Raw genomic sequence first — 56,858 nt, forward strand, 5'->3', positions numbered from 1 at the left:
ACAGCTATCATCTGCACGGAACCGCCGATACGGGGCGCCTTGGCGCGCAGAAGAACAAACGGGAAAGTATAGAGGCATATACGTCGCTTTTGACCAGTGATTTGACCGAAATGCAGGAGCTTGTCCGCTCCCACACAGGGTGGACGCCCACTGCGTTTACCTATCCGTTTGGAATCATCAGCAAAGAATCCTTCCCGGTCGTGCACACAATGGGCTTTCGGGCCTCTTTAAGCTGTGAGGAACGGATCAACGATATTACCCGCGATCCGGAAAGTCTGTATCTGCTGGGGCGCTTTTTGCGCGCTCCCGGCAAAACGAGCGAAAGTTTTTTTGCCGGACGGCTAAAATAATCCTTCTTGTGATTACCGGTTCTTTCTTTTGTGCATATCATGGAACAAAAGGAGGAAGCTGTCTATGCCCAATATTTATCTTAGTCCGTCCCTGCAGCCGTATAATGAGTACGTAAACGGCGGAAGTGAGCAATATCATATGAATATTCTCGCGGACAATATGGAGCCGTACCTGCGCGCCAATGGAATCCGCTTTACGCGAAATACGGTCGGCATGACTCTCGGTCAGGCAATCCGCGAGTCTAACGCAGGATATTACGACCTGCATCTGGCACTGCATTCCAATGCTGCGCCCCCACAACTTTCCGGCCAATTGCGTGGCACCGATGTCTACTACTATCCATACAGCACTGCCGGAAGCCGTGCGGCGGAGATTATTGCCAGAAATTACAAAGAGATTTATCCCCTGCCCGACAGGGTGCGCACGATGCCGACCACAACGCTGGCGGAGATCACAAAGACAAACGCCCCGGCGGTTTTGGTTGAAACGGCGTACCACGACAATCCCGAGGATGCAGAATGGCTGGTGACCCATATGCCCGAGATCGCGGCCAATCTGGTAAAGTCCCTGACGGAGATTTTCGGGATTCCGTTTATCGACAACCCTCAGCCGGCGCGTACCGCAAAGGTTGTAACGCAGGGAGGGAATCTGAACATTCGCAACAGACCCAGTCTGGATGCCGCCGTGATCGGTCAGGCTCCCAATGGCGCCACAATTACCGTTTTGGGAGAATGGCAGGGATGGTATGTTGTCAATTACAACGGCATCATCGGCTATTCCAGCAGTCAGTTTATACGGTGACAAAAAACGCTGGTTTGGCAGCGCCGATAGTAAAAAAGAGCAGGGGACAGCTTGTTTGCTGTTTTCCTGCTCTTTCTCTATTGAGCTCTTTCGAGCTTCTCTCTTTCTGTGCGAATGGCTGCGTTACCCTTGCGCATAGGCCGCCATCATCTCAAGCTGTTCACTGGAAATTCCGAATGCGGCTAACACGGCCGTCAGTTCCGGATCCTTTTTCATCGTTTCAGCCAGGAACTTGATTCCGTTGATACCCAGTTCATTCGCCGCCGCTGTGGATTCCTCCTTGGAAAGGTCGACGATCTGGCCCGGTTTCGGCTGCGCGGGGATGGACGTATCGCCGAGCGTGCCGCTGGTTTTTTGAGTAAACAGGGCCGAAACAAGGTTGGGTATGGAAAGCTGTACGGTGCTGTCGAGGCTGTCACCATTCAAAGCGGTCTCTATTTTTAAACTCAATTGATCTAACTGATTGAATGCTGCCGGAAGCCCGGATTCCTTTACATATTTGCCGATTTCATGATCGGGGTCATACAACGAAATCACAAACGTTCCGACTCCGATTTCAGAATCGAGGAACGAAGCCGTTTTCCATCCGGAATACTCCACGTTCACGCCGATGTTTTTCGGCTCCTCTTCGTTTCGGAGGATCAGCTGTATTTTGCCGGTTTCTTCGCCAGTCATGGTGTTGCTGAAAGTAAAGCCGGTCCCTTCGTCGGCCAGAAGTTCGACCGCATACTTCTTCTCGGTAATCAGATAGTTTAACTGCACCTTGCTGGTCTTGTCCAGGCTTTCATAGGAATGGGCCAGCAAGTCCCCGTTCTGGGAGAGATAGGAGATCGCGGAAAAAGTGACTCCATCCTCTTCCAGATTCAGGCTGGCGAAAAGTTCGTCGATGAGTTTGCCGTAGTTTTCTTTTGTAAGCTTTTCCGAAGATGCCTGCGCTTCGATTCCGGCTAACCCTGCAAACAGATCGTAATTGTCCGACACGAAGGCATAAAGAGTGTCGTCATTCTTGGCGGCCTCTGCAATTTCTTTTACCATAGCCGCTGTCTGGACCGCGTTCAGCGAGGCTGTCAGTTTCTGCCCCTGAACCGTTTCGCCGTCAACCGTAATGCTCTGGTCCTTTTCCGCTGTTATTTCAGCCGCGGAAAGGGAATTCGCATAAATGGCGGCAAGCTTGTCCAGGCTGGCCTGTAATGTTGCCGGGTCGTATTTGATTTTCGCAAGACTGTCGGGAGTGACCTGCAGCGCCGCCTGATCCTCGGCCAGCAGATATTTGTCCAGAAGCTCCGGGATATGTATATACGTTTTCCCGTCGTTGTAGGCCAAAGAATTCACGGTCAGTTTTAAGGCGGACGGATCAGTAACCGTAAGGCTGGTCTGCGTGCCGTTTTCATTGACAAGCGTTTTTACGTTCATGTTCAGGCTGTTCAGGTACTCCATTGTTTTCTGAACCGCTGGGGATTGTTCCGCCGGAAGGTTCAGATCTTTTAAAAGCTGATCCTGCAATTTGACGTTATACTGTAAGGTGGAATTGAGCGTTTTCGGCTTATTGTAGCTCTGTGCGAGGCCGACGCTTCCATCCAGGAGGGATATGATTTGCTTTGTGCTCGATTGCGCCGTTGCCAGCTCAATATTCTGCACATACTTGGTTTTTCCTTGGATCAGCTGCATGAAGTCGCGGTTGAAAAAGAGCTTACCCACCGTAACCACTCCAGCCAGCAGAACAAAAACTGATACCAGTGCTATGATGGCGATTTTGATTTTTCCGGGCTTTCCCGGCCCGGCTCCATTCACCGGGATCGATCCGTTTTCTTCACCCGAGCATTGTTCGCATAAAGATTCCCCGTTGCTCGTAGTATTTCCGCATTTTGTGCAAGTCATTAGAACACTCCTTCAATATTTCTTTTTGGATGGCTGTAACAGGATATAAATCCATTATAAGCCATTGTCCTGTACCAAGGAACCGGTAGATGTTGGTGATTCTGGGTATATATGGGAAAACGCGGATCAAGGGGATTTCCGAACTCCCGGAGAAGAGATTTCGGAATCAAAAACAAGCCGGCAGTCATTGAAACTACCGGCTTGTTTTTTTACAGAGCTTAAAAGGACGAATCCTGAATTTTTGTGCTAAAGTGAGACTTTCGACAAAGCTACAGAATCTCGCTGCGCAGGCAATACCTAAAATTGCTTTACTGTCGATACTTTGGTTTGGTTCAGGCAATTAATATTGCTCCAGGTTGCCGCGTGTGACCTGGGGCAGGAAGAAAGACTCAGAGAATCTTTTTCCTTTTGCGGGGTTTTTCCGCGTGTACAGCAGGGACGGCCTCCAGATGGTAAAAACCCTTGACCATACGATAGATGATCGTGATAACACACGCCGAAAAGATCATCATTACCGCGATAACCAACAGCATCGGCGCAGTGAGATGAACCAGAGAGAAGAAGTCATGGAACAGCAGCATGGCGGTTAAAAATCCGAGAGACATACAGTAGAACAACACCTTTCGCAGGGTGTTGAACGGCAGGCAAATGCTCAGCAGGTTCATCAAGCCGGTAGCGCCGATCAGAATCACGCTGACGGTGGATACCTCATCATCCGACAAATGAAAGAAGGTGCCGACCGGCATTAAAATGATGATCGTGAGCGCCATGGCAAGCATGCCCGGCAGAGATTTTGTAAGGATGTTGACGATGAATTTTCCTCGGATCCTGTCTTTATTTGGCTCCATTGCCAGAATAAAGGATGGAACGCCGATTGCAAACAGGTTGATCAGAGAAAACTGAATGGGCTGTAGGGGATAGTCATACGGCGCGAAGATAAAGTATACGGCGATAATCGCGGAGAAAAACGCTTTTACCAGAAACAGGCAGGCTGAACGCTGAAGGTTATTGATCGAACGCCGCCCTTCGTGCACTACCTTGGGAAGGGAGGCAAAATTCGAGTCCAGCAGCACCAGCTGAGAAACGGTTCTGGCGGCGTCGCTTCCCGAAGCCATCGCAATGCTGCAGTCGGCCTCTTTCAGGGCCAGAACATCGTTGACGCCGTCACCGGTCATTGCGACCGTGTGATGTTTCGCCTTCAGTATTTTGACGAGATCGAGCTTCTGCTGCGGGGTTACGCGGCCGAAAACCGTGTAGCGTTCGGCGGCTTCCGCCAGCTCCTCCGGTGTTTTCAGAGTTGTTGCATCCACGTAGTTGTCTGCATTTTCCATACCGGCCTTTTGGGCAATGTTTGAAACCGTAATTGGATTGTCACCCGAAATCACCTTGAGATCAACGCCCTGCTCGGCAAAATACATCAGTGTCTGAGGGGCCTCCGGCCTGATTCTGTCGCTGAACAAAAGCAGGGCCATCGGCTCCAGCTCGCCCGGAAGCTCCTTGTCCTGAAAGCGCCCGGCGGATTTTACGAGCAGCAGAACCCGCTGTCCGCTTTGTGCATAAGAATCGGCGTCGCGCCGGATGTCGGAGGACTTGTCCGGCAGAAGAATCTCCGGCGCGCCGAGGATAAAGCTGCCCTGATTTTCAAAAAAAGCGCCGCTCCATTTTTTGGCGGAGGAAAACGGGATGATCTCCTCACAGTTCCAGCCGGGAGGGGAAGAGAAGCTTTTGCGCACCGCGTCCATGGTGGGATTGTTGTCCGGCAGTGCGGTGGTCAGGGCGCACAGAGCGGTTTCCGCCTGTTCCTGCTCCGTGCCATTACAAAGAACCAGGTCGTCAAACTGTAAGGTGCCTTCGGTAATCGTGCCGGTCTTGTCCAGGCACAGGACATCGACGCGGGCCAGCGTTTCGATACAATACAGCTCCTGAACGAGCGTTTTGTGCGAAGCAAGACGAATGACACTGACGGCCAGCACGACGCTCGTCAGAAGAACCAGCCCTTCGGGGATCATGCCGACCAGAGCGCCCACCGTACTGACGATCGATTTGGAAAACGCAGTCTGCAGAACATAGTGCTGCTTATAAAACAGAATCAGCCCGATCGGTACGATGATGGCCCCAATTACCTGAATGATGCGGTTAATCCAGGTCATGATTTCAGAATTTGGCTTTTTCAGGTATTTGGCATCCTGAGAAATCTGCTCCGCGTAATTGTCTTTTCCAACATGTTCTACCTGAGCGTGGCACGCTCCGCTGACGATAAAACTGCCCGAAAGCATCGTGTCGCCCGGTTTTTTGGGAACAGGGTCCGATTCGCCGGTTAGCAGGGATTCGTTTACTTCGCACTCGCCGCTGCATATGATACAATCGGTGCAGATTTGGTTGCCCGCTTCCAAAAACAGAATATCGTCCAGAACAACGTCGTGAACTTCAATGGTGAGCTGTTCGCCGTTTCGGATTACCTTGGCTTTCGGCTCAGCGATCAAAGCCAGGCGGTCTATGGTTCGTTTGGCACGAATTTCCTGAAAGATTCCGATCAGAAGGTTACTGAGGATGACACCCATAAACAGCAGGTTTTTATAAGAGCCTACCAGTAAAATCAAAGAGGCCAGAACGGCATTTAATATGTTAAAGGGTGTAACAATATTCTGTAAAACAATTTCTTTCACCGACTTTGTCTTTATGTCTGATTCCCCGTTAAAAAGACCTTGCTGCCGCCGCTGGTCAATTTGTTCCTGCGTCAGTCCGGTTGAATAGTCGGGATGAAACCGTTCAAAATAAGTTTGTGACGGTTCAGTCATTTGTTTTCATCCACCTTATGTTTTTTAACAGTATACCCTAAACAGAAAAAAGGATTGGCCTCAATCTCTGAAAATTCAAAATCACGTCATAATTTTTGTAGAGTTATCCAAAAAACAAAGATATGGCATTTCTCCATTTAACAATTATGCGTCTTGTTGCAAATGTTATTTGTGGTATAATGGATGATTAGTGAAGGTGAACAGAAAATGCGTTGTAATTTCACAATTCTGTGCAGGTGAATTTCTGCTGCAGAAAGAAAGGAGATTGATACCATTTTTAAGCAAGACGCGTTCGATTTTATCTCTTTAAAATCGGGCAAGGACCTGAACGGCATGTTGGTGCTGTTTCTGACGATATCTATTTTTCTACCGTTTTATGTCAGTATGGCGGCCGTTTCATTGATTGCATTTATGACGGTTATCAATTACGAAAGACGAGCAGAGGCTTTTGGAGATCCGTATTCTATAGGAATTGTATTATTTTTTCTGTTTACCGGTTTTGTCGGGCAAGTATACAATAACCATATTGGAAGCGCTTATTCATTGTTTGCCGCGGCTCTTTTGGTCTGCGGGTTCTATATCCGCAGCTTTATGACGAAGCAGCTTTTTGATCAGGCGATGGATACCGCCTGCCTGAGCAGTGTGGCGTGTGCAGTGGTGGCAGTATTTCAAAAGATTTCCACTTACGCGACGGAGCCTTCGTTCCGCCCGATCTCAACGTTCACTAACGCAAATTTCTATGCGACCATGATCGAATTTGTTGTTCTGATCGCTCTTTATCGGATGATTACCAATGCACAGAATCGTCGGTTTTATCTGATCGTGATCGCCAGCAATCTTGTGGGGCTTTATCTTTCGGCCAGCATGTCGGCCATCTTTTCTCTCGGACTTGCGGTGCTTGTATTCCTTTTCCTGAAAGGGAAGCGCAAAGTCGCAACGATCATCGGCGTCAGCGGGATATTCCTTGTGGCAGCCGGTCTGATGATGCCGGAGCTGTTCCCCCGCATTGAGTTTATTGATCAATCATGGGATCAGCGGGTCAACATCTGGATGACTTCCGTCAAGGGAATCGAGCATCATCCGTTCTTTGGCCAGGGCGCGGCAGCCTACCGTTTGGCCTGTGAAGAATATTTTGGATACAAAACATATCACGCTCACAACCTGTATCTGGATACATTATTGAATTTTGGTCTGGTCGGCGCAGCGGTGATTACTGGATATTTGTATTGTCAGGCTAAAATTGTACTGACTCGTTTCCGCGGTAGAATCTGCGGGAATATGAATATTCTTCTGGCCGCTTGTTCCTGCGCTATTTTGGTACACGGCTTTACAGATGTTACGATCTTCTGGGGCCAGACCGCAATGCTGTTTCTTCTGATTTTTTCTTCCACCGGTATCAACGCTGTTTACGCGGGCGGAATCCTTCGTGTGCGTCAGCGTCTGGCAACAGCCACCGGCTATTTGGAACGCTCCAATCGGGGTGCGGCAGTATTTAAAAATTAATCTGGTTTTTCTGAAAGGCCTTCGCTTTGTGCGGAGGCCTTTTTCTATGCTGCTTTCAGAATACGAAAATCCTCTCGAAAAATGGTCTAAAGCAAAATTCGGGGCATATCATTGAAAACGGGAGGGATGATAATGAGCTCATCGGAAGAGTGCAGATTTTTGATGTGCAGTCTGGATAAGACTTTCAGCAGCGCCGGAACCGAAATATTGACGGTAAAGATTGAGTACCCGAAATTTGAGCTTCCCGAATGCGGAAGAATGGAAACGATCATCAATCGCTGCATCTGGGGGCAGGTGGAATGCTTTTTTCATGACGCGGCGACAATCCTGTTTCGCCAGGCGGCCTGCGCACTGCATAATGCAAACGACTCGGAAGATAAGGTGCCCTTCCACCCGTATGATGCCGTTCTGCAGTATCAGGTGACTGCCTGCAATTCCTGCTATGTCAGCCTGTATCGCGATGCCTATGAGTATACGGGTGGAGCACACGGCAATACCATCCGCCGTTCCGATACCTGGTCGCTGAAAGCGTGCAGGGCTGTTCAGGCGTGCGATTTCTTTCATCCGAAAACGAACTTTCGGAAAGCGCTTCTGGATGAAATCCTGTTTCAGGCCGATGAAAACATGAGAAAATGTCCCGGTATTTATTTTGATAATTACCGCAAGCTGATCACCCGGTATTTTAATCCCAACCGGTTTTATCTTACGGATAACAGTGTGGCTTTTTACTTTCAGCAGTATGAAATCGCGCCGTATGTTTCCGGAATCGTTACCTTTTCCATTCCGTTTGATCAGCTGGAATGCCCCCCGGTTTGCCAGCAATAGAGAAAATTTTGCCCCTGCCTGTAATGACCGGCAGAGGGCATTTCTCTTTGCGGGAAAAACATGGCAAGGGGAAAGGTTTTATGCTATAATAACCTCACGGCGCAGGCCGAAGCGAAGCTTCGGGCGCCTGAGAGAGTATTGAATCATCCACTTAGGTGAGTAAGGCATTGAACTCTTTTTATTTGAGTCTGCTTTGACCGGGATGATATAATAATCTTATGCAGGCTGAGCCTGCACGCACGTCGCGGGGAAGCAAACGAAATAAACTTCCTGTTTTCACGCGGAAACAACTTTTAGCGCAGCCGACGACAATAACCTTGCGAGCGAACACTTTCAATGAAGCCCTTTACAGTAGCGGGGATTTACATTTTCATGGATTGTTCTGTTAAGCAGATTCCAAAGGCGGAGCCTTTGGTGAGTCTTTAGTGAGTCTTTGCTTTAATGCCGCCTTGCAGCGAAAGTAGGTGCTCGCGCCAGCGGTGAGGGGCAAGTCCTGTGCCAGCAGAATTCCCATACGGGGAACTCGCAGAAGAATTCGTCTTTCCATATCAATATAAATAACAGAAGAAGTACCCGCCCCGGCAAAGGGGCAGACCTATGCCAATAGAAGCCTGCTGCGGCAGAGCTGCACAGAAAAAGGATCGTATGATCTAACGCATCATTGTGTACAAAATGGGGGAGAAGAAAAATGAACGCCAAAGAAGAATTTGAAGAAATCTATACCACGAATATTCACCGCAGCGGCAGCCGGGAGTTTCTGGAATGGCTTTCCACCACCGACTTTTTTACTGCTCCGGCCAGCACAAAATTTCATTGCGCCTGCCTGGGCGGCCTTGCACAGCACAGCGTCAATGTATACCGCGTGATGCGCGAAAAGCATTTTGAAGAGGGAAAAGACAACGAAGAGAGCTTCGCGATCTGCGGACTTCTGCATGATGTGTGCAAGGCGCAATATTATAAAACCTCCACAAAGAACGTAAAGAATGAGGAAACCGGTGCGTGGGAGAAGCGTCCGTTTTACATGGTAGAGGACAGCTTTCCATATGGACATGGAGAAAAGTCCGTCTTTCTGATCGAGCGCTTTCTTCGCCTGAAGCCCGCGGAGGCTGTGGCGATCCGCTGGCATATGGGCGGCTTCGACGATTCCGCGCGCTCCGGAAACTTCGCGATCAGCCTTGCTTATCAAAAATATCCGATCGCGGTCAAGCTGCATTTGGCAGATTTGGAATCAACTTATCTGCGCGAAAAAGGAACCTCCTCCGCACATTGACAAAATGTCCATGATTTTTCAGAGGATACGGGGTATTTTGTAGGACAAGCCTGTTTACATTGGTGGAAAATATGACTATAATATTATCTAATTATAATAAATGGACAAGAATAGAAGTCTTAATGAAAAAGGAGTCGATTAATCCATGGCTTATTATTTTGAAGAGCCTTCCCGCACGTTTAACGAATACCTGCTGATTCCGGGATATTCCTCTGCTGAATGTATTCCATCCAATGTCAGTCTGAAAACACCGGTTGTCAAATTTAAGAAGGACGAAGAGCCTGCACTCTCCATGAACATTCCGATGGTATCGGCGATCATGCAGTCTGTTTCGGATGATAAAATGGCGATCGCTCTGGCAAAAGAGGGCGGCATTTCTTTTATTTACGGCTCTCAGAGCATTGAAGAAGAAGCCGCGATGATACAGCGTGTCAAAAGCTATAAGGCCGGTTTTGTGGTAAGCGACTCCAACATTAAGCCGGATCAGACGCTTCAGGACATTCTGGATCTGAAAGAGAAAACCGGCCATTCCACCGTGGCTGTAACCGAGGACGGAACCGCGACCGGCAAGCTGCTGGGGATTGTCACCAGCCGCGACTACCGCATCAGCCGTATGGACCCGGACACGAAGGTTTCTGAATTCATGACCCCTTTCTCCAAGCTGGTATATGCCGAAAAGGGCGTTACCCTGAAAGAAACAAACAATATCATTTGGGATCACAAGCTGAACGCTCTGCCGATCGTGGATGAAAATCAGCATCTGGCCTATCTGGTATTTCGTAAGGACTATGCCTCGCATAAAGAAAACAAGCTTGAGCTGCTGGATGACCACAAGCGTTATGTAGTTGGCGCAGGTATCAATACCCGCGATTTTGCAGAGCGCGTTCCCGCGCTGGTCGAGGCAGGCGCGGATGTTCTGTGCATCGATTCCTCCGAGGGCTTCTCCGAGTGGCAGAAGAAAACCATCAGCTGGATTCGCGAGAACTACGGCGACACGGTAAAGGTTGGCGCCGGCAATGTGGTAGACAGAGAGGGCTTTTTGTATCTGGTGGAAAGCGGAGCCGATTTTGTGAAAGTCGGTATCGGCGGCGGTTCCATCTGCATTACCCGCGAGCAAAAGGGCATCGGCCGCGGCCAGGCTACCGCGTTGATCGACGTGGCCAAGGCCCGCGACGAGTACTTTGAGAGAACCGGCATTTACGTGCCGATCTGCTCCGACGGCGGCCTGGTTTACGATTACCACATGACCTTGGCGCTGGCGATGGGGGCGGATTTCCTGATGATGGGCCGTTATTTTGCCCGGTTTGACGAAAGCCCTACCGGAAAGGTGACCATCGGCGGCAGCTATATGAAAGAGTACTGGGGCGAAGGCTCGAGCCGCGCCAGAAACTGGCAGCGCTACGATCTGGGCGGCGCCAGCAAGCTTTCTTTTGAAGAGGGCGTCGATTCTTATGTTCCCTATGCCGGCGCGCTGAAGGACAACGTGAACCTGACCCTCAATAAAATCCGATCCACTATGTGCAACTGCGGTTCTTTGACCATTTCTGAGCTGCAGAAAAAAGCCAAGATTACTCTGGTTTCCGCAACCTCTATTGTAGAGGGCGGTGCCCATGACGTTGTACTGAAGGATACGGGCAACAATATCGTAAAATAAAATCGGATAAAAAAACACTGTACCGTTTCGGTACAGTGTTTTTCCTTACAGGGTTTGTTCGGGACGATAAAAATCGTCTTTAAATGGAAACGGAAGAAACGGCGTTTCTTCCGAAGTCTGAGAGATCGGTTTCAGCGGGTCATCGCAGATTTCTTCTTCCAGAAAAGGCTGACTCCACGGTACATCTGGCGGCAGAATCATCGTTATCGATCCCCCTGCGTCAGATTGTCGGCATAGCTGCACAGGCTCTCAAAGGAATTGACTCCACCGGGGCGCTGGGCGATAGCCGAACGCACATGTTCCGGCAGGGAATCAAAATAATGCTTGGCAGCCGGGTCATCCTTCATCAAAGCATATAAATCAGGATATTTTTTGTCCATAAAATTCACCTCTTATTTATTTTGCACTGATTTTCATAAAAATTTCAGGCAAAGGGAGGGAATTTTAGAAAAAATTGCATTATTGATACTTTCTGACGCCCTCGATGTGAAGAAAACGGCTGCGGTCGTATACATAAGAGCTCAAAGGGCGCATGAATGCGTCGAAGGTATGGGCCGCGACGTAAATTTCACCCGGCTCGACCGCCACAACAATAGGGGAATGATAGAATCTGCCGGTTTGATCACCCAGCTGAATAATATCCCCGGGCATCATTTCAGAGGCGTCTGTCTCTGTGGCAAAGGGGCCCGGGCCTTTGTTCTGCGTCAAGAACTGGTACAGATAAACGACCCCCGTCCAGGAGGGGCTTCTGTCGCTGCTGCTGTTATAATACCATCCGTACGTGGGGGTGTAGTTCATCACACCGCTGCCAGCGTAAAGACATTGCGAGGCAAAATTAGTGCAGTCGCCTCCCAGATTTTCAAAATTATAATAGGCCGGATTTCTCTGAAACGCCCATTTGCGGGCATACTCTACAGCAGCGGTCCGGTTATAGGCTACGATGCGAAGCATGGAAATTTCCTCCATTACTTTTAGATAGGATATGAATCATAAATCATCAAATGGTCTTTCAGGATTTCATTCCAAATTTGAAATCAGAAAGCTGATGATAATGTTCTCACCCGCCCGAAGCCCTGCTTTGGCTCCGTGAGGCTATTATATCCTATGCACCGAAGCGAATTATGTACGTTTTCACCGCTGTGCCGAAACACGGCGGTGAAAACGCCTGCCTTGGCAGAGCATTAATTACTGCTTTACGCGGAAAGACTGGCAGTCTGTGCACTGGTCCATGGTAGGATTCTTTTCATGGGTACCAACCTGAATCTTTTCCAGAGAACAGAAATCCTGTGTTCCGCAGTGATACTGACACTGGTCTACGCTGCATCCGATCGACGGATTGGGACGGTCATTGGAATTCATCATCTGAGCTCGCCTCCTTTCACTCAAAGGCTGTCCTTAGTATGAGAAAAAGAGAACGAATTATGAAGTGTAAATTTTGAGATTGCTTCCATCGAGTGAGAATGGTACTATAGCCATACGACTTTTTTAAAAAACGAGGCATTTGGATCCTCGCCAAAGGCAAGATGGACTTGCCGGTTTGTTGTGCCTATTCTGTATATGGAACTGTATATCTCATATTTTTAGTAAAATGAGGTATTCTAAGGGAAACAATGGAAAATAAGGAGCAATATCATGAAGCACCCTAAAATGAAAAATACAGCGGCGCTTTTGCTGCTTTGCCTTTTGATTCTGGCATCTTCGATTTTATTTTTATTCATTGCGCAAAACAAACCGATGATCCACTGGGTGAGAACCTTTATGCCCAGTGTTTCAGAGGCACCGTCATCTTCTGAGGTGATCGAATCTTCTGCTCTGGAATCAACGCCGACAGAGTCTTCGGTGTCTGCTGCGGAGCTGGCAAAGGTATGGGAAAAAGACAGTGATTTACTTCTTGTCAATTGGGAGTACGGTCTTCCGGATCAATATAAGCCCAATTTGGTCAAGGCGTATGACATGGTAATGGACGAGCGTCTTGTGGAACCGTACAAACAGATGGCCGCAGCCGCTTTACAAGACGACGTAACACTTTGGATTTCTTCCGCATACCGTGCGCCGGAGCTGCAAAAAGAGCTGCTGGAACGCGAAATCAAGGAAAACGAACAAAAGGGAATGAGTCCGGAAGAGGCCAAGGAAAAGGCTGCTATCGCCGTGGCCCAACCGGGGCACAGCGAGCATAATACCGGTCTTGCGATCGACGTTAACGGGGTGCGCCCGGAATTTGAGAAAGAAAAGGGCTATGAATGGATGAAGCAGCATGCTGCGGAATATGGCTTTATTCTTCGCTACCCCAGAGAGAAAGAAGACATCACGAAAATCATGTTTGAACCCTGGCATTACCGCTATGTCGGCAAAGAGAATGCGCAAAAAATGAATGAACTGGGCATGTGCCTGGAGGAATACGTGAATTACCTGGCACAAAACGAAGAAAATAATTGAATAAATTCCAAATTTTGATATAATAACAGAAAGAGACTGTTTTCTTCTGAAAGACGAAGGTATCGATTTCCCCCGCCTTCGGTGGGGGAAATCGATCAACGTCATTTTTTGAAAAGACACGTTTCAAGCAAGAAACGACTCAATCCTGAAGGGGTGTTGATATGCAAGAGAAAAAAATTAGAACCAGATTTGCTCCCAGTCCCACCGGATTTATGCATGTGGGCAATTTGCGCACAGCGCTGTACGAATACCTGATTGCGAAGAATCAGGGTGGGGATTTCGTCCTGAGAATTGAAGATACCGATCAGGAACGTCAGGTGGAGGGCGCTGTCGAGGTGATTTACGACACCCTGAAAACGGTTGGCCTGCAGCACGACGAAGGCCCCGATATCGGCGGGCCTTATGGGCCGTATGTGCAGAGCGAGCGCATGGATACCTATAAAAAGTATGCTGAGCAGCTTGTCCAGGAGGGAAAAGCATATTACTGTTTCTGTACGAAGGAACGCCTGGCTTCCCTGCATGAGGAAAACACGTTTGGCGGATACGACCGTCACTGCCGGCACCTCCCTCAGGAGGAAATCGATCGTCTGCTCGCGGCAGGCACACCTCATGTCATCCGCCAGAAGATGCCGGCCGAGGGATCCACTACGTTCCACGATGCCGTTTACGGCGATATCTCTGTAGAGAATAAGGAGCTTGAGGATCAGGTTCTGCTGAAATCCGACGGTTTCCCCACCTATAATTTTGCCAACGTGATCGACGATCATCTGATGGAGATCACCCACGTGGTGCGCGGCAGCGAATATCTGTCTTCCACGCCGAAGTACAATCTGCTGTATGAAGCCTATGGCTGGCAGATTCCCACGTATGTGCATCTGCCGCTCATCAAGGGCAGAAACGCCGACGGTACCGCGTCAAAGCTCTCGAAGCGCCACGGCTCCACCGGCTTTGCCGATCTGGTCAAGGAAGGCTATCTGCCTGAGGCGATCATCAACTATATTGCCCTCTTGGGCTGGTGCCCCAAAGACAATGAGGAAAAAATGGACATGCAGGGGCTGATCGAGCGCTTTTCGATCGAAGGCATCAGCAAGTCGCCTGCCATTTTTGACTACGACAAGCTGACCTGGCTCAATGGGGAGTATCTGCGTGCCATGACGCCGGAGCAGTTTACAGAGTATGCGATGCCGTATTATCGCCAGGCATTCGGCGATACCGAGGCAGATTGGTCTGTGCTGACGCTGATTCTGCAGCCCCGCGTGACAAAGCTGAGCGAGATTCCCGAGATGGTCGGCTTTTTGAAAGATCTGCCGGATTATCCCGCCGATTTCTTTGTGAATAAGAAGAGCAAAACGACGCTTGAAAATTCTGCGCCGCTGCTGCGCGAGTCGATTTCTGTCCTCAGGGAGCTGCCTGACTGGACGGTACCGAGCCTGCACGAAGCGCTGTTGGCGCTGGCTCAGCGGCTCGAGGTGAAAAACGGTACGCTTCTCTGGCCCGTTCGAATTGCGGCGGCAGGCCAGACCGTTACACCGGGCGGCGCGATGGAGATTCTGGCCATTCTTGGCCGGGAAGAGTCCCTGCGCCGGTTAGAGCTGGGTCTGAAAAAATGTGAAGGGTAATGGGGAGAATACGATGAGCGAAGAAAAAAGAGAACCGTTGAATCCGGAGTCTGCCGGCAATTTCATTCATGAATTCGTTACAGAAGATATCGCGCCGGGCGGGCGCTTTGAAGGCAAGCGCGTTCACACCCGTTTTCCTCCCGAGCCGAACGGCTATCTTCACATTGGCCATGCGAAGGCTATCTGCATCGATTTCGGCACTGCGGAAAAGTTCGGCGGCATTTGCAATCTGCGCATGGATGACACGAATCCCAGTAAGGAAGATACCGAATATGTCGACGCCATCCAGGAGGATATCCACTGGCTTGGCTACGATTGGGACGACCGTTTTTATTATGCCTCGGATTATTTCGAAACCATGTATCAGCTTGCAGAAAAATTGATTGAAAAAGGCCTTGCGTATGTATGCCAGCTGACACCCGATCAGATGAGGGAAAACCGCGGCGATCTGAAAAATCCGGCAGTCAGCCCGTATCGTGACCGCCCGGCGGAGGAAAGCATCGATTTGTTCCGCAGAATGCGGGCCGGGGAATTCCCGGACGGTGCCATGACGCTGCGGGCAAAAATCGATCTGGCTTCCGGCAACTTCAACATGCGCGATCCTGTTTTGTACCGCATCAGCCATACCTCTCACCACAGGACCGGCGACGCATGGTGCATTTACCCTATGTACGACTACGCGCATCCCATTGAGGACGCAATGGAGGATATTACGCACTCGCTGTGCTCCCTGGAATTTGAGGATCACCGCCCGCTGTACGACTGGGTGATTCAGAATGTAGATCTGCCCTCGAAGCCCCGCCAGATCGAGTTTGCGCGTCTTGGCATTAACAACACGGTCATGAGCAAGCGACGCCTGCGGCTTCTGGTAGAGCGGGAATTCGTTTCCGGCTGGGATGATCCCCGTATGCCCACTTTGTGCGGCCTGCGCCGCCGCGGCTATACTCCGGCTTCCATCCGTAACTTTATTGAGCGTCTGGGCGTATCCAAAGTGAACAGCACGGTGGAGTATGCCTTTTTGGAGCATTGCCTGCGCGAGGACCTGAATCTGAACGCACAGCGTGTGATGTGCGTGCTCGATCCGATCAAGCTGATCATCACCAATTATCCGGAGGATCAGGTGGAAGAGTTCGAGGTAGAGAATAATCCGAACCGCCCCGAGGACGGATCGCGCAAGGTCGATTTTTCACGCGAAGTCTGGATTGAGCGCGACGACTTTACCGAAACGCCGCCGAAAGGCTATTTCCGTTTGTTCCCCGGGAACGAGGTTCGTCTGAAAACGACGTATATTGTTCGCTGCACCGGCTGCAAAAAGGATGAAAACGGCAATGTGGTTGAGGTTTACGCGGAATACGATCCGGCCACCCGCGGCGGCAACACGCCGGACGGCAGAAAGGTGAAGGGAACCATTCATTGGGTCAATGCGGCGTCCGCTGTTTCGGCAGAAGTTCGCCTGTACGATAACCTGTTTACCGTTCCCGATCCGGAAGCCGGCGAGTTTTTGGAGCTTTTGAATCCCGATTCGCTGACGGTTCTGAAAGACTGCAAGGTAGAACCCGATGTGGCGAAAGCCTCTGCGCCCGCTTCGTTCCAGTTCATGCGCCAGGGTTATTTCTGCCCGGATCTTGACAGCACACCGGAGCATCCTATCTTTAACCGTTCGGTTTCGCTCAAAGACAGCTTCAATAAGAAATAAAAACAGCTTGCCCCGGCCTGCAGTACGCAAAGCCGGGGCATTTCTAACGCCGCAGTTTCAGCTGGCGGCAAAATCGGCGCGCGCCGGTGTATTACCAGGCGCAACGCTTTCACTTTTTCTTGGTAAACTCGGGGAAAAAGCTGTCTGGATTCTGTTTGAACTGCTCAACAGGGTCCAGTTCAACGCTGCTCTTATCCGATTTTCCGTAATACCCCATCCAACGGGGCACCGGATTTTGCTCAGGATTTTTGCAGTCGTAAATCTTAGTTCTGATCTCCATGTTTCCACCTCCGCACAGATGCTGGTATGAATATAGTATGCAGCTCCGGTAAAATCTGTCAGCCTTGTACAAGCGGAATTTACGGAAATTTTTGCTTGAAGGCTTTTCCAATCTTTGCGAAAATGATATAATGTAGCTGTTGGTATCAGGCGCTGTACTGCACTGAGGAATCCATGTGTTTTAGGCGGCAGGCCGTTGTATCTGCTCCCGTGTGATATCCAAAAAGAAAGAATGAGGTGAAACAACATGCAGAAGAGCTTATCGATTGCCAGCTTTGTTTTGGGAATTGCGGCGACAATGGTCAGCATCGCTTTGACCGTGCTCCAGATTGTCAGCCTGAAAAAGAGCCGCTGAGTCATTCACCAATCAAAGAAAGCATATCCGGCGCGGCAGGCTGAAGATGGCCCCGGCGCCGGTTTTCTTTACAGAAAAGGGGGATTGTATGAAGCTGCTGCATCTGGCGGATTTGCATATCGGCAAACGGGTCAATGAATTCAGTATGCTGGAGGATCAGCGCGCCATATTAAAGCAGATTTTAAACATTGCGGAGCAGGAGAAGCCCGACGCTGTCCTGATCGCCGGGGACGTTTATGATAAAACCATTCCGCCCGGAGAGGCGGTTTCGGTTCTGGATGACTTTCTGACCGGTCTGGCGTTTTTAAAGCTGCCGGTTTTTATGATCTGCGGGAACCACGATTCCGCGGAGCGCCTGAGCTTTGGCAGCCGGATTCTGCGCCGCCAGGGGATTACGATCGCCGCGGCTTATGATGGCGCCTTAGAACCGGTTCTGATGCACGATGAGTACGGGTCGGTGGAACTGTACCTGCTGCCGTTTATCAAGCCCGCGCTGGCAGCTCCGTTTTTCCCCGAAAAAGAGCTGGAAAGCACTGAGGATGCCGTACGTTCGATTCTGGAATCGGTGCCCGATCGGCCGGATTGCCGCAGGGTGCTGGTCGCGCATCAGTTCGTGACCAACCGGGGGGAGCTGCCGCAGCAGTCGGATTCTGAAACCGCATATGTCGGCGGGTCGGACGCGGTGGACGCCGGGGTTTTCCACGCCTTTGATTATGTGGCGCTGGGGCATCTGCATGGCCCGCAGAAAATGCTGCGGGATACCATTCGATATGCAGGTTCCCCTCTCAAATATTCCTTTTCAGAAAGCCGTCAGAAAAAATCCGTGACGATCGTCGAGCTGCTGAAGAAAGGAAATACCCTGATTCGCCAGATTCCCCTTGTTCCGCTGCGCGATATGCGCGAAATCCGCGGCCCGATCGATCAGCTGACCGACCCGCAGGTTGTGAATTCCGCGAACCCGGAGGATTACATCCACGCGACCTTGACGGACATCGAGGAGCTGATGGACCCCATCGGCCGCCTGCGCAGATTTTACCCGAATATCATGCGGCTCGATTTTGAAAATCGCCTCAGCAGGGAAATCAAGCTGAAAAACGCCGCATCGGGGGAAGACCTTTCTCAAAAAACAACGATGGAACTGTTTGAAGATTTCTTCCAGATGCAAAACCAGAAAGAAATGACGCAGGAGCAGGCCCAGGTAATGGAGTCGCTGTTTTGCAGCAGTCAGGAGGAGACGCGATGAAGCCGAAGCATTTAACCGTCAGCGCGTTCGGCCCCTTTGCAGGCAGAGTTGAGATTCCGTTTGAGCAGTTCGGCTCTATGGGGCTGTTTTTGATCACGGGGGATACCGGCGCGGGAAAAACGACGCTGTTTGATGCGATTTCCTTCGCGCTGTTTGGGGAATCGAGCGGTACCGTGCGCCCGGTAGAGAGCCTGCGCAGCGATTTTGCACGCCCGGAGGAAAAAACCTATGTGGAATTGTCTTTTCTGCACCGCGGACAAGAATATTTTTTGCGAAGGAATCCCAAATACCGCCGCCCAAAAAAAAGCGGCGAGGGGGTTACGGACGAGCCCGCCGATGCGTCGCTGACCTTCCCGGACGGCAAAGTAATCACCGGGAATGTACGGGTCACCGGTGCGGTCACTGAGCTTTTGGGGATCGATTATAAGCAGTTCAAGCAGATCGCCATGATCGCGCAGGGGGAGTTCTTAAAGCTGCTGCTGGCGGATCACCGCGAGCGGGCGGAGATTTTTCGCCGTGTATTTGGCACAGCGCCGCTGGAAGCGGTACAGCTGGAACTGAAAAAGCAGGAAAAAGCGGCCAGAATCGAATGGGAGGACTCCTGTAAAGCAATATTGCAGTACACAGGTAATCTACTTTACAGCGAGGAGCAAACCGCCGAATCTCTGGTGCAGGAATGGGCGGCTGAGCAGAATCTGCACCGCATGGATGAAATGACTGCGCTTTGGAATAGAATGCTGCGGGAGGACGAAGCGCTTCTCAAAACCCAGAAGCTTCAGCAGGAAAAGCTGCAGGAAGCAGATGCAAAGCTGATTGCCGAACTTACCCGCGCGGAGCAGATCAACCGGATGTTCCGCGAGCTGGAACAGGCCCTGCTTCGCCGTGAGGAACTGTTGAAACAGGAACCGCAGATCCGGCAGAGAGAATATCTGGCCCGCAGGGCCGGCGCTGCTGCGGAGCGTGTGCTGCCGTATGAGAAAATTTATTGTTCCGCGAAGGAAAATGTTGAACGTCTGGAAAATGCAATTCGCGCTTCCAGCGAGCGTTCGGCTCTTTTGGAAAATCAGCTCAAACAGTTAGAAGCAAACTGGAGCAGAGAGCAGGAAGCCGAGCCGCAGCGAACAGCGCTTGCGGAGCGCTTAACGGGCCTTCGATCGGCTTTGCCGGATTATGCGCATTACAAAACGCTGATGCAGCAGCAGAAAGATTTTGAACGGGCTCTTTCGCAGAATATCACTCATTTGGAGCAAGTAACCAAACGAAGGGAAGATCTTACCAAAAAGCGTGACGAGCGCCAGGCGCTGCTGTCGCAGTCTGCGGATGCGCCGGTTTCTCTGGTAAAATGCGAAAAGGAAAAAGAGACTGCCGAAACGCTGCGCTCCAATTTGCTTTTGCTGCACGATATGGCAAAGCGTTTGGAAGCGATGGAAGCAGAGCAGAAGCGCGCACAGCGGGAATATCTGGACGCCGATGGGGAATACAGCAGAATTTATGGCCTGTGCGAGGAAAAGGAGCGTTTGTATTTTGACCAGCAGGCCGGCGTTCTGGCCGGGCGTCTGCGCCCGGGGGAACCATGCCCGGTCTGCGGCTCGAAAGAACATCCTCAAAAGGCGGAGATGATCGGCGGCGCTCCGAATGAACAGGAGCTGCAGCGGCTGCGCGGGCAGCGGGAGCAGGCAGAGGCCCACCGGCGCGAGACCAGCTCGCAGGCACATGGGAAAGAGGTCGAGGTACAGTCTGCCCGGCAGGAGCTCTACCGGCAGTGGCGGCAGATTCTGCCGGAGGTTGCTCCGCAGGAGGAACTCCCTGCGCTCAAAGCCCAGATCATTACAATCGGTACCGAAAACACCGGGCGAAAAAGGGTTCTGGAACAGAAGTACGGCGAGCTCAAACAGCTTTGCGATAACCGTGAGCTCTGGACAAAAGAACTCGACGAAACACAGCGGCTTTTGAAAGAATGCGAGCCGCTCGTGCAGCGCGAAACAGAGGAACAGTCGCGCCTTGCTTCGCAGGTAAGCGCAAAGCAGGCGGAGGCAGCTCTGGTGCGGGGGAAGCTGCCCTGCGAATCAGAGGAAGAGCTGCGGCGGCAGATCGCCGAGTCCGAGTCCCGTTTGGGGGAGCTGAAAAAACGGCTTCAGGATAGTGAAGCCGCGCTTACCAAAGGCCGCAACGATCTGGATAGCGTTCGTGCTGTTCTGAAAGAAAACACAAACCAGCTGGCAGAGCAGAAACAAAGGCTGGAACAAACCGAACAGGATTACCGCAGGGCGCTGGAAGAAAACCAGTTCAGCGAAGAGGAGTACCGGGCCGCGCTGTCGAATCAAAGCCGGGTGGAAGCCTGGCGGAACGAGGTGCAGGCCTTTACGGAAAGCCAGCGTTTTACCGAAGAGACGATCCGCCGCCTGAATGAAGAAACGGCGGAGAAAAGCCCGGTGGATTCCGAAAAACTGGCCTTGCAGCAAGAGGAACTGAAACGGGAAAAATCCGTATTGGACGAACAGGTCTCTCAAACCTCACAGCGCTATCACGGGAACCAGAGGATTTTGCAGAAGCTGGAAGACGCTTTGCGGCAGAAAGAGAAGCTGGAGCATCGTTATCTGATGCTTTCCTCCCTCTCTAAAACGGCAAACGGGGAGCTGCCCGAACGCCAGAAGCTGGCGTTTGAGCAGTATGTGCAGGCCGCGTATTTTCAAAAGGTGATCCAGGAGGCCAATCAGCGCATGAGCCGGATGACGAACGGCCGGTTTGAGCTTCTTCGCAAGGAAATCCCCGAGGATAACCGCAGCCAGTCCGGTCTGGAGCTGGATGTGATGGATTACTATACCGGCAAGCTGCGCTCCGTGCGCTCTCTGTCGGGCGGGGAATCCTTCAAGGCGTCGCTGTCTTTGGCCTTAGGCTTGTCCGACGTGATTCAGAGCTACGCCGGCGGGGTACAGATCGACACCATGTTTATCGATGAGGGCTTCGGCACGCTCGATTCGGAATCCCTGGATCAGGCAATCTCCGCGCTGGCGGCGCTCACGACCGGCGATCGTCTGGTCGGCATCATCTCTCATGTGCCGGAGCTGAAAGAAAAAATCGATAAAAAAATTACGATTCGAAAAAGTGTGACCGGCAGCACGGCTGTTCTGACCAGCCGCTGAAGACAATGGATCGGAATCTGCTTTTCAAAATAAAAACAGGAAATTCTTCCCCGCTTTCGGCGGGGAAGAACGCAGAGAACCCTATTAAAATTCAAATAAGACGTCAGGCAGAAGTGAGCAGATGCTCGGCGAAAATCTTGATGCCGATCAGAATCAGAATGATTCCTCCGGCGATTTCGGCGCGGCCCGAAAGCAGGCATCCGAATTTTCTGCCAAGATATACTCCCGCAAAGCAAAGCACAAGAGTGATGATTCCAATCAGCGAAACCGAAAAGATCATCTGCGGCACACTTTGAATTCCCACGGAAGAAGGCAGAATAATCCCCGTGGCCAGCGCGTCTATGCTGGTTGCCACCGCCTGAATCAGCAGGGCTCGTTTTCCCACCGTGTGGCATCTGGCCTCTTCGGCATGCTCCCCAAAACACGATTCCCAGATCATCTGTGTGCCCAAATAGGTCAGCAGCAGCAAAGCGAGCCAGTGCTCGATATGTATTAAGAGATCGGCACCCGCCGTTCCTAAGGCCCAGCCAAGACAGGGCATAAACGCCTGAAAAAGACCAAAGGTCAGGCCGACCTTTAGGGCAAATCCGGGCGTCACCTTTCGTACGGCAGTTCCATTTGCGACGGAGGCCGCCAGCGCATCCATAGAAAGGCCGACAGCAATTCCCACAAGGGAGAAATAGTCCATACGCAACTTCCCTTCGTGTTGATTTTAAGTTTGCTTCTGAAAAGAATATATTGGGGAACGACCGGAATTATGAGAGCTTTTACTGAAACAATACAGGGGAAGAACAGAATTTTCCGTTCTTCCCCTGTATTTTACTTGATATTGTAGTCTACCCAGTCCTTGGCTTCCTTTACATTTTCGTCAGACGGCATAGCTGCTTTTGTTTTGCTGTATCGTCTGTCCGGATAGGTAATAGGGATCGTATATTTATCCGTATCGTCTCGTTCCGGTCCCGGGCGGGTCACTTTTGCGGCGGAATTCAGCCGATTGCGCTGACCGGGTTCCTCTTTGTCTTTTCTGTGAAATAGCATACGTAACACCTCCGTATTTATTGTGCGACATCACATTGAAAAAATGCGCGCTTTCGTTTGCTACTACGGTAAAAACATGATAAAATAAATACAAAGCCTGTGGCTTTATACCAATATTATTTTCTAAAAAAATTATATTACTCCGGCGTTTTGTATATGTGACAAAATATAAAATTTGAACCGGAATGATGGGCAAAGAGGGAAGAGCTTATGATCAGTATTCTGGACTATGGGGCGGGTAATTTAAAAAGCGTTGTCAACGCATTTCGGTTTATCGGCGCAGAGGTGGAAATCACCCACGACGCCGGCCGGCTGATGCGGGCGCAGGCGGCTGTTTTGCCGGGCGTCGGTTCGTTCGGGGACGCCGCGGCTTCTCTGCGGCAATCCGGGCTTTGGCAGCCGGCGCTGGATTTCATCGCGGGCGGCCGGCCATTTTTGGGCATTTGCCTTGGCATGCAGCTGCTCTTTGAAGAGAGCGAGGAATCCCCGGGGGTAAAAGGACTTTCCGTATTTCCCGGGAAAATCTGCCGCATTCCCGACGGCGACGGCCTGAAGATCCCGCATATCGGCTGGAACTCCTTAACCCTTGACCAGACGGACGGTCTGTTCCGTCAGGTGCCGGATCAGTCTTACGTTTATTTTGTCCACTCCTATTATCTGCACTCACCCGAACGGAAAATTGTGTCCTCGCACACGCAGTACGGCGTGACGATCGATGCCTCGGTGCAGTCGGGGAATGTGTTCGCCACCCAGTTCCATCCGGAAAAAAGCGGACAGGCCGGTCTGCAGATGCTGAAAAATTTTGCACGGATGGCGGAAACCGGCCGGGAAGGGAAGGGGAGCTGCTGATGTATGCCAAACGAATTATCCCGTGTCTGGATGTCAATAACGGGCGCGTGGTCAAGGGAACCAATTTTGTCAATTTGAGAGATGCGGGCGACCCGGTAGAAGCCGCGATTCTGTACGATAAGCAGGGCGCGGACGAGCTGGTATTTCTGGACATCACCGCGACCGTGCAGGAACGCGGAACGATTGTCGACCTGGTTCAGCGGGTTGCGGAGCGCATTTTCATTCCGTTTACGGTAGGCGGCGGCATTCGTTCGGTGGAGGATTTCACCCAGCTGCTGCGCGCGGGGGCGGATAAGGTTTCGGTCAACTCCGCGGCGGTGCGCAATCCGTCGCTGATCAGCGAGGCGGCCCAAAAATTCGGCAGTCAGTGTGTGGTTTGCGCCATCGACGCAAAACGGACGCCCTCCGGCGGCTGGACGGTTTACCTCAACGGCGGCCGGATCGATACGGGCATAGACGCCGTAGAGTGGGCAAAGCGTGCGGTGTCCCTCGGCGCGGGTGAAATCCTGCTGACGAGCATGGACTGCGACGGAACAAAGGACGGGTATGATCTGGAGCTGACCGCCTCCATTTCCGATCAGGTGGGCGTCCCTGTGATTGCCTCCGGCGGGGCGGGGAGCCTGAAGGATTTTTACGATGCTTTCACCGAGGGAAAGGCCGACGCCGTTCTGGCGGCTTCCCTGTTCCATTTCGGGGAGATTACCATCCCTGAGCTGAAAGAATATCTCAAAGAAAAAGACATTTCCGTCCGATTCTGATTGGCGGGCACTTCAAAGCGGATTCCAGCTCTCTGGAATCCGCTTCTTTTTCCGATTATTTCCCGCTTTATGGATAGATTTGCCGGACACGGCATAAGAATTAGCAAGTTCTGTTCCTCTGGGTCAAACCGTGTGTGCCGGGGAATGGTGTCAATTCGGTTAATTTTTGAAAAAACCGGGAGTACCGGTTTTCTATGCTGGAGGTGTAGGAAAGGTGAATTGGAAAAAACAAACGATCTCTGTGCTGTTGTCCGCCTGCGTCCTGATTTCCGCCGCGGCTCCCGCAATGGCGATTTCGGACGAAGAGGTAAAAGCCCCTGCGGCGATTCTGGTGGAAGCAAAGACCGGCAAGGTTCTGTATGAAAAGAATTCCCATGAAAAGCGTCCGGCCGCTTCGATTACCAAGGTCATGACACTCCTGCTGGTCATGGAGGCAATCGATTCCGGCAAAATCGCGCTGACCGATACGGTCTCTGCCAGTGCCCACGCGGCCTCTATGGGTGGATCGGATATTTGGCTGCAGCAAGGGGAAACCATGTCTGTCAACGATCTGATCAAGGCGACCGTGATTATGAGCGCGAACGACGCCGCCGTGGCCCTTGCGGAACACGTGGCGGGTACCGAAGATGATTTTTTGCGCATGATGAATGACAGAGCCAAAGAGCTGGGGATGAACGACACCACGTTCAAAAACTGCAACGGCCTGGACGAGGACGGCCACCTGACCTCGGCGAACGACGTTGCCCTGATGTCCGCGGAGCTGCTCAAGCACGAAAAGATCACAGAGTACACCCTTACGTGGATCGACCATGTGCGCGACGGCAAGACACAGCTGGTCAACACCAATAAGCTGATCAAAAGCTATAAGGGAATCACGGGCCTGAAAACGGGAACCACAGGCAAAGCGGGCAGCTGTATCAGCGCTTCCGCCACCAGGGGCCAGGTCAGCCTGGTTGCGGTCATTTTGGGAAGCTCAACGACAGACGACCGATTCTCTTCAGCGGCAAAACTTCTGGATTACGGATTTGCCAACTGGTCGATGGCCACTCCCGAAAAGCCGGAGCTGCAGAAGGTTCCTATAACAAACGGCATGCAGTCCTCGGTAGAACCCGAAACAACCGATAACCCTGCTCTGCTGGTGCCAAAGGGGAAAGAATCAGAGGTAGTCAGCCAGATCGTGGTGGCGGATTCGCTGGAAGCCCCCGTCGAATCCGGACAGATCATCGGTAAAATTACGTATAAACTGGGGGACGAAACGCTTCTGGAAACCGATATCCGCGCCAAAGCAGCAGTGGAAAAAATGACGTTCTTTTCCGTATTCCGCCTGCTTTGTATGGGAATGGTATGCTTCTGATTGGTAATTTCAACCGAAATTATTCGTAAAATCTTGCGGCCGCCGCCTTGCAAATACTGCTAAGATATTGTAAAATAAACAAAAGGATTCAGAAAATGACAGGAGGTTAGCATTCATGTCTGTAAAGCTTGACGCACAGCATCTGTCCGGTTTTATGAATTCAGGCGAACTGGAAGCGATTGGGCCCCAGATAAAGCTTGCGCACGAGCTGCTTCATTCCAAAAGCGGCCCCGGCAGCGATTTTCTTGGTTGGCTGGATTTGCCCAGCGAGTACGATAAGGAAGAATTTTCACGCATTCAGTCTGCAGCGGCGAAAATCCGTTCGAATACCGATGTTTTTGTTGTCATCGGCATCGGCGGTTCTTACCTTGGCGCTCGAGCTGCGATTGAGTTTTTAAAATCCCCGTACTATAATTCGATGAAAAAAGACACGCCGGATATTTATTTTGCCGGCAACAGCATCAGCTCCAGCGCACTGGCGGAGCTTCTTTCCATCTGTGAGGGGAAAGACGTGTCCATCAACATGATCTCGAAGTCCGGCACGACGACCGAACCGGCCATCGCGTTTCGTGTGTTTCGTGAGCTATTGGAGAAGAAGTATGGCAAAGCGGGCGCCCGCGAAAGGATCTACTGTACTACAGACCATGCGCGCGGAACCCTGAAAAAACTGGCGGATCAGGAAGGCTACGAAACCTTTGTGGTACCGGATGACGTCGGCGGACGTTATTCCGTGCTCACCGCAGTGGGGCTTCTTCCGATTGCGGTCAGCGGTGCTGATCTCAACGAACTGATGCAGGGTGCTTTACAGGCAAGAGACGAATATTCGAATCCTGATTTACAACAAAATTCATGTTATCAATACGCAGCCATTCGCAATCTGTTTTACAGAAAGGGCAAAACGGTCGAATTGCTAGCCAGCTATGAGCCCTGCTTTGCCGTGATGTGTGAATGGTGGAAGCAGCTTTATGGCGAAAGCGAAGGAAAGGATCAAAAAGGTCTGTTCCCGGCTTCCGTTATTTTTTCGACCGATTTGCATTCCATGGGCCAGTATGTGCAGGACGGCCGCCGGATTCTGCTTGAAACGGTGGTTTTGTTTGAGCACGCCAAACAGGAAATCACGCTTGGCAACGACCCGGAGAATGTGGACGGATTGAACTTCCTTCAGGGCAATACGATGTCCTATATCAACGAAAAAGCCTTTGAAGGAACTGTTTTGGCTCATGTAGACGGCGGTGTTCCCAACATTGTGCTGCGGGTACCGGATTTTTCAGAGAAATCGCTTGGCGGCCTGATTTATTTCTTCGAAAAGGCCTGTGCGGTTTCCGGTTATCTGCTGGGGGTCAATCCATTTGACCAGCCCGGCGTGGAAAGCTACAAGAAAAACATGTTTGCCCTTTTGGGCAAGCCCGGGTACGAGGCCGAAAAGGCTGCTTTGGAGGCACGTCTGAAACATTGAAAGATTCTTTGCTTTCAGGATTGAAATCCGCATTTTGCGGAAATACTAAAAAATAGCAGGAGGAGTTTTGATATGGTCACTCTCATCATTGGTAAGAAAGGTTCCGGAAAGACAAAAAAGCTGATTGAAATGGCGAATGCCGCTGTCAAAAAATCGGACGGCAACGTGGTGGTAATCGAAAAGGGTCTTAAGCTCACTTACGATATCTCCCACAGGGCCAGACTGGTTGACATCGATGCTTATGGAGTGCAGGGCATGGATGGCCTGTATGGCTTCATCAGCGGCATCTGCGCTGGAAACTATGATGTGACCGACCTCTTTATTGATTCCACGTTGAAAATCATCGGTTCCGATTCCGCGGTTTTGTCCTCTCTTGTTGAGAAGGCGAACGCTCTGTCTGAACTGGCCAATACCAAAATCCTTCTTTCCGTTTCTTTGGACCAGAACGAGCTTCCCGAAGGCATCAAAGCGGAGATCGCCGAGATCTGATTCGTTTTGCTTTCGATCACAGTTTAGAATGTCAGTGTTGTAAAGTAAGCTGCTGGCAGTTTTTACTGCCGGCAGCGCTTTTGTGCAAAAAGACAGCGAGGAGATCATCTGTATGTCGTTTAGAAATCTGCCGGAAGCCAGGCGCGAGGAAAACGGGATTACTTATTTTTTGCGGGACCCCGTAACGGTGAACGGTCAGGAGCACCAGCGGTATGCGATTCAGACGCACTTTGTACAGCGCGGCGAGTCGTATGTGGAGCTGGTAAGAAAGTATGTTCAGCCCTTACATGAGCCCGGGGATATTTTGTCCCTGAGTGAGAAGATCATTTCCATGTGCCAGAATAACGTGGTCGAGAAGAAGGACGTAAAAATCGGCTTTTGGGCACGCTTTTTATCTAAGTTTGCTTCTTCAAACAATCACGGGATCGCCATGGACGAGCCGTACAAGCTTCAGCTGGCGATCAACCTGGCGGGCCTGCCCAGAATCCTTTTGGCGTCGTTCTGCTCCGCAGTGACGAAGCTGTTTGGAATCCACGGCGTGTTTTACAAGATCGCCGGGCATGGAATCGACGGAATTGACGGATTCTACATGGGTTCTTCGTTTGAGCTGTACCATGATCTGGCTTTGCTCAATCCAAAGGAACCGGTCAAGGTCTGCAACGACATCCAGCAGGAGCTCGGCATCGACTGTCTGCTGGTAGACGCCAACGATCTGAGCGTCGTCATCTTCGGGAAATCCGACACTCTGGCCTCGGTGCCGGACCAGGATTTGATCGCGATGATCAAGGACAACCCTGCCGGACAATCGGATGAACTGACCCCGCTGATTTTGATAAAAAAAGCAGATTTATCCTGATTTCTTGTTGACAAAAGAGAAGCAAGTCGATATAATAGCATATTGTAGTGTCGAGGTAAAATGATATGATTCTTGAACTGAAAAAGATCATGCTGAGTGACGGTGAGGTTCTCCCGTTTTCTTATGAAATGTCTTTCTCCTCTATCACTGTGAACGGTTTTTATCCGTTTGTTTCTCCCGTTGCGGTAACAGGAACAGTTCAAAGTCATGCGGGCTCCGCAAAGCTGGATGCCCGGGTATCCTTTGATTTTGAAATCCCCTGTGATCGCTGCACGACCGAGTTCCGCACCCATTACGATCTTTCTTTTTCACACATTGTGGTGTCCTCTTTAACGGACGGGGACAGCGACCTGTACATTGTCGCAGAGGAGTATCGTTTGGATTTGGATACGCTGCTGCGGGAGGATATTTTGTTGGAACTGCCCACCAGATTTTTGTGTTCACCGGATTGCAAGGGCCTGTGCCCGCAATGCGGACAAAACCTGAATCAGGGGATGTGCCAATGTGTTTCCCGGCAGACAGACCCTCGTTTGGCGGTTCTGAAACAACTGATAGATTAATCTAAAGATATAAGGAGGTGCTGATAATGGCGGTACCAAAGAGAAAATTATCCAGCGCAAGACAGAATAAGAGACGTTCCAACGTTTGGAAGCTGAGCGCCCCCGCTCTGGCAAGATGTCCGAAATGCGGTGAGTACAAACTGGCTCACAGAGTTTGCGGCAGCTGCGGTTACTATAACGGCAGAGATGTATTGAAAAAAGAAGCTTGATTTCTTTATCATTTTCGCAGAGAACAGAGAAGGAGAGATCCTTCTCTGTTTTTTCTTGACCGAAAATCCCCGTGTTCGGCAAGTTTCCCGCGCATACAAAGGGAGTGGGAAAGCTCCCGAAGCAGGGAAGAAGGCAGCGGAAATCTTTCTGCACAAAACAGGGAAAGTGATTTGTATTTTTATAGTGGAATTACTTGACGAATCACCAATTAAATGCCATAATCAAACGTGTTAAAACGCGATGGCTTTGAATTGTTTTGGGCAAAATAGAATGTCAGAACTTTATCACAAAGTGATACAAAAGCCCTGGGGCAGAAGCAAAGCGGACAGAGGGAACTTATCCGTATCCGAAATTTTATTTGTGGCTTTGATGTTCCGCGCTGCCTGAGAATGAGATTGATATCGTCCATTCGCTTGAAAACCGTCTGGTTTTCAAATTGCAGGGGAGTCCCCGCAACGCACCATTGGTGTGCTAATTGACTATGAAGGGCAACAAACCGCCAGCAATGCCGGCGCCGCATGGTTCTCCGTGCGGTTCAAAACAGTCTCGTTTTGAAGTTTGTTCAGTATTAAAGGCTGCGTCATGCAGCAATAGGAGGAAGAATCATTTGATCAAACCGATTGTGGCGGTTGTCGGCCGGCCGAACGTGGGGAAATCCACCCTGTTCAATAAGCTGATCGGCCAGCGCCTTTCTATAGTAGAAGACACCCCCGGTGTTACCAGAGACCGCATCTTTGGCGACTGCGAATGGGGAAATCACAAATTCAGTCTGGTGGATACCGGCGGTATTGAGCCGGAATCGAAGGATATTATTCTGTCGCAGATGCGCGCGCAGGCTCAGCTTGCGATCGACTCCGCGGACGTGATTATCATGGTGACGGATCTGCATTCCGGCGTGGTGGCGACGGATGCGGAGGTTGCGGCGATGCTGCAGAAAAGCGGCCGCCCGGTCATTCTGTGCGTGAATAAATGCGACCGGATCGGTGAGCCGCCGCCGGAATTTTATGAATTTTATAATCTGGGGCTTGGGGAGCCTGTTGCCGTTTCTTCTGTTCACGGCCATGGCACAGGTGATCTGCTGGACCGCGTTGTCGAGTTCTTCCCGGACGAAACCGGCGAGGAGGATGAGGGAGAGATCATTCGTGTTGCCGTCATCGGAAAGCCGAACGTGGGAAAATCCTCTCTGATCAACTATGTGGCCGGTGAAAACCGCAGCATCGTTTCGGATGTGGCCGGTACGACCCGCGACGCGATCGACACCAAAATCGAAAATGAATCCGGCACCTTTATTTTGATTGATACAGCCGGAATCCGCCGCCAGAACAAAGTGGAGGATTCCATTGAGCGTTACAGCATCCTTCGTGCCGAAATGGCCATCGAGCGTTCAGACGTCTGCGTGATCATGATCGACGCTACCGTCGGCTTTACCGAACAGGACTCCAAGGTGGCGGGCCGCGCCCACGAGGCGGGCAAGGGCTGTGTGATTGCGGTCAACAAATGGGACGCGGTCGAGAAGGATGGCCACACCATGAACGACTACCGCAAGCAGCTGGAAAAGGATTTTTCCTTTATGTCCTATGCGCCTATTATCTTTATTTCTGCCCACACGGGGCAGAGGGTAGATAAACTCTTTGAAACCATTCATCATGTAGCCAGTATGAATTCCATGCGTATCAGTACCGGCGTACTCAATGATATTCTGGCACAGGCGACGGCGCGTGTGCAACCGCCTACGGATAAGGGCAAGCGCCTGAAGATCTACTACATGACCCAGGCGTCCGTAAAGCCGCCGACCTTTATTTGTTTTGTCAATTCTGCGGATTTGTTCCATTTTTCCTATCAGCGTTATCTGGAAAACCGAATTCGCGAAACCTTTGGACTGGAGGGCACTCCGATCCGAATGGTCGTTCGGGAGCGCGGGGACAAATAAGGAGGAGGGTTTTCTTTGGAGAATCTACAAAATATCGTTCTGGCAATCGTTCTGACTGCTTTGGTGGCATATTTGCTGGGCAGCGTCAATTCTTCGATTCTGATTACCCGAATATTCGGTCAAAAGACCGATATTCGTCAAATGGGCAGCGGAAATGCCGGCGCAACGAACGTGCTGCGTTCTGTCGGCAGACTGCCGGCGGCCCTGACCTTTATCTTTGACTTTTTAAAATGCGTTCTGGCTGTTCTGGCCGGTCGGGCAATTTTCAGCTACTTCTTTCAAATTCCCGCCATCTCGCCTATGGTGATCGAGCAGACGGGTGCTTACATTGCCGGAATCGTGTGTATTTTGGGCCATATTTACCCCTTATACTTCGGCTTCCGGGGCGGCAAAGGAGTGACAACCTCCATTGCGATGATCATGATTATCGACTGGCGCGTTTCCCTGATCGTTTGGGCCGCTTTTTTCCTTGCAGTGTTCTGTTCCAAAATGGTCTCTTTGGGGTCAATATGCGGCGCCGCCATCTATCCGTTCGCAACCTTCTTCCTGACCTTTTTCTACGATTACCGTTCCAGCGCCACGGTGCCGCTGTCCTATGTTATGGTCGCCACGGTTTCTTCCTTTATCATCGGGTGCATTGTGATCATCAAGCACCGGGGAAATATCAAGCGGATTCTGGACGGAACGGAGAAGAAAGTCAGCCTGCGTTCCCGCAAGACTCCGCCACAGTGATTCCTTTCATCACAATACAGTCAATTTGCTTTAAAACAGTATGCTGAAAGTGCAGTGGCTTCTTTAAAGCGGTATAACGATAAAAAACTCTTCCCCGCATTGATGACGGGGAAGAGTTTTTTAGGTTTTATAGTCAATGCATGTAACGTTAAGTGCAGAAAGGAATACAGCGATTTTGCCGGGAGAGGGAGAAGACTCAGCCGTTATTCCTCTCGGGGCGGCAGTTTGCCCTCCTGGCCGCCGTATAGGACGCCATTTTTCAGCGTTGCTTCATCATGCCAGATCTTTTCTTCCGGCAAAGAGGTTTCGATCAGCTCGATCAGCGTTCCGTTGATCTGTACCATAGCGCAGCGGTAGCCGGCAAAAGGCTCGTACAGGGGCATGACAATTTCTTTTTCTTTCAATGCGGAAGCAATATCGTTGACTTTAAAAGCAATATGGAACTCCGTCTGAATTCTCATGTCCAGTGGGGAGTTTTCTCCAAAAGCATGCCATTCGATCGGAAGAGAGAATTCGTTTGTCCTATCCAATGAATACATGTCAAAGAGAGGGCTGTATTTCACATCTTTGTGATTTCGAATGCTTTCCAGTGCCACAGGTTTCCCGATATGATGAAACAGGAGTTCAGTCTGATCTGCCATTGCGTATCCTCCAAATGAACTCTGCGAATCAAATTCTCTACAAAAAAAGAAAAAGGAACCTGCATCAGGCTCCTCTAAACTTTCCGGTTTTACGTCATCAAACTGCGCGGGTCACTTTGTTGGAACGTAAACAACGGGTGCAGGCGTAAATACGCTTCGGACTGCCGTTAACAACTGCCTTTACGCGTTTTACATTGGGCTTCCAAGTTCTGTTCGCACGTCTGTGAGAATGAGAAACTTTTATACCGAAAGCAATATCCTTGCCACAAACCTCACACTTCGCCATGTGTCTGCACCTCCTTTAAAGGGCTTTAAACTACGAAGAATATTCTAGCAAATCTAAAGGCTAAATGCAAGCTTTTTTTCACTCATTTGCGCAGGAATTGCAAAAATCAGCCAAAATCCGGGTGTTCCGCCGTATGACGAGCCCGATCAGTGGGGAACATTCTCTTGTCTTTTATTGGAAAACGTATTATAATGCTAACAAATCACACACTTTTACGTACAGGCAGCGGCTGTCACTTTGTTGCGCAAGGCTCGGCCGTTTTTTCCCATTCTTGGGAGAAAACGATGGAAACGCTCCCTGCGAAAAAACGGAAGTACAGTAATATGGCTGCCGTTCTGCGAAAGGCGGTAAAAATGCTTTATCAGGTAATTCAATCTATTTTCAGAGGCGTTCCCATCAATATGATCAGTGTTCTCATGCAGATTTTAGCTGTTCTGGTCATCATTTTTTGCGTACTGCCTATACACGAATATGCACACGGCTGGATGGCGAAAAAGCTGGGGGATAATACCGCGGCGTATCAGGGCCGCCTGACGATCAATCCGCTGGCCAGCATCGATCCGCTGGGAGCGCTCGCGATTCTGCTATTTGGCTTTGGCTGGGCCAAGCCCGTTCCGGTGGATACACGCAATTTTAAAAATCCCAAGCGCGATATGGCGATTACCGCTCTGGCGGGGCCGGTTTCCAATATTCTGGCCGCATTGTTGGGCGCGATCCTTCTGAACGTGATTTTCCTATTTCAGGGAAGCATCCCGCAGTCGATTCAGTTTGGGATCGCGGTGTTTTTCGGGTATTATATCAATATCAATGTCATGCTGGCGGTATTTAATCTGATCCCGCTGCCGCCGCTCGACGGCTCCAGAGTTCTGGCGGCATTTCTCTCGGACCGCGCGATGTATCGGTATTACCAGAACCAGCGGATGATCATGCTGGCACTGTTTGCGCTGCTGTTCCTCGGCTTTCTGAATGAGCCGCTTTACCTGATGCAGTCGTGGGTGAGATCCGGAATCATATGGCTTGCTGATCTTCCGTTTGTCCTGTTCGGTGTATAACAGATGGAAAAGCTGGAGTATCATCTGGATGTGTTTGACGGCCCTCTTGATCTGCTCTTGGCTCTGATCGCCAAAAACAAGGTGGAAATCTGCGACATCTCGATTTCCGATCTGCTCGACCAGTACATGGGGCAGATCGGAAAAATGCAGGAGCAGCAGATGGAGATTTCCAGCGAGTTTTTAGAGATGGCCGCGCGTCTGGTGTATTTAAAGACCGTTTCTCTGCTCCCGAAGAATGAAGAAGCGGAGGAGCTGCGCCGGGAGCTGACCGGGCAGCTGATGGAATACCAGGAATGGAAGCGGACGGCGCAGGCTCTGGGCGGGCTCTTTTCGTGGGATTCGTTTGTCCGGCAGCCGGCGCCCCTGCCGCCGGAACGGGTGTACAGCCGTTCCCATCACCCGGACGAGCTTCTCGCGGCGTATCTCAGCGCGGCGGGGAGGGGGAAACGCTTTTTGCCTCCTCCGGCAACATCCTTTGATGGAATTGTGACCCGCAAGCCGGTTTCGGTCGCTTCGCGGATTATCTTTGTGCTCCGCCGCTTGTGGAAGAAAAGACGGATGCCGTTTCATGACCTTCTGTGGGAAAGCCGGCAGAAATCAGACTTGGTCGCAACCTTTCTGGCGGTGCTGGAGCTGGTGAAAAATCACCGTGTCCGCGTAGACGGGGAAGAAAGCGGAACGACGATAACTCTGTTGACTGGCGGTGCAGACCCATGGAAATAAAAAAATTGCAGGGCGCGATCGAGGCCATTCTGTTTTCGAGCGGAGACGCCGTTCCGCTGGAACGGATTTCAGAAGCCCTGGAGCTGGATCGCGCTACGGCGGTGAGGCTCATGAAGAGCGTGATGGATTCCTTTAATCAGTCGGCCAAAGGAATACGGATCATAGAATTAGAAAATCAGTACCAAATGTGCAGCGCCGATGAATATGGTGAAACGGTACGGCGCACACTGGATTTAAGAAGAAACGCCCCTCTTTCACAGGCCGCTATGGAGGTTCTGGCGGTGATTGCCTATCAGCAGCCGGTTACCAAGGCTTTTGTGGAGCAGGTGCGCGGGGTGGACAGCTCCGGGGTCATCTCTAATCTGTGCGAAAAGGGACTTGTGGAGGAACGGGGCAGGCTCGATTTGCCTGGCCGACCGCTGCTGTACGGCACAACGCCCAATTTTCTGCGCTGCATGAATCTTTCCTCCCTGAACGATCTGCCTCCTCTGCCTCAGAGCAGCCCGGAGGATTCGGATGAAGAGGAAGAGGAAACTGCGGAAAAAACGCTTTAAGCCTTTTGAACAAAACATAAAATCGAAGGAGGGTACGCGCCAATGACCTGGCTTTGGATTTTACTGGGCTTTCTCGGCTTGTTGGCACTGGCGCTGGCAGCCCGGGTGAAAATCCATTTATCTTTCGAGATGGAGGATGGTTTTTCGGGAGAAGCGCGGTATCTGTTCTTCCATTATCGTTTCCCTACAGAGGAAGAGCCTGAAAAAGAGGCTAAGAAAAAGAAAAAAGAAGAGAAAAAGAAAGGCAAACCAGACAAAAAGCAGTCTGTTCGGGATATAATAAAAGAAAAGGGGTTCGCAGGGTTCCTGAGCTTCCTTTCTGAGCTTGCTTCCATCGCCGCGGGCGCGGCAAAGCGGCTGCTTTCGCACTTTATTCTGAAGGAACTGAAAATTCGTGTTGTCCTGGGGGCAGAGGACGCCGCCACAACTGCTGTGCTGTACGGTACGGTCAGTGGAGTGGTTTATCCTGCTGCCGGCACATTGGTAACGGCATTTCGGTGCAAACACTACGATGTGCTGATAACACCCGATTTTAACGGGGAAAAGCTCTCCGCACAAATGCTTATGGACGGCAGCGTCCGTTTGGTGTTTCTGATCGCAGCCGGCCTGTACGCGCTGCTGCGGTATGTCAAAATGGTTCTGCGGCAAAAGCGGGAAGAAGGACGTCAGGCCGCAATGGCCGGAGAAGCTGCGGGAAAATCATAACAGAGAAAACTGACGAAAGAAAAGAAAGAGCGGTGTAATAAAATGAGTGAACATCCCATTGAAGGTATGATGAATACTACCTTAGAAAAGATCAAGCAGATGGTGGACGTCAATTCGATTATCGGCGATCCCATTACGGCGCCGGACGGCACAATCATCATTCCGATTTCAAAAATTTCTTACGGCTTCGGCTCTGGCGGTTCCGATCTTCCGGCAAAGGCTGCCGCGGATAGGAATATGTTCGGCGGCGGCGCCGCAGCGGGCATCACCATTCAGCCGGTGGCGTTTCTGACCATCAGCGGCGGAAATGTGCGGATGATGCAGGTTGACCCGTACCACGGTTCGGTAGACCGCGTGATCGGGATGGTGCCCGAGGTATTCGACAAGGTCAACGACATGATCGCACAGAAGAAAGCGAAAAAATCCGCGTCCTCTTCTGAATCCGGCAAGCTGGACGATCCTCAAATCTAACTACTAAACCGGCGCCTGCCTGCATACTATTAGCAGGCAGGTGATGAGTTTGTTAAAGAGATTTTTTGCGGTACTGACCGCGTCAGTTCTGATGATCCCGCTGTTCCCGGCGGTATCTGCGCAGGAACAGGCGAAAACCAGCACGCCTGAGATTTCTGCCAAAGCGGCAGTATTGATCGATGCGGACAGCGGCAAGGTTTTGTTTGCCAAGCAGGAATCCCTGCAGCTGCCCATGGCCAGCACAACAAAAATCATGACGGCCTTGCTCGCGTTGGAGCAGGCCGAAGTCAAGGACCCGGTCGTGACCGTTACGGATGAGATGGTTCGGGTGGAAGGCTCCTCCATGGGGCTGATGCCCGGGAACAAGCTTCGTCTGAGCGATCTTGCCGTGGGAATGATGATGGTTTCGGGCAACGATGCCGCCAATACCGCGGCGATTGCCATGGCCGGCAATGTGACAAAATTTTCGGAGCTGATGAATGCCCGTGCGCAGGAAATCGGCATGAAGAATACCCACTTTGTTACGCCCTCGGGCCTGGATTCGGATCAGCACTATTCAACTGCGTACGACATGGCGCTTTTGGGGATCGAGGCGATGAACAACAGCCGGTTTGCAGGGATCGTCTCCCAGAAGCAGATGACCGTCAAGTTTATCAACCCGGAGCAGACGATCAACTACGGGAACCATAACCGCCTGCTCAGTCTGTATCCGGACAGCATCGGCATTAAAACCGGCTTTACCAAAAAGGCGGGGCGGTGCCTGGTCAGCGCGGCCCAGCGGGACGGCGTTCGCCTTGTGGCGGTTACGCTCAATGCGCCGAATGACTGGGATGATCATATCAAGCTCTATGACTATGGCTTTGCAAAGCTGCATTCGTTTACTCCGGATACCGCTTCCCTGCGTTATACGCTTCCCGTTGTTGGCGGCATGACCGATACGATTTCGGTGATTCCCGGCTCGGCGGACAGCATTTCGCTGACAGACGATGAAATCGCGCGGCTTGTGCAGATGGTGGAGCTTCCGCATTTTGTGTATGCTCCCATCAGAGAAGGGGAAATGGTGGGCTCCGTCAGCTATTGGCTGGACGGGAAGGTGATCATCGAGGTTCCGCTTCTGGCAGAGCAGGCAGTAGAATGCCCTCAGCCGGAAAAAACACGGATGGAAAAAATATGGGACAAAATCAAATCGATTTTTCAATAAATCAGAAAATTCAGTTAGGAAGTAATTTATGGCAAAAGACGTAAGACTGCAAAAAATGCTCGCGGACAGCGGAATCGCATCCCGCAGAAAAGCGGAGGAGCTGATCGCCGCCGGCGCCGTGCGCGTCAATGGAATGGTTGCGAAGATCGGCGACAAGGTGGACGTACGCAAAGACAAAGTGACGGTTCACGGACGAAATGTCGTAAAGCGCAGCAAAAATATATATATCATGCTGCACAAGCCCCGCGGATTCATCACGACCATGAGCGATGAAATGGACCGCAAATGCGTAGCGGAGCTGGTCAGCGAGATTCCGGAACGGGTTTACCCCGTGGGCCGGCTTGACAGAGAATCGGAAGGCCTGCTTTTGATGACGAACGACGGTGCGTTTGCAAACGCGATGACGCACCCCTCAAAGCATGTGCCGAAAACATACCGCGTCACTGTGCGCCCCGGCGTAACGGAGGATCAGCTGACGCAGATCGCCGTTGGAATTGTGATCGACGGCCAGAAAACCGCGCCCGCCAATGTGCATATCATTTCGCAGGAGCCGGGCAGAGTTGTGCTGGAAATCGTTCTGTATGAGGGCCGCAACCGCGAGATCCGAAAGATGTGCGAAACTCTGGGATTGGATGTCGCCCGCCTCAAGCGCACCGCTGTCGGCCCCGTTCGTCTGGGAATGCTCCAGCCGGGGCAGTGGCGGAACCTGACCGGGGAAGAGGTCAAGCGCCTGATGGTCGCGGCAAAAGAGGACAAAGCCGCCGAACCGGAGCCGGAGCGCCCGAAAGCTGCCGCCAGACCCGCGGTGCGGCGCAGCACCAAGTTTTCTTCTAAAAAATGATACCAAAGAGACGGGATGCTTCCTTATTTGAACATTCCGTCTTTTTTCGCATTTTTCCGTATGACAATTGAATTTTTTGTGTCTTTCGGCTTGTTATTCCCTTGGGAATACAGTATAATAATACCAAGTGTTGATTGCTGAATTATGGATTCATTTTCGCTTTTTTTCGGAGAAGAAAGAACGGAATTGAGCATAAGTCATGAGTCATCTGTATGATCTGTATCGTGAAAAATCAGTATATTGCAAAGGAATGGAGGAACAAAAACATGAGTGTTGTCGGCAATAAAGAATTGCTACAAAGCGCTCGCGATGCTGCTGGGAGTAAAAAAGTGTATCAGCGCATTTCCCTCTTGGTAGACGAAGGCTCCTTTCAGGAATTGGATGCTTATGCAAAATCTGCTGACCATTCGGCAGAGGTTGTAACCGGCTTTGGATATGTCGGTGGTCTGCCGGTCTATGTTTTTGCACAGGACAGCGAGGTCGACGGAGGGGCAATGTCCAAAACGCAGGCGTATAAGATTCGCAAGCTGTATGATCTGGCGCTGAAGACCGGAACACCGGTTGTGGGAATCTACGATTCTGTGGGCGGACATCTGAAAGAGGGAGCCGAGCTGCTCGCGGCGTATGGAGATATTCTGCTGAAAAGCAATAATCTTTCCGGCGTGGTTCCTCAGGTTTCCGTTGTGCTCGGTCCCTGCGTAGGCACTTCTGCTCTGATTGCGGCGGGCGCTGACTTTGTGATTATGGCGGAAAACGCCACCTTTACCATAGAAACGGCGGATGAGAACGGCTCCGCAAAGGCGGCGTCCAAGCTCGGACTGGCCCACTGGGTAGAGAAGACCGAAGAGGATGCTTTGGACAGAGCGCGCAAGGTGCTTTGCCGCCTGCCCTCAAATAACCTGTCTCTTGTACCGGAAGCAGACGCTCTTGGCGTTTGCAGCAATTCCGAGCTGCAGGAGGGTGCAAAGGTAACGGATATCATCAATGCGGTTGTGGATGACGGCAGCTACATGGAGTTCTGCCCCGAGTACGGCACTTCTGCTATTACCGGTCTGGCATTGATCAACGGCGCGTCTGTGGGCGTGATCGGTTATCAGGATATCGTCGGCTCGTACTGCTGCTCGAAAGCCGCCCGGTTTGTCCGCTTCTGCGACGCGTTCTCTCTGCCGATCGTCACCATTGTGGACGCCGACAAGTTTGCGTCTCTGCGTGAGGCCGCAAAGCTCTCCGCTGCGTATTCCGAGGCGACGACCATTAAGATCACCGTGATTTCCGGCCAGGCTGTGGGTGCGTTCTATATTGCCACCGCAGGCCGCGGCGCCAATGCGGATGTGACAATGGCATGGACCAGCGCGGTGGTATCTCCCATTTCTCCCGCTGCGGCCGCTCTGTTCCAGTCCGGCGACCAGCTTGCTGGTTCAGAAAATCCCATCGAACAGCGCAAACAGCTGATTGAAGATTATAAAACGACTCAGGCGTCGCCCTTTGCAGCTGCCGCCGACGGTTATGTGGAAGATATTATTCTTCCGGAAGAGACCCGCCAGAAGCTGGTTTCTCACCTGGAGATGCTGGCTGGCAAGCGTGTTTCCACCCTGCCGAAGAAGCACAGCAATATTCCGATGTAAAAACAGTCCGCAAAACGTTTTTCGTATCGATTGAATGAAAAGGGGATATAAAAATGAAAAATTTAATAGTCACCGTAAACGGTGTCGCTTATAACGTACAGGTAGAAGAAACCGGCGCTGCGGCTCCGGCGGCTCCCGCAGCTGCCCCGGCTCCTGTTGCTGTTCCCGCTTCGGTAGCGGCTGCTCCGGCCCCGGCTCCCGCTCCTGCTGCTCCTAAGGCGGCAAAACCGGCTGCGGGCGCGAACAGCGTGAACGCTCCCATGCCCGGCACCATTCTGAATGTTCTCGTTTCCGCCGGCGATTCCGTCAAGAAGGGTCAGACTCTTATGATCCTGGAAGCCATGAAGATGGAAAATGAAATCATGGCTGCACAGGACGGCGTGATTGCAGGTGTTCATGTATCGAAGGGTGACGCCGTAAATCCGGGCGACGCTCTTGTATCCTTCCAGTAAGGGAGGCTGAATTATGGCTAAAAAAATTGGAATTACCGAAACCGTTCTGCGCGACGCGCATCAGTCCCTGATCGCGACCAGAATGTCCACTGAGGAAATGATCCCTATCCTGCCGGAGCTGGATAAAGTGGGCTTTCACTCTCTGGAGTGCTGGGGCGGCGCCACGTTTGATGCCTGCCTGCGCTTTCTGAACGAAGACCCCTGGGACAGACTGCGCACCATCCGCCGTCTTTGCCCCAAAACCAAGCTGCAGATGCTGTTCCGCGGCCAGAATATGCTTGGCTACCGCCACTATGCGGACGATGTCCTCGATTATTTCGTACAGCGCAGCGTCGCAAACGGCATCGATGTGATCCGTATTTTTGACGCGCTGAACGATCTGCGCAACCTCGAGCGCGCCATCAAGGCCGCCAAGAAAGAGGGGGCGCACGCACAGGTCGGTATTTCTTACACGACCGGCCCTGTCTTCACCAATGAGTATTATATCGACTATGCCAAACGGATTCAGGAAGCCGGCGCAGACTCCATCTGCATTAAGGATATGGCCGCTCTGCTGACCCCATACCGCACGGAAGAGCTCGTCAAGGCGCTCAAATCCGCTGTGGATCTGCCGATTCAGCTGCACACCCATTACACCTCCGGTCTTGCCTCCATGTGTATGATCAAGGGCGTGGAAGCCGGTGTGGATTGGATCGACACCGCGATGTCGCCGCTGGCTCTGGGCACCTCTCACGCGCCGACGGAATCGATCGTTGCCGCATTCGAGGGCACCGAGTACGACACCGGCCTGGATCTGGTTCTGCTCAACGAAATCCGAGAGTACTTCATGACTCTGCGCGAGAAGTATATTCAAAATGGTCTGCTCGATCCTTCGATGCTGGCCACCAACACCAAGGCGCTGCACTATCAGGTGCCCGGCGGCATGCTGTCAAACCTGCTGTCGCAGCTCAAGCAGGCCGGCAAGGCCGATCAGCTGGAAGAAGTACTGCAGGAGGTTCCGCGTGTCCGTCAGGATTCCGGTTATCCGCCTCTGGTAACGCCCACCTCTCAGATCGTCGGAACACAGGCTGTGTTCAACGTGATCACCGGCGAGCGCTATAAGATGTGCACCAAGGAATTTAAGGATATGGTAGCTGGTAAGTACGGCAAGACTCCGGTTGAGATCGATCCCGCGTTCCAGAAAAAGATCATCGGCGATGAAACACCGATTACCTGCCGCCCGGCCGATCTGCTTTCTCCCGAGCTGGAAACCCTGCGCAAGGAAGCAGCCCAGTGGACAGAGCAGGAGGAGGATGTTCTCTCTTACGCTCAGTTCCCGAAGGTGGCCGAAGATTTCTTCCGCAAACGCCGCGACGCCAAATATGGCATCAACAGCAAGCTTGCAAACGAAGAGAAGCAGGTTCATCCTGTTTGATGTAATTCACATGGTATCTGTTAACAGTCCCAGGGCCTTTTTCAGGCGCTGGGGCTGTTATTCCTTGCTGGCGCTTTTTTCCTCCATAATAAACGGCGAAGGTTGCAATTGTATTATAAAGCTGGTAAAATGAAGTGATAATATTTTGAAAGCTGGGCTTTCGCAAACTTACTAACGTTGGGATGATACGCCATGATAAAAAGTATGACGGGGTATGGCCGCGCAGAGGGAACCCTGGATGGGCGATATATCATAGTTGAAATCAAATCGGTCAATCATCGGTACTTTGAGTTTAACTCAAAGATTACACGGGGATACTCTTTTTTGGACGAAAAGCTGAAAGCGCTGCTGCAGCAGGGAATCTCCCGTGGCAAGGTGGACGTTTTCGTTTCTGTTGAAACGCTGGAGGACGCCGATGCGCAGGTTCTGGTAAATCATTCAATGGCTGCGGGCTATTTGAATGCGCTGAAAGAACTGCGCGACAAATATGATTTAAGGGATGACATCACTGTGATGGGCCTGGCCCGGTACAGCGATATCTTTACCGTTCACCGCACGCCGGAGGATGAAGATCAGACCTGGGAGTATGTTTCCCAGGTGACCCGGCAGGCCATGGAGCAGCTGCTCCAGATGAGAGAACGGGAGGGAGCCCGCCTGAAGGAGGACATCTTGGCCCGTGCCGGGGTGATTCTGTCTCTGGTACAGACGGTGGAGGAGCGTTCCCCCGTTACAGTACAGGAATACCAGCAGAAGCTGCTGGCCCGCCTGCAGGATGTTCTGCACGACAGCAATATTGAAGAGCAGCGCATTTTGACAGAAGCCGCTATCTTCGCGGACAAAATTGCCGTGGCGGAAGAAACCGTTCGCCTGCGCAGTCATTTTGACCAGCTAAATCTGATGCTGGAATCCTCGGAGGCCATCGGCAGAAAGCTGGATTTTCTTGTTCAGGAAATGAATCGCGAAACAAATACCATCGGCTCCAAAGCGTCTGATTCCCAGATCGCCTACATGGTGGTAAATATGAAAGCTGAAATTGAAAAGATCAGAGAACAGATTCAGAATATCGAATAGTCATTCTTAGGAGGAAACACGGCATGAGGCTAATAAACATTGGTTTTGGCAATATGGTGTCCGCCAATCGTCTGGTGGCAATTGTCAGTCCCGAATCCGCACCGATCAAGCGCATCATACAAGACGCCAAGGAGCGCGGCACTTTGATTGACGCGACCTATGGCAGACGTACCCGCGCGGTGATCGTCACAGACAGCGACCATGTGATTCTGTCTGCTGTCCAGCCCGAAACAGTCGCCAACCGACTGAACGATCGGGAGGAAGATATTGCGGATGAGGAGCTGGATGAGGATGACTAACGGCTTGCTGCTGGTGTTTTCGGGGCCGTCCGGAGTGGGGAAGGACACAGTGCTGCACGAGCTGCTGCGCCAGAATGACTCCGTGCGGCTGTCGGTTTCCGCCACCACACGCAGCCCCCGCCCCGGTGAGATAGACGGAAAAGACTATTTCTTTGTCACCCGCGAGCACTTTCAGGAGATGATCGAGCGCGGGGAAATGCTGGAATACGCCGAGTATTGCGGCAATTATTACGGTACGCCTGCTGTGCCCGTACGCGAGTGGCAGGAGCAGGGCCTTGACGTGATTCTGGAGATCGAAGTGCAGGGCGGCGCCCAGATCAAGCGAAAGCATCCCGATTGTGTCAGCGTTTTTTTGCTGCCGCCGTCGCTGGAGGTTTTGGAATCGCGCCTGCGCCACCGTGCTTCAGACACCGAAGAGGTGATCCAGAAGCGCATGGAATCCGCCTGCGGCGAAATTTTAGAAGCGAAGCATTACGACTATTTAATTGTAAATGATACGGTAGACCACGCAGTGGAACAGATCTGTTCCATTTTGTGTGCGGAGAAACTCCGCTTTGGTCGTGCCGATGCCGATATTGAAAGGATGCTAAATTATGCTGAGACCATCACATGAAGCTTTTTCCACCCCGAATTTGAGCCAATACTCGATTGTGGTTGCAGTTGCAAAACGCGCGCGAGAAATCGCGGATGAAGCCGAAAAGGCAGGGGATATTCTGATTGAAAAGCCGGTAGATCTGGCGGTACGGGATTTTATCCAGCATAAATATAAGATTATTGTGCCGACTCAGGAGAAAAATCCGGATTCTTTTTTTCACGAATAATCCCGGCAGGTGAAATAATTTCATGGAACAAATGACCGCGGTTGGCGTGGCCGTTGAAAACACGGCATATCATTTTGACAAAGAGTTTACGTATTTTCTTCCGCCGGGGATGCAGGCTGCCCCCGGGTGCCGGGTAATGGTGCCCTTTGGCAGCGGCAATCGGGGGCGGCAGGGAATGATCCTCTCTTTGCAGTCCTGCGAACAGCCCGAACTGCTCAAACCGGTAACGGCGGTGCTGGACCAAACGCCTTTGCTTTCCGCGGAACAGCTCCGGATGGTTCCCTGGCTGAAGGAACGCTATTTTTGCAGCCTGTTTGACGCGGTGAAGCTGCTGCTTCCCGCGGGGATTAACTTTAAAATCTCCACACAGTATGTGTTGGCTGCTCCAAAGCAGGAATTCCCTGAACAGAACTTCTCCGAGACAGAACGGCTGCTGCTCAGCCGTCTTTCTCAAAAGGCCGCGGCAGAGGAAGAACTGCTGCAGCTGCTCGATTCCCGGCATGGGCCTTCTACTTTGGAGAGACTCTGTTCTCTCGGCATTATCCGGAAGGAAAGCGCGGCCACCCGGCGAATCGGCGACGCCATGCGCAAGATGATCCGCCTCACTGCGGAAGAAATGCCCGATTCCCTTTCCCCAAAGCAGCGGGAGGTGTTCGAGCTTTTGCTTTCGATTGGCCGTGTGTCGGTGAAGGAGCTGTGCTACTTTGCGGGAGTTACGGTATCCGTGCCCGACGCATTGGTGAAAAAGGGTCTGGCCTCCTATTATGAGGAGGAACAGTATCGAAACCCGTACGAAAAAGCGCAGGAATCCGCCGAAGAGGTGGATGTTTCGCTCTCTCCCGAGCAGCAGGCAGCGTATGAGGGGCTTTTTGGCCGGTATCGTTCCGGCGCGGCGGTCTCTTTGCTGTACGGCGTAACCGGCAGCGGAAAAACACAGGTTTATCTGCGGCTGATTGAGAACGTGATCGCCGACGGCCGCGGTGTGATCGTGATGGTGCCGGAGATTTCTCTGACCCCGCAGACGGTTGCTTTATTTCATCAAAGATACGGCAAACAGGTTGCGGTGTTTCACAGCGGGCTTTCTCTGGGAGAACGGCTTGATGAATGGAAGCGGGTCAAAAACGGACAGGCAAAAGTCGTCGTGGGTACCCGCTCTGCTGTATTTGCTCCCTTTGAGCGCCTGGGCCTGATCGTAATGGATGAGGAACAGGAGGCTACGTATAAATCGGAATCCTCACCGCGCTACCACGCGCGCGACGTGGCAAAATTCCGGTGCGCATACCACAAAGCGCTTTTGCTGCTTTGTTCCGCCACCCCGTCGGTCGAAACCACCTACTTTGCCCAAAAAGGCCGGTATTCGATGTACCCGCTTCCCAGCAGATACGGCCCGGCCGAGCTTCCGCAGGTAACGATTGCGGATATGAACCAGGAAATTCTTCTCGGAAATTCCACGGTATTCAGTACAGCGCTCAAAGAGGCACTGACAGAGACCCTAGCCAAGCGCGAGCAGGCCATCTTGCTTTTAAACCGGCGCGGGTACCACACTTTTGCTACGTGCAAAGCGTGTAACGCTGTGGTAAGCTGCCCGAATTGCAGCATTTCGTTAACGTACCATGCGGCAAATCATCGCCTGATGTGTCATTACTGCGGCTATTCCGTACCGGCCACCCGCCGCTGCCCGAGCTGCGGGCAGGATGAAGTTCGCTTTTCCGGCGCGGGAACGCAGAGAGCGGAAGAACAGCTGGCACAGCTTTTCCCGCAGGCCCGGGTTCTGCGGCTTGATACCGACAGCACCATGGGACGTTTTTCTTACGAAAAGAAGCTTAGCCGTTTTGAAAATGGGGAATATGATATTATCGTGGGAACTCAAATGGTCGCAAAAGGCCTGGATTTTGCCAATGTGACGCTCGTCGGTGTGCTTTCCGCTGATCAGTCCCTTTACGGAGATGATTTTCGATGCTCCGAACGCTCCTTTGATCTTCTGACCCAGGTAGTCGGCCGATCCGGACGAGGCTCTAATCACGGCCGAGCCATCATTCAGACCTTTACGCCCGAGAGCCGTGTCATCCGTCTTGCGGCGGCACAGGACTATGGCACCTTTTATCGGGAAGAAATCCAGTTCCGGCAGGCAATGCTGTACCCGCCGTTTGCTGATTTTGTTCTGATCGGCTTTGTCGGGCAGCGGGAGGAACAGGTTTGCCAGGCCAGCCTGTATTTTATGAATCTGCTGCGCAATCTGGCTGGCCGGGAATATACCGATCTGCCTCTGCGGGTGCTGGATCCGTCCCCGGCGCTGGTGACAAAGGTCAGCAACAAATACCGTTATCAGCTGCTCATCAAATGCAGGAACGATAAACGGCTGCGCGCGATGCTGTCGCGTCTTTTCATTGAGTTTTCTGCCGAACGGCGTTTTGCGCAGGTTACGGCTTTTGTGGATACAAACCCTGTATCCGCCCTATAACGAATGGAGGAATAGAACATGGCAATCCGTAAAATTGTACAGGACGGCGACCCGATTCTGAAAAAAGTATGCCGTCCCGTTGAGAAATTTGATGATAAACTTGCTACCCTTTTGGATGACATGAGAGAAACGGTGATTACCGCGAACGGAGCCGGCCTTGCCGCCAACCAGGTGGGCATCCTGCGCCGTGCAATCGTTGTGGTGAATGTGGAGGATGACAGCATCATTGAACTGGTGAATCCTGAAATCATCGAAAGCGACGGCGAACAGGACGGCGCCGAGGGCTGCTTGTCTTTCCCGGGGCAGTACGGCATGGTCAAGCGCCCGATGCACGTGAAGGTTCGCGCGCAGGACAGAAATGGGAAATTCTTCGAGATAGAGGGAACTGATTTTTTGGCGCGGGCCTTCTGCCACGAAACCGATCACCTCAACGGAATTGTATTTAAAGAGCGCGCCAGCCGCATCCTTTCCGAGGATGAAATGGAATAACCACACAGGAGGAAAACCCGATGCGGATTGTTTTTATGGGAACACCGGATTTCGCGGTTCCCTGTTTACAGGCTCTGCTGGACGCCGGGCACGAGGTGTGCGGGGTTTTTACTCAGCCGGATAAGCCGAAAGGCCGGGGCTATGCACTGGCCCCGCCGCCGGTGAAGGAGCTTGCTCTGGAGCGCGGAATTCCCGTTTACCAGCCGGCCACTCTGCGCACGCCGGAAGCCGCCGCGCTGGTTGCCTCCCTTTCCCCGGAGGTTATTGTAGTTGTTGCTTATGGAAAGCTGCTGCCGAAAGAGATTCTGCAGCTTCCGCCGCACGGCTGTATCAACGTTCACGCTTCTCTGCTGCCGAAATACCGCGGCGCGGCGCCGATTCAGTGGGCCGTGATCAACGGGGACGAAGTGACCGGCGTCGCTACCATGCAGATGGACGAAGGACTCGATACCGGCGACATCCTGCTGGTAGAGGAGACAAAAATCGGTGAGAATGAGACTTCCGGCGAGTTATTTGACCGTCTGCGAGAGCTGGGCGCACAGGTGCTCGTCGAAACGCTGCGGCAGCTTGAGGCCGGGACTCTGAAACGCAGACCTCAGGGAAATGAGGGCGCCAGCTACGCATCGATGCTCAGCCGCGAGCTTTCTGTGATCGACTGGAGCCGTTCCGCCCAGGAAATCCACAACCTTGTGCGCGGGCTTTCCCCGTGGCCGGTTGCCTGCTCTATTTACCAGGGCAAACGGATCAAGATCTATCAAACGCAGGTGTGCGGGGATGAATCCGGCGAGCCGGGGCAGGTGCTTCCCGGAAAGGATTTTCTCGTCTGCTGCGGACAAAACACAGCATTAAAGCTGATGACAGTTCAATATGAAGGCGGTAAACGCATGGACGGCTCCGATTTTCTGCGGGGACATCCTGCGTTGCCGGAAACCCGGATGGGATTCTGACGGAGGGTTACAATGGATTATTTCTTTTATGACCGAACGTATTTTATCTTCATTCTGCCTGCGCTGATCCTCTCTTTGGCGGCTCAGCTTCAGGTGCAGTCCGCCTTTCGCAAATATTCTCAGATTCCAAATCGTCGAAACCTGACGGGAGCAGAGGCAGCCCGCCAGGTTTTGCGCTTTCATGAGATCACCGACGTGCCGATTCAGCCGATCGGCGGCCAGCTGACCGACCATTACGACCCCAGAAACAACAGCATCAGCCTGAGCCAGCCGGTTTACGGCAGCGCTACCATTTCCGCGGTCGGCGTGGCGGCTCATGAGGCAGGGCACGCGGTGCAGTATGCACACGGCTATTTCCCGATCAAACTGCGGGCTCTTCTCATTCCCGCCGTGAATTTTTCTTCCAAGCTGGCGATTCCGCTGATTTTGATCGGTTTATTCCTGCCGCTTCAATATGAAGGTGTGATTTATGCGGGAATCGCTCTGTACAGTTTGGCCGTGCTTTTTTCACTTTTGACCCTGCCGGTGGAGTTTAACGCCAGCGCCAGGGCGATCAGTGCTTTGGAACGCTCCGGCATGCTCTCAGAAGAGGAACTGCACGGCGCGTCCAAGGTACTTCGGGCCGCCGCAATGACATACGTGGCCGCGGCCTTTGCCTCAATCCTATCTCTGCTTCGCCTGCTGGCGATCGCGGGGAACCGAAGGAGATAATCAATGACACCAAATGCAAGAACGGCGGCCCTGCAGGCGCTGCTTCATGTGGACGAAAACGAAGGGTACTCCAATATCGTCATCGATAAAACGCTGCGGCGCTTTTCACTTGAACCGCGCGACGCCGCTTTGGCCACCGCGCTTTTCTACGGGGTATTGGAGCGCCGGATCACGCTCGATTACGTGATCGAAGCTTTTTCCCGCAACCGGGGGCAGATCCTTTCGCCCACGGTGCGTGAGATTTTGCGGATCGGGGTATACCAAATCCTATATATGGAAAAAATACCAACGTCGGCGGCAGTGAATGAAGCGGTAAACTGCGCGAAGGAAAACGGTGCTGTAAAGGCTTCGGGCTTTATCAACGGTCTGTTGCGCTCCGTACTGCGCGCCGAACAGCCTCTTCGGCTGCCCGATGAAAAACGGCAGCCCATGAAAGCACTTTCTGTTCGCTATTCCTGTCCGGAATGGCTGATTGATCTGTGGACAAGGACTTATGGAGAGCTGCTGTGCCATGCGATTTTAGACAGCCTTTTTCAAAAAGCGCCGATTTATGCGCGTGTGAACACGGTGAAAATCACTGCAGAAGAGCTGATCCAAAGGCTGGAGCAGGAAGGTGTAAAGGCAACTGCAATTACAGCGATTGCTGATGCCCTGATCCTCCAGAATACTGGAGCAGTCGCCTCTTTGGAAAGCTTTCAGGAGGGACTCTTCCATATTCAGGACCTTTCTTCGCAGCTTTGCTGCGCACTGATCGATCCGCAGCCCGGCGAACGGATCATCGACGTATGCGCCGCCCCGGGCGGAAAGTCGTTTACGATGGCGGAGCGAATGGAAAACCGGGGCGAGCTGCTCGCTTTCGACAAATACAGGGGAAAGGTCGGGCTGATTCGCCAGGGGGCAGAACGTCAGGGGCTCTCTGTGATCCGGGCATCCGTCCGCGATGCGGCGGAGCCGAAGGAGGTTTTGGCCCCCGCAAACCGGGTGCTTTGCGACGCGCCTTGTTCGGGCCTCGGCATCATCCGCAGAAAGCCCGAGATTCGCTACAAGCCCCAGGATTCTCTTGACAGCCTGCCTGATTTGCAGTACCTTATACTTTGTAGATCTTCCGGGCTGGTAGAGCCAGGCGGTCTTTTATTCTATTCTACCTGCACGCTGAATCCCGCGGAAAACGACGCGGTGGCGGCGCGCTTTTTAAAGGATCACCCGGAATTTGAGCCCGAGCCGCTCAGTCTGCCAAAGTCCTTTCGACGGGCTGTGAGGGAACCGGAGTATCAGGTAACGCTGCTGCCGCCGGTACACGGCACAGACGGCTTTTTTATCGCGGCCTTCCGCCGCCGACGGGAGTAGGAATATGGCACGGGAAGAAATCAATTCAATGACGGAAGACGAAATACGGCAGGATTTCGCTGAGCAGGGATGGCCGGCCTTTCGGGCGCGGCAGGTATACCAGTGGCTGCACCGCGGGGTAGAAGACTTTGAGCAGATGACGGATCAGTCTAAGGCAACCCGGCAGCTTTTGGCGCAAAAATATTACATCTCTGTAGTATCTATTGAAAAGAAGCTCGTTTCTCAATATGATAATACTATTAAATATCTCTTTCGTTTTGCGGACGGAGAAATGGTGGAAAGCGTGCTGATGCAGTATCACCATGGCTACACCATCTGTATCTCCACGCAGGTCGGCTGTAAAATGGGCTGTACCTTTTGCGCAACCGGCCAAAGCGGTTTTTCCCGCAATCTGACCCCGGCTGAAATGCTGGCGCAGATCCAGGCGGCTCAAAAGGACACCGGACAGCGCATCTCCAATATCGTGCTCATGGGAATGGGGGAGCCGCTGGACAATTACGAAAATGTACTCCGGTTTTTAGAGCTTGTTTCTTCGGAGCACGGCCTGAATATCGGCATGCGGCATATTTCTCTTTCCACCTGCGGCGTGGTAGACAAAATATACGATCTTGCCGACCGGCGTCTGCAGCTGACTCTCTCGGTCTCTCTGCACGCACCGAACGACGGCATCCGTTCGCAGACCATGCCTGTCAACCGAAAATGGAGCGTGGATGAGCTGCTGAAAGCTTGCCGATACTATTCGGAACAGACCCATCGGCGCATTTCTTTTGAATATGCGATGATTAGCGGTGTCAACGACAGCGACGCCTGTGCCAAAGAGCTTGCGGGAAAGCTTCGCGGCACGCTTTCTCATATCAATCTCATCCCCGTCAATCAGGTAACGGGAACAGGATACCACAGCGCGTCTGTGGAACGACAGCGGGCGTTTATCCGTATTCTGGAAAAGAGCGGCCTGACGGCCACGGTACGGCGAACACTCGGCTCAGATATCAATGCTTCCTGCGGACAGCTGAGACGCAGACAGCAAGAGGAGGTGACCGGTCTTTGAAACTATTCAGTAAAACCGACGTTGGCCTTGTAAGGCAATCCAATGAAGACGCCTGTGCCGGGGAACTATATGCGCAGGACCGGGCATGGGCCGTTGTCTGTGACGGAATGGGCGGCGCGGCCGGCGGCAATATCGCCAGCAGCCTCGCGGTACAGAAAATCGCAGACACAATGACCACCGAGGCTCTGAACCAGACGGACGAAGTCCATTTAAAAGAACTGATGGCGCAGGCCGTAGGGGAAGCCAATACTGCAGTCTATCACCTGGCCAAAGAGCAGGAGGAGCTGCGCGGCATGGGCACCACTGTTGTGCTGGCCGTGGTCAGGGAGCAGAAGATTTATATCGTTCACGCCGGCGACAGCCGCGCATATCTCATTTTGTCTGACGGTACCATCCGCCAGATCACAGTCGATCATTCTATTGTGCAGGAGCTGGTTGACAAGGGCGATCTCACCGAGCAGCAGGCTCAGACACATCCTCAGAAAAATATCATCACAAGAGCGCTCGGCGTTCTTCCCGTGGTGGATGTCGACTATATGGAGGAGTCGTTTCCGCAGAGCGCAAGATTGCTTCTTTGCACAGACGGCTTATCTAATTATGTCGGAACCCAGCAGATTTCTCAGCTATCGAAAGAGCTGGACGCAAGAGACTTCTGTGACCAGTTGATCGCGTCTGCGAACCGTGCGGGCGGCGGCGACAATATAACGGTTGTCATAATCGAAAACTGACCATGTGATTGGAGTGATACTTGTTGGATAAGTATACCGGAAAAAGGCTGGACGGCCGTTATGAAATCCATGAATTGATCGGTGTTGGCGGAATGGCGCTGGTGTACCGTGCCTATGATCAGATTGATGACCGCACAGTAGCCATTAAAATCTTAAAAGACGAATTTTTGGGGAACGAGGATTTCATCCGCCGTTTTAAAAATGAATCCAAGGCGATTGCCGTTTTGTCCCATCCCAACATCGTAAAGGTATACGATGTCAGCTTTGGGGATCAGATTCAGTACATTGTAATGGAATATATCGATGGAATTACACTGCGGGAATATCTGGATCAGCAGAAAGAAATCAAATGGAAAGAAGCGATCCATTTTACCGTGCAGATTCTGCGCGCCCTGCAGCATGCGCATGAAAAAGGCATCATCCACCGCGATATCAAGCCGCAGAACATCATGCTGCTTCAGGATGGGACCATTAAGGTCACCGACTTCGGCATCGCGCGCTTTTCCAGAAATGAAACGCGTACCATGACCGATAAGGCCATCGGCTCGGTTCATTATATTGCGCCGGAGCAGGCCAGGGGAGACCTCACGGATGAAAAGGCGGACATCTACTCCGTCGGCGTAATGCTGTACGAGATGATCACGGGCCAGCTTCCGTTTGAGGCAGACAACGCGGTTTCGGTCGCGATTATGCAGCTTCAGGCAGACCCGCGCCCGCCGAAGGACATCAATCCGGCCATCCCCGACGGTCTTGAAGAGATCACGCTCAAGGCCATGCAGAAGGACCCTTCCCAACGGTATCAATCCGCGGCGGAAATGCTGCGTGATATCGAGCAGTTCCGCCGGAATCCAAGCATCAGCTTCCAGTATAAATATTTTATTGATGAAAAACCGACCAAGTACGTAGACGCCATCAATACGGTGCGCGGAACGGAAATGGCGAACTATAATGATAACTATGCCTACGAGGAGGAATACTCCCGCGGCAAAAAGAAAAAGAAATCCACGGCTACGCTGGTGATCAGCGGCGTTTTGACCGCGTTTCTGCTGGCGGCGGTGGTATTCGGCATCATGGCGCTCACCCGCAGCTGCAGCACGCAGGAGGTAGAGGACGTCGATCTGCCGAATTTTGTCGGGCAGAAGCTCTCCGACATTCAGGCGGACGAAAAGTATAAGGAATTCCAGTTTAAGATCGAATATGCCGAGGATTCCAGCAAGGATCCCGGAATCGTTCTGGATCAGAACCCCAAGGGCACGAAAAAGGTGAAGGCCAATGCCGAGATCACACTAACGGTCAACGGCGAGAGCCAGACAGTGACGATTCCCCCGGTAAAAGGGCTGACACAGGCGGAGGCCGAAGAAAAGCTGAAGGCCCTGAACCTGCAGTATGAGATCTATCAGGTAGAGGACGACCAGACCGCCGCGGGCTATGTGAAGGATGTTGTCCCCGCCGAGGGCTCAGAGGTTGCGCAGAGCGGAACCGTCGTCAAGCTGTATGTCAGCAAGGGCCCCTCCTCCACAGAGGTGAGCGTTCCGTCCGTTATCGGCAAAAATCTGGATGCGGCGAAAACCGATATTCTGGCGGTCGGCCTGACGGTGGATGCTGAAATCACCTATGTGGACGACAGCGATAAGGCTGAGGGCGTCGTGATTGAGACCTCTCCGCTTCCGGGCGTAAAGGTTGCCAAGGGCACGCCGGTGAAAATCAGCGTCAGCTCCGGCAAGAAGAGCGAAAAGACGATCGATATTTACGTGCAGCTGCCTTCGCAGGTCACGCACGATATTGCGCTGAAGGCATACCTCGACGGTACACTGTATTCAGAGAAAACAGTGAATCCCTCTTACAACAGCGTGTACCAGATGAGCTTTAAGGGAACCTCCGGCCAGAAAACGCTGATCATTCAGCTGGATGGCCAAAAATACAACACGTTCCTGCTGGACTTTGACACGGGTGCTCCGCGCCAGACAGAAAGCTACACGTACCAGGAGCCGGACGAAAGCAACGACACCAGTGGAATTACGAGGGCACCTTGATGAAAATGGAACGTGGACTATTGCGAAAAGGAATCGGCGGCTTCTATTATGTAGAAGCCGCCGATACAATCTATGAGGCGAAGGCGCGCGGGATTTTCCGCAAACGGGGGATCACGCCGCTTGCGGGTGATATCGTCGATATCAGTATTGAGGAGGACGGCACCTGTACCATCGAAGAAATCGGGGAGAGAAAGAATTCTCTGGTCCGCCCGCCCGTCGCGAATCTGGACCAGCTGTTTCTGGTCGTATCCGTCCTGCATCCGTCGCCGAATCTGCTGGTGCTGGATAAAATGCTGGCCGGTGCGGAGGAAAAAGGAATTTCTCCGGTGATTGTGTTCTCCAAGACAGACCTGGAGGATTGCAGTGAATATCTGGAGATTTACCAGAAAACCGGTATCCCGGTGCTGACGGTGTCTTCCGTTACCGGGGACGGGGTAGAACGGGTGCGCGAGCTGCTGCAGGGGAAGCTGTCCGCCTTTTCAGGGAATTCGGGCGTGGGGAAATCCTCCCTATTGAACCGGCTGGATGAACAGCTGAGCCTGCCTACGGCAGAGATCAGCCAGAAGCTGGGGCGCGGGCGCCACACCACCCGCCAGGTGGAGCTGTTAAAGCTTGGGCCGGATACTTATGTTGCGGACACCCCGGGCTTTTCTTCTGTGGATATGATTCAGACCGAGCTGATCCGAAAGGAAAATCTGGCGCATGATTTTCGGGAGTTCGCGCCGTATCTGGATCAATGCCGGTTCCACTCGTGTTCCCACACAAAAGAAAAGGGCTGTGCTGTTCTGGCCGCCCTGCAGGAGGGAAAAATCGCCCCTTCGCGGCATCAGAGCTATGTGACAATGTACGATGAAATCAAAAACATTAAGGAATGGGAACTCAAATGAAAACTTGCGTGATTATCGGTGCCGTTCCGGTGCAGAACCGGAAGCAGATGGAGGAATTCTGCGCCGATGCTTTTGTGATCTGTGCGGACGGCGGACTGGACGTTGCTGCACAATATGGGATTGTGCCGGACCTGCTGGTAGGGGATTTTGATTCTGTACAGTCCCAGCCGCCGCAGAGCGTGGAAACCATTCACCTGCCGGTGCACAAGGATGATACGGACACCATGTTCGCGATCCGCGAAGCCATTCGCCGCGGCTATCAGGAATTTGTTCTTCTGGGTGTTCTGGGCGGCGAGCGCTTCGACCATTCTTACGCGGCGCTTTGCGCGCTGCAGTTTATTGCCATGCAGAACTGCCGCGGTGTATTGGTGGGTGATCACTGTCAGGTGTTCGTGCTCTCCAGCGGGCGGCTGCGGCTGCGCGACATGATGGGGCAGACCATTTCGGTATTCCCGTTTGGCACGCCCAGCTGTATGGTCACCTATCAGGGGCTGGAATATCCCCTCAATCGCCATACCCTGTATTCACAGGATCCGCTCGGTGTGAGCAACCGGATCACGGAGCCGGTTGCCGAAATCATCCTGCATGCGGGTATCGCTTTGATCATCGTGGTTGACGAAGCGTCGGGGGACAAAAGAGAAGCCGCCGAACCTTCTTAAAAAAGGTTTCAGGGAAACTGATCCTCCCGAAGTATACGAATACCAAACAGGCGATTCCTTTTCCCGTTGCAGACGGGGAGAAGGAATCGCCTGTACTTATATCAGACCATTTTAAAATGCCTGTAAAAGGAACCAAATTTCTAATTGCGTATATACTGTAGTAAGGCGGAAGCAAAAAGGGCCTTACTCTGGATATAGGCGGTGGAACGTATGCGAAAAGGATGCAAACGCACAGGTGGTCTTGCGGCCTACTCCGTTGCCTTTGGCCTGGGTCTGGTGCTTTCCTGTTTTCTTCCGATCGGGCTAACCATGTTCATCATGGCTGTTCTGCTGGTGGCGCTGGGCATTGCGCTGCTGCGCTGCTGAACATAATTAGGAGGTCTGTACGATGAAAGTAGTAGTAGTAAGAAGCTCCGGGTTCTTTGGTTTCATTTTGAGAAAGATGTTTGGAATTCCCAAGTCCCGCGTGGAGCAGTAACTCCCCGTCAAGGCAAAACGATCGTCAGCTTCAGGTTTCGATTCATAAGGGTGACCACCAAAATCACAAAAAAGAGCAGGCAGCAAAGCTGCCTGCTCTTTTTTGTTGCATTCCTTTTCCCGCTCGTTCAGAGAAGGTTTTTTAGGCAGGGGAAACGGCTGTTTCTCCATTCGCCATGGCAGCCAGAATCTGCGGCTGCAGCAGAGTGATCCGCTTGTTTCCCACGGAGCGTATCATTCCATCCTCCTCAAACTGGTTCAACTTTCTGCTGAGAGTTTCACGGGCAATCCCCAAGTAATTCGCAATTCCCTCCCGGCTGAGCGGCAGGAACACCGAGGGGCCCTGTTCCGTCATCACACCGTATTTTCGGTCGAACTCCAGAAGAAGCAGCGCAATACGGCTGTCGATTTTCTGGGTGCCCGCATTCTGCACCACCTGCTCCAACGCAATCACGCGCCGGCCAAGCTCTTCAATGCATTGCTGGGCCAGCAGCGGGCGGGAGAGGATCATCTGCTGAAAATGCTCCCGCGAAAAAGAGCAGGTTTCTACCTTTTGGAGCGCCACGACATGGTAGCTTGCCCGTTCGTGCCCAAACAAATACTGCTCCCCAAAGAAGTCATTTTTAGAGAACAGATACAGAATCTTTTCCTGCCCGTCAGGGGCGATCCGGCAGGCTTTCGCACTGCCCTTGCGGATGATGGTGATCCCATGGGGCTTTGAATCTTGCGCCAGTATGATTTCTCCCTTTTCATATTTGCGGTAGATCATCCGCCCCGCGATCTCTTCAAAATCCTCATGCTGTAATGCAGAGAAGAGGGGAACCTTATGCAC

At 52.1% G+C, this 56,858-nt stretch carries 59 protein-coding genes (1 of these 59 running past the window's edge); 46 read left to right on the forward strand and 13 right to left on the reverse strand.

Annotated features, from left to right (window positions below; genetic code table 11):
- A partial coding sequence (locus TY09_RS02280) for a polysaccharide deacetylase (RefSeq protein ID WP_042430797.1) occupies positions 1–350 on the forward strand: 350 nt, incomplete at its 5' end.
- A gap of 64 nt (positions 351–414) precedes the next feature.
- Positions 415–1,152, forward strand: a complete 738-nt coding sequence (locus tag TY09_RS02285; protein ID WP_042430800.1) for an SH3 domain-containing protein — start codon at positions 415–417, stop codon at positions 1,150–1,152.
- Positions 1,153–1,275: 123 nt separating this feature from the next.
- On the opposite strand, the gene TY09_RS02290 is transcribed toward TY09_RS02285, so the two are convergent.
- Both TY09_RS02290 and TY09_RS02295 read right to left on the reverse strand, forming a co-directional pair.
- The gene (locus tag TY09_RS02290; RefSeq protein WP_042430802.1) at positions 1,276–3,030 is read right to left on the reverse strand and encodes a hypothetical protein; all 1,755 of its coding nucleotides are present in this window, start codon (positions 3,028–3,030) and stop codon (positions 1,276–1,278) included.
- 389 nt (positions 3,031–3,419) lie between these two features.
- Entirely contained in the window at positions 3,420–5,828 is a 2,409-nt protein-coding gene (locus TY09_RS02295; protein WP_042430805.1) for a cation-translocating P-type ATPase, read from the reverse strand.
- A gap of 543 nt (positions 5,829–6,371) precedes the next feature.
- On the opposite strand from TY09_RS02295, the gene TY09_RS02300 reads away from it, so the two are divergent.
- From TY09_RS02300 to TY09_RS02315, 4 genes are all read left to right on the forward strand, one after another.
- Positions 6,372–7,331 (forward strand): O-antigen ligase family protein, encoded by a 960-nt coding sequence (locus TY09_RS02300; protein ID WP_242841421.1) that lies wholly within the window; start codon positions 6,372–6,374, stop codon positions 7,329–7,331.
- A gap of 132 nt (positions 7,332–7,463) precedes the next feature.
- Complete coding sequence (locus TY09_RS02305; RefSeq protein ID WP_042430812.1) at positions 7,464–8,156, forward strand: DUF3298 and DUF4163 domain-containing protein; 693 nt, start codon at positions 7,464–7,466, stop codon at positions 8,154–8,156.
- 688 nt (positions 8,157–8,844) lie between these two features.
- Positions 8,845–9,426, forward strand: a complete 582-nt coding sequence (locus tag TY09_RS02310) for an HD domain-containing protein (protein WP_042430815.1) — start codon at positions 8,845–8,847, stop codon at positions 9,424–9,426.
- Between the two features lie 145 nt (positions 9,427–9,571).
- The gene (locus TY09_RS02315) at positions 9,572–11,080 is read left to right on the forward strand and encodes an IMP dehydrogenase (RefSeq protein WP_042430818.1); all 1,509 of its coding nucleotides are present in this window, start codon (positions 9,572–9,574) and stop codon (positions 11,078–11,080) included.
- Between the two features lie 45 nt (positions 11,081–11,125).
- Here TY09_RS02315 and TY09_RS18515 read toward each other — a convergent pair whose 3' ends face one another.
- The 4 genes from TY09_RS18515 to TY09_RS17820 all read right to left on the reverse strand — a co-directional run bounded on the left by TY09_RS18515 (position 11,126) and on the right by TY09_RS17820 (position 12,442).
- Positions 11,126–11,281, reverse strand: a complete 156-nt coding sequence (locus TY09_RS18515; protein WP_009063815.1) for a hypothetical protein — start codon at positions 11,279–11,281, stop codon at positions 11,126–11,128.
- A gap of 2 nt (positions 11,282–11,283) precedes the next feature.
- The gene (locus tag TY09_RS18520) at positions 11,284–11,460 is read right to left on the reverse strand and encodes a hypothetical protein (protein ID WP_009064125.1); all 177 of its coding nucleotides are present in this window, start codon (positions 11,458–11,460) and stop codon (positions 11,284–11,286) included.
- Between the two features lie 79 nt (positions 11,461–11,539).
- The gene (locus TY09_RS02320; RefSeq protein WP_009063413.1) at positions 11,540–12,031 is read right to left on the reverse strand and encodes an amidase domain-containing protein; all 492 of its coding nucleotides are present in this window, start codon (positions 12,029–12,031) and stop codon (positions 11,540–11,542) included.
- A 234-nt stretch (positions 12,032–12,265) separates the two neighbouring features.
- A complete protein-coding gene (locus TY09_RS17820) occupies positions 12,266–12,442 on the reverse strand; it encodes a DUF1540 domain-containing protein (protein WP_009063651.1) in 177 nt (58 codons plus the stop codon).
- Between the two features lie 270 nt (positions 12,443–12,712).
- Here TY09_RS17820 and TY09_RS02325 point away from each other — a divergent pair, with 270 nt between their 5' ends.
- From TY09_RS02325 to TY09_RS02335, 3 genes are all read left to right on the forward strand, one after another.
- On the forward strand, positions 12,713–13,516 hold the full coding sequence (locus tag TY09_RS02325; RefSeq protein WP_042430822.1) for a M15 family metallopeptidase: 804 nt from the start codon (positions 12,713–12,715) through the stop codon (positions 13,514–13,516).
- A 161-nt stretch (positions 13,517–13,677) separates the two neighbouring features.
- Positions 13,678–15,135 (forward strand): glutamate--tRNA ligase, encoded by a 1,458-nt coding sequence (gene gltX, locus TY09_RS02330; RefSeq protein ID WP_042430824.1) that lies wholly within the window; start codon positions 13,678–13,680, stop codon positions 15,133–15,135.
- 13 nt (positions 15,136–15,148) lie between these two features.
- Positions 15,149–16,831 carry a glutamine--tRNA ligase/YqeY domain fusion protein gene (locus TY09_RS02335; protein WP_042430826.1) on the forward strand — a complete coding sequence of 561 codons (1,683 nt, stop codon included), beginning with the start codon at positions 15,149–15,151 and terminating at the stop codon, positions 16,829–16,831.
- Positions 16,832–16,940: 109 nt separating this feature from the next.
- Here the strand turns inward: TY09_RS02335 and TY09_RS18525 are convergent, their stop codons facing one another.
- Entirely contained in the window at positions 16,941–17,111 is a 171-nt protein-coding gene (locus TY09_RS18525; RefSeq protein ID WP_009064028.1) for a hypothetical protein, read from the reverse strand.
- Between the two features lie 442 nt (positions 17,112–17,553).
- Between TY09_RS18525 and TY09_RS02340 the strand changes: the two genes are divergently transcribed.
- Complete coding sequence (locus TY09_RS02340) at positions 17,554–18,708, forward strand: exonuclease SbcCD subunit D (protein WP_042431085.1); 1,155 nt, start codon at positions 17,554–17,556, stop codon at positions 18,706–18,708.
- Positions 18,705–21,851 carry an AAA family ATPase gene (locus tag TY09_RS02345; RefSeq protein ID WP_042430828.1) on the forward strand — a complete coding sequence of 1,049 codons (3,147 nt, stop codon included), beginning with the start codon at positions 18,705–18,707 and terminating at the stop codon, positions 21,849–21,851. The genes TY09_RS02340 and TY09_RS02345 overlap by 4 nt, the downstream gene beginning before the upstream one ends.
- A 103-nt stretch (positions 21,852–21,954) precedes the next feature.
- Here the strand turns inward: TY09_RS02345 and TY09_RS02350 are convergent, their stop codons facing one another.
- Together TY09_RS02350 and TY09_RS02355 are read right to left on the reverse strand one after the other, a co-directional pair.
- Positions 21,955–22,539, reverse strand: coding sequence for a manganese efflux pump MntP (locus TY09_RS02350; protein WP_042430832.1), 585 nt, complete (start codon positions 22,537–22,539; stop codon positions 21,955–21,957).
- 131 nt (positions 22,540–22,670) lie between these two features.
- The gene (locus TY09_RS02355; RefSeq protein WP_042430835.1) at positions 22,671–22,889 is read right to left on the reverse strand and encodes a CDIF630_02480 family spore surface protein; all 219 of its coding nucleotides are present in this window, start codon (positions 22,887–22,889) and stop codon (positions 22,671–22,673) included.
- Between the two features lie 210 nt (positions 22,890–23,099).
- Here TY09_RS02355 and hisH point away from each other — a divergent pair, with 210 nt between their 5' ends.
- The 10 genes from hisH to plsY all read left to right on the forward strand — a co-directional run bounded on the left by hisH (position 23,100) and on the right by plsY (position 32,083).
- Positions 23,100–23,738: an imidazole glycerol phosphate synthase subunit HisH gene (gene hisH, locus TY09_RS02360; protein ID WP_042430838.1), complete on the forward strand. Its 639-nt coding sequence runs from the start codon at positions 23,100–23,102 to the stop codon at positions 23,736–23,738.
- Complete coding sequence (gene hisF, locus TY09_RS02365) at positions 23,738–24,496, forward strand: imidazole glycerol phosphate synthase subunit HisF (RefSeq protein WP_009063947.1); 759 nt, start codon at positions 23,738–23,740, stop codon at positions 24,494–24,496. The genes hisH and hisF overlap by 1 nt, the downstream gene beginning before the upstream one ends.
- Before the next feature lie 214 nt (positions 24,497–24,710).
- Positions 24,711–25,850: a D-alanyl-D-alanine carboxypeptidase family protein gene (locus TY09_RS02370; protein WP_042430846.1), complete on the forward strand. Its 1,140-nt coding sequence runs from the start codon at positions 24,711–24,713 to the stop codon at positions 25,848–25,850.
- Positions 25,851–25,965: 115 nt separating this feature from the next.
- Complete coding sequence (locus TY09_RS02375; protein WP_042430849.1) at positions 25,966–27,306, forward strand: glucose-6-phosphate isomerase; 1,341 nt, start codon at positions 25,966–25,968, stop codon at positions 27,304–27,306.
- Between the two features lie 72 nt (positions 27,307–27,378).
- A complete protein-coding gene (locus TY09_RS02380; protein ID WP_009063576.1) occupies positions 27,379–27,795 on the forward strand; it encodes a hypothetical protein in 417 nt (138 codons plus the stop codon).
- A gap of 112 nt (positions 27,796–27,907) precedes the next feature.
- The gene (locus TY09_RS02385; RefSeq protein ID WP_009064363.1) at positions 27,908–28,651 is read left to right on the forward strand and encodes a coenzyme F420-0:L-glutamate ligase; all 744 of its coding nucleotides are present in this window, start codon (positions 27,908–27,910) and stop codon (positions 28,649–28,651) included.
- A gap of 65 nt (positions 28,652–28,716) precedes the next feature.
- A complete protein-coding gene (locus tag TY09_RS02390) occupies positions 28,717–29,211 on the forward strand; it encodes a YceD family protein (protein WP_009064359.1) in 495 nt (164 codons plus the stop codon).
- A gap of 26 nt (positions 29,212–29,237) precedes the next feature.
- The gene (gene rpmF / locus TY09_RS02395) at positions 29,238–29,420 is read left to right on the forward strand and encodes a 50S ribosomal protein L32 (protein WP_035316903.1); all 183 of its coding nucleotides are present in this window, start codon (positions 29,238–29,240) and stop codon (positions 29,418–29,420) included.
- Positions 29,421–30,028: 608 nt separating this feature from the next.
- Positions 30,029–31,351, forward strand: coding sequence for a ribosome biogenesis GTPase Der (gene der, locus TY09_RS02400; RefSeq protein ID WP_009063945.1), 1,323 nt, complete (start codon positions 30,029–30,031; stop codon positions 31,349–31,351).
- 15 nt (positions 31,352–31,366) lie between these two features.
- Positions 31,367–32,083 (forward strand): glycerol-3-phosphate 1-O-acyltransferase PlsY, encoded by a 717-nt coding sequence (plsY, locus tag TY09_RS02405; RefSeq protein WP_042430854.1) that lies wholly within the window; start codon positions 31,367–31,369, stop codon positions 32,081–32,083.
- A 203-nt stretch (positions 32,084–32,286) separates the two neighbouring features.
- Here the strand turns inward: plsY and TY09_RS02410 are convergent, their stop codons facing one another.
- Together TY09_RS02410 and rpmB are read right to left on the reverse strand one after the other, a co-directional pair.
- Positions 32,287–32,724, reverse strand: coding sequence for a hypothetical protein (locus TY09_RS02410; protein ID WP_042430857.1), 438 nt, complete (start codon positions 32,722–32,724; stop codon positions 32,287–32,289).
- Positions 32,725–32,821: 97 nt separating this feature from the next.
- The gene (gene rpmB / locus TY09_RS17825; RefSeq protein WP_074432602.1) at positions 32,822–33,010 is read right to left on the reverse strand and encodes a 50S ribosomal protein L28; all 189 of its coding nucleotides are present in this window, start codon (positions 33,008–33,010) and stop codon (positions 32,822–32,824) included.
- 353 nt (positions 33,011–33,363) lie between these two features.
- Between rpmB and TY09_RS02415 the strand changes: the two genes are divergently transcribed.
- The 25 genes from TY09_RS02415 (at position 33,364) to TY09_RS18530 (ending at position 55,915) form a co-directional block, all read left to right on the forward strand.
- On the forward strand, positions 33,364–34,062 hold the full coding sequence (locus TY09_RS02415) for a site-2 protease family protein (protein WP_042431088.1): 699 nt from the start codon (positions 33,364–33,366) through the stop codon (positions 34,060–34,062).
- Between the two features lie 3 nt (positions 34,063–34,065).
- Positions 34,066–34,785, forward strand: coding sequence for a segregation and condensation protein A (locus TY09_RS02420; RefSeq protein ID WP_009063838.1), 720 nt, complete (start codon positions 34,066–34,068; stop codon positions 34,783–34,785).
- The gene (gene scpB / locus TY09_RS02425) at positions 34,776–35,339 is read left to right on the forward strand and encodes an SMC-Scp complex subunit ScpB (protein ID WP_042430860.1); all 564 of its coding nucleotides are present in this window, start codon (positions 34,776–34,778) and stop codon (positions 35,337–35,339) included. The genes TY09_RS02420 and scpB overlap by 10 nt, the downstream gene beginning before the upstream one ends.
- Positions 35,340–35,381: 42 nt before the next feature.
- Entirely contained in the window at positions 35,382–36,044 is a 663-nt protein-coding gene (locus tag TY09_RS02430) for a DUF2953 domain-containing protein (RefSeq protein ID WP_042430863.1), read from the forward strand.
- A gap of 42 nt (positions 36,045–36,086) precedes the next feature.
- A complete protein-coding gene (ytfJ, locus tag TY09_RS02435) occupies positions 36,087–36,515 on the forward strand; it encodes a GerW family sporulation protein (RefSeq protein WP_009063578.1) in 429 nt (142 codons plus the stop codon).
- A gap of 43 nt (positions 36,516–36,558) precedes the next feature.
- Complete coding sequence (locus tag TY09_RS02440; RefSeq protein ID WP_042430867.1) at positions 36,559–37,716, forward strand: D-alanyl-D-alanine carboxypeptidase family protein; 1,158 nt, start codon at positions 36,559–36,561, stop codon at positions 37,714–37,716.
- A gap of 28 nt (positions 37,717–37,744) precedes the next feature.
- Positions 37,745–38,557: a pseudouridine synthase gene (locus TY09_RS02445; protein WP_009064221.1), complete on the forward strand. Its 813-nt coding sequence runs from the start codon at positions 37,745–37,747 to the stop codon at positions 38,555–38,557.
- Positions 38,558–38,823: 266 nt separating this feature from the next.
- Complete coding sequence (locus TY09_RS02450; RefSeq protein ID WP_243171407.1) at positions 38,824–40,182, forward strand: carboxyl transferase domain-containing protein; 1,359 nt, start codon at positions 38,824–38,826, stop codon at positions 40,180–40,182.
- Between the two features lie 53 nt (positions 40,183–40,235).
- A complete protein-coding gene (locus TY09_RS02455; protein ID WP_042430874.1) occupies positions 40,236–40,634 on the forward strand; it encodes a biotin/lipoyl-containing protein in 399 nt (132 codons plus the stop codon).
- A 13-nt stretch (positions 40,635–40,647) separates the two neighbouring features.
- Positions 40,648–42,048, forward strand: a complete 1,401-nt coding sequence (locus TY09_RS02460; protein WP_009063894.1) for an oxaloacetate decarboxylase subunit alpha — start codon at positions 40,648–40,650, stop codon at positions 42,046–42,048.
- 192 nt (positions 42,049–42,240) lie between these two features.
- Positions 42,241–43,119, forward strand: a complete 879-nt coding sequence (locus TY09_RS02465; RefSeq protein WP_009064217.1) for a YicC/YloC family endoribonuclease — start codon at positions 42,241–42,243, stop codon at positions 43,117–43,119.
- 23 nt (positions 43,120–43,142) lie between these two features.
- Entirely contained in the window at positions 43,143–43,418 is a 276-nt protein-coding gene (gene remA, locus TY09_RS02470) for an extracellular matrix/biofilm regulator RemA (protein ID WP_009063440.1), read from the forward strand.
- Entirely contained in the window at positions 43,405–44,031 is a 627-nt protein-coding gene (gene gmk, locus TY09_RS02475) for a guanylate kinase (protein ID WP_035316905.1), read from the forward strand. The genes remA and gmk overlap by 14 nt, the downstream gene beginning before the upstream one ends.
- Positions 44,012–44,239 (forward strand): DNA-directed RNA polymerase subunit omega, encoded by a 228-nt coding sequence (locus tag TY09_RS02480; RefSeq protein ID WP_009063908.1) that lies wholly within the window; start codon positions 44,012–44,014, stop codon positions 44,237–44,239. Before gmk ends, TY09_RS02480 begins: the two co-directional genes overlap by 20 nt.
- A gap of 22 nt (positions 44,240–44,261) precedes the next feature.
- The gene (priA, locus tag TY09_RS02485) at positions 44,262–46,700 is read left to right on the forward strand and encodes a primosomal protein N' (protein ID WP_042430878.1); all 2,439 of its coding nucleotides are present in this window, start codon (positions 44,262–44,264) and stop codon (positions 46,698–46,700) included.
- A gap of 18 nt (positions 46,701–46,718) precedes the next feature.
- Entirely contained in the window at positions 46,719–47,189 is a 471-nt protein-coding gene (gene def, locus TY09_RS02490) for a peptide deformylase (RefSeq protein WP_009063604.1), read from the forward strand.
- A 20-nt stretch (positions 47,190–47,209) separates the two neighbouring features.
- The gene (fmt, locus tag TY09_RS02495) at positions 47,210–48,136 is read left to right on the forward strand and encodes a methionyl-tRNA formyltransferase (RefSeq protein ID WP_042430881.1); all 927 of its coding nucleotides are present in this window, start codon (positions 47,210–47,212) and stop codon (positions 48,134–48,136) included.
- A 12-nt stretch (positions 48,137–48,148) separates the two neighbouring features.
- Complete coding sequence (locus tag TY09_RS02500) at positions 48,149–48,847, forward strand: zinc metallopeptidase (protein WP_042430883.1); 699 nt, start codon at positions 48,149–48,151, stop codon at positions 48,845–48,847.
- 3 nt (positions 48,848–48,850) lie between these two features.
- Positions 48,851–50,194 carry a 16S rRNA (cytosine(967)-C(5))-methyltransferase RsmB gene (gene rsmB, locus TY09_RS02505; RefSeq protein ID WP_042430885.1) on the forward strand — a complete coding sequence of 448 codons (1,344 nt, stop codon included), beginning with the start codon at positions 48,851–48,853 and terminating at the stop codon, positions 50,192–50,194.
- Positions 50,195–50,198: 4 nt separating this feature from the next.
- The gene (gene rlmN, locus TY09_RS02510) at positions 50,199–51,242 is read left to right on the forward strand and encodes a dual-specificity RNA methyltransferase RlmN (protein WP_042430889.1); all 1,044 of its coding nucleotides are present in this window, start codon (positions 50,199–50,201) and stop codon (positions 51,240–51,242) included.
- A complete protein-coding gene (locus TY09_RS02515; protein ID WP_009063624.1) occupies positions 51,239–51,970 on the forward strand; it encodes a Stp1/IreP family PP2C-type Ser/Thr phosphatase in 732 nt (243 codons plus the stop codon). Before rlmN ends, TY09_RS02515 begins: the two co-directional genes overlap by 4 nt.
- A gap of 23 nt (positions 51,971–51,993) precedes the next feature.
- Positions 51,994–54,003 carry a Stk1 family PASTA domain-containing Ser/Thr kinase gene (gene pknB, locus TY09_RS02520; RefSeq protein WP_042430892.1) on the forward strand — a complete coding sequence of 670 codons (2,010 nt, stop codon included), beginning with the start codon at positions 51,994–51,996 and terminating at the stop codon, positions 54,001–54,003.
- A complete protein-coding gene (rsgA, locus tag TY09_RS02525; RefSeq protein WP_042430895.1) occupies positions 54,003–54,890 on the forward strand; it encodes a ribosome small subunit-dependent GTPase A in 888 nt (295 codons plus the stop codon). The genes pknB and rsgA overlap by 1 nt, the downstream gene beginning before the upstream one ends.
- Positions 54,887–55,549, forward strand: coding sequence for a thiamine diphosphokinase (locus tag TY09_RS02530; RefSeq protein ID WP_042430897.1), 663 nt, complete (start codon positions 54,887–54,889; stop codon positions 55,547–55,549). The genes rsgA and TY09_RS02530 overlap by 4 nt, the downstream gene beginning before the upstream one ends.
- Before the next feature lie 210 nt (positions 55,550–55,759).
- Entirely contained in the window at positions 55,760–55,915 is a 156-nt protein-coding gene (locus tag TY09_RS18530) for a hypothetical protein (RefSeq protein ID WP_009063740.1), read from the forward strand.
- Between the two features lie 6 nt (positions 55,916–55,921).
- Here TY09_RS18530 and TY09_RS18225 read toward each other — a convergent pair whose 3' ends face one another.
- Both TY09_RS18225 and TY09_RS02540 read right to left on the reverse strand, forming a co-directional pair.
- Positions 55,922–56,197, reverse strand: coding sequence for a hypothetical protein (locus TY09_RS18225; protein WP_147584579.1), 276 nt, complete (start codon positions 56,195–56,197; stop codon positions 55,922–55,924).
- A protein-coding gene (locus tag TY09_RS02540) for a Crp/Fnr family transcriptional regulator (protein ID WP_042430900.1) crosses the window boundary here: on the reverse strand, positions 56,169–56,858 show its 3' portion. It continues 45 nt past the right edge of the window; the window shows 690 of its 735 coding nt (coding positions 46–735); its start codon lies beyond the right edge, outside the window — the gene reads right to left on this strand; it ends in the stop codon at positions 56,169–56,171. Before TY09_RS02540 ends, TY09_RS18225 begins: the two co-directional genes overlap by 29 nt.

The sequence above is a fragment of the Faecalispora jeddahensis genome, assembly GCF_000577335.1.
Classification (GTDB): Bacteria; Bacillota; Clostridia; order Oscillospirales; family Acutalibacteraceae; genus Faecalispora; species Faecalispora jeddahensis.

Bases quoted from the DNA above. Each gene is read 5' to 3' on its own strand.
- TY09_RS02420 (WP_009063838.1), top strand. From the start codon at position 34,066: ATGGAAAAGCTGGAGTATCATCTGGATGTGTTTGACGGCCCTCTTGAT.
- TY09_RS02355 (WP_042430835.1), bottom strand. From the start codon at position 22,889: ATGCTATTTCACAGAAAAGACAAAGAGGAACCCGGTCAGCGCAATCGG.
- TY09_RS02340 (WP_042431085.1), top strand. From the start codon at position 17,554: ATGAAGCTGCTGCATCTGGCGGATTTGCATATCGGCAAACGGGTCAAT.
- TY09_RS18525 (WP_009064028.1), bottom strand. From the start codon at position 17,111: ATGGAGATCAGAACTAAGATTTACGACTGCAAAAATCCTGAGCAAAAT.
- TY09_RS18225 (WP_147584579.1), bottom strand. From the start codon at position 56,197: ATGGAGAAACAGCCGTTTCCCCTGCCTAAAAAACCTTCTCTGAACGAG.
- priA (WP_042430878.1), top strand. From the start codon at position 44,262: ATGGAACAAATGACCGCGGTTGGCGTGGCCGTTGAAAACACGGCATAT.
- remA (WP_009063440.1), top strand. From the start codon at position 43,143: ATGAGGCTAATAAACATTGGTTTTGGCAATATGGTGTCCGCCAATCGT.
- scpB (WP_042430860.1), top strand. From the start codon at position 34,776: ATGGAAATAAAAAAATTGCAGGGCGCGATCGAGGCCATTCTGTTTTCG.
- TY09_RS02335 (WP_042430826.1), top strand. From the start codon at position 15,149: ATGAGCGAAGAAAAAAGAGAACCGTTGAATCCGGAGTCTGCCGGCAAT.
- TY09_RS02285 (WP_042430800.1), top strand. From the start codon at position 415: ATGCCCAATATTTATCTTAGTCCGTCCCTGCAGCCGTATAATGAGTAC.
- hisF (WP_009063947.1), top strand. From the start codon at position 23,738: ATGTATGCCAAACGAATTATCCCGTGTCTGGATGTCAATAACGGGCGC.
- TY09_RS02415 (WP_042431088.1), top strand. From the start codon at position 33,364: ATGCTTTATCAGGTAATTCAATCTATTTTCAGAGGCGTTCCCATCAAT.
- TY09_RS02460 (WP_009063894.1), top strand. From the start codon at position 40,648: ATGGCTAAAAAAATTGGAATTACCGAAACCGTTCTGCGCGACGCGCAT.
- TY09_RS02530 (WP_042430897.1), top strand. From the start codon at position 54,887: ATGAAAACTTGCGTGATTATCGGTGCCGTTCCGGTGCAGAACCGGAAG.
- def (WP_009063604.1), top strand. From the start codon at position 46,719: ATGGCAATCCGTAAAATTGTACAGGACGGCGACCCGATTCTGAAAAAA.
- TY09_RS18515 (WP_009063815.1), bottom strand. From the start codon at position 11,281: ATGATTCTGCCGCCAGATGTACCGTGGAGTCAGCCTTTTCTGGAAGAA.
- TY09_RS02500 (WP_042430883.1), top strand. From the start codon at position 48,149: ATGGATTATTTCTTTTATGACCGAACGTATTTTATCTTCATTCTGCCT.
- TY09_RS17820 (WP_009063651.1), bottom strand. From the start codon at position 12,442: ATGATGAATTCCAATGACCGTCCCAATCCGTCGATCGGATGCAGCGTA.
- TY09_RS02440 (WP_042430867.1), top strand. From the start codon at position 36,559: ATGAGTTTGTTAAAGAGATTTTTTGCGGTACTGACCGCGTCAGTTCTG.
- TY09_RS02480 (WP_009063908.1), top strand. From the start codon at position 44,012: ATGCTGAGACCATCACATGAAGCTTTTTCCACCCCGAATTTGAGCCAA.
- TY09_RS02315 (WP_042430818.1), top strand. From the start codon at position 9,572: ATGGCTTATTATTTTGAAGAGCCTTCCCGCACGTTTAACGAATACCTG.
- rpmB (WP_074432602.1), bottom strand. From the start codon at position 33,010: ATGGCGAAGTGTGAGGTTTGTGGCAAGGATATTGCTTTCGGTATAAAA.
- TY09_RS02390 (WP_009064359.1), top strand. From the start codon at position 28,717: ATGATTCTTGAACTGAAAAAGATCATGCTGAGTGACGGTGAGGTTCTC.
- gltX (WP_042430824.1), top strand. From the start codon at position 13,678: ATGCAAGAGAAAAAAATTAGAACCAGATTTGCTCCCAGTCCCACCGGA.
- TY09_RS02465 (WP_009064217.1), top strand. From the start codon at position 42,241: ATGATAAAAAGTATGACGGGGTATGGCCGCGCAGAGGGAACCCTGGAT.
- rsmB (WP_042430885.1), top strand. From the start codon at position 48,851: ATGACACCAAATGCAAGAACGGCGGCCCTGCAGGCGCTGCTTCATGTG.
- TY09_RS02345 (WP_042430828.1), top strand. From the start codon at position 18,705: ATGAAGCCGAAGCATTTAACCGTCAGCGCGTTCGGCCCCTTTGCAGGC.
- rlmN (WP_042430889.1), top strand. From the start codon at position 50,199: ATGGCACGGGAAGAAATCAATTCAATGACGGAAGACGAAATACGGCAG.
- TY09_RS02430 (WP_042430863.1), top strand. From the start codon at position 35,382: ATGACCTGGCTTTGGATTTTACTGGGCTTTCTCGGCTTGTTGGCACTG.
- rpmF (WP_035316903.1), top strand. From the start codon at position 29,238: ATGGCGGTACCAAAGAGAAAATTATCCAGCGCAAGACAGAATAAGAGA.
- hisH (WP_042430838.1), top strand. From the start codon at position 23,100: ATGATCAGTATTCTGGACTATGGGGCGGGTAATTTAAAAAGCGTTGTC.
- TY09_RS02410 (WP_042430857.1), bottom strand. From the start codon at position 32,724: ATGGCAGATCAGACTGAACTCCTGTTTCATCATATCGGGAAACCTGTG.
- fmt (WP_042430881.1), top strand. From the start codon at position 47,210: ATGCGGATTGTTTTTATGGGAACACCGGATTTCGCGGTTCCCTGTTTA.
- TY09_RS02380 (WP_009063576.1), top strand. From the start codon at position 27,379: ATGGTCACTCTCATCATTGGTAAGAAAGGTTCCGGAAAGACAAAAAAG.
- TY09_RS02350 (WP_042430832.1), bottom strand. From the start codon at position 22,539: ATGGACTATTTCTCCCTTGTGGGAATTGCTGTCGGCCTTTCTATGGAT.
- TY09_RS18530 (WP_009063740.1), top strand. From the start codon at position 55,760: ATGCGAAAAGGATGCAAACGCACAGGTGGTCTTGCGGCCTACTCCGTT.
- TY09_RS02295 (WP_042430805.1), bottom strand. From the start codon at position 5,828: ATGACTGAACCGTCACAAACTTATTTTGAACGGTTTCATCCCGACTAT.
- TY09_RS02445 (WP_009064221.1), top strand. From the start codon at position 37,745: ATGGCAAAAGACGTAAGACTGCAAAAAATGCTCGCGGACAGCGGAATC.
- rsgA (WP_042430895.1), top strand. From the start codon at position 54,003: ATGAAAATGGAACGTGGACTATTGCGAAAAGGAATCGGCGGCTTCTAT.
- TY09_RS02290 (WP_042430802.1), bottom strand. From the start codon at position 3,030: ATGACTTGCACAAAATGCGGAAATACTACGAGCAACGGGGAATCTTTA.
- TY09_RS02375 (WP_042430849.1), top strand. From the start codon at position 25,966: ATGTCTGTAAAGCTTGACGCACAGCATCTGTCCGGTTTTATGAATTCA.
- gmk (WP_035316905.1), top strand. From the start codon at position 43,405: ATGAGGATGACTAACGGCTTGCTGCTGGTGTTTTCGGGGCCGTCCGGA.
- TY09_RS02305 (WP_042430812.1), top strand. From the start codon at position 7,464: ATGAGCTCATCGGAAGAGTGCAGATTTTTGATGTGCAGTCTGGATAAG.
- TY09_RS02320 (WP_009063413.1), bottom strand. From the start codon at position 12,031: ATGCTTCGCATCGTAGCCTATAACCGGACCGCTGCTGTAGAGTATGCC.
- TY09_RS02325 (WP_042430822.1), top strand. From the start codon at position 12,713: ATGAAGCACCCTAAAATGAAAAATACAGCGGCGCTTTTGCTGCTTTGC.
- TY09_RS02310 (WP_042430815.1), top strand. From the start codon at position 8,845: ATGAACGCCAAAGAAGAATTTGAAGAAATCTATACCACGAATATTCAC.
- ytfJ (WP_009063578.1), top strand. From the start codon at position 36,087: ATGAGTGAACATCCCATTGAAGGTATGATGAATACTACCTTAGAAAAG.
- TY09_RS02450 (WP_243171407.1), top strand. From the start codon at position 38,824: ATGAGTGTTGTCGGCAATAAAGAATTGCTACAAAGCGCTCGCGATGCT.
- TY09_RS02385 (WP_009064363.1), top strand. From the start codon at position 27,908: ATGTCGTTTAGAAATCTGCCGGAAGCCAGGCGCGAGGAAAACGGGATT.
- TY09_RS18520 (WP_009064125.1), bottom strand. From the start codon at position 11,460: ATGGACAAAAAATATCCTGATTTATATGCTTTGATGAAGGATGACCCG.
- TY09_RS02455 (WP_042430874.1), top strand. From the start codon at position 40,236: ATGAAAAATTTAATAGTCACCGTAAACGGTGTCGCTTATAACGTACAG.